The 56624-nt window shown below is 67.3% G+C and carries 53 protein-coding genes and 1 tRNA gene (2 of these 54 cut by a window edge); 34 read left to right on the forward strand and 20 right to left on the reverse strand.

Going from position 1 to position 56624, the window contains the following annotated elements; all coding sequences use genetic code 11:
• The 4 genes in view from BR47_RS0117050 to BR47_RS0117065 are tightly spaced (at most 57 nt apart) and all read left to right on the forward strand, a layout consistent with a single transcriptional unit that may run on beyond the window.
• Positions 1-30: the final stretch of a TIGR02569 family protein gene (locus BR47_RS0117050; RefSeq protein WP_020102982.1), read on the forward strand. Its footprint begins 825 nt before the window's first position; 30 of the gene's 855 nt are visible here — the last part of the coding sequence; the start codon falls outside the window, past its left edge; it ends in the stop codon at positions 28-30.
• A 57-nt stretch (positions 31-87) separates the two neighbouring features.
• Complete coding sequence (locus tag BR47_RS0117055; protein WP_020102983.1) at positions 88-1482, forward strand: purine-cytosine permease family protein; 1395 nt, start codon at positions 88-90, stop codon at positions 1480-1482.
• Positions 1479-1919: a nucleoside deaminase gene (locus BR47_RS0117060; protein ID WP_029120247.1), complete on the forward strand. Its 441-nt coding sequence runs from the start codon at positions 1479-1481 to the stop codon at positions 1917-1919. Before BR47_RS0117055 ends, BR47_RS0117060 begins: the two co-directional genes overlap by 4 nt.
• Positions 1916-2875: an isopenicillin N synthase family dioxygenase gene (locus tag BR47_RS0117065; protein ID WP_029120248.1), complete on the forward strand. Its 960-nt coding sequence runs from the start codon at positions 1916-1918 to the stop codon at positions 2873-2875. Before BR47_RS0117060 ends, BR47_RS0117065 begins: the two co-directional genes overlap by 4 nt.
• An 8-nt stretch (positions 2876-2883) precedes the next feature.
• On the opposite strand, the gene BR47_RS0117070 is transcribed toward BR47_RS0117065, so the two are convergent.
• On the reverse strand, positions 2884-3180 hold the full coding sequence (locus tag BR47_RS0117070) for an MGMT family protein (protein ID WP_029120249.1): 297 nt from the start codon (positions 3178-3180) through the stop codon (positions 2884-2886).
• A gap of 2 nt (positions 3181-3182) precedes the next feature.
• Entirely contained in the window at positions 3183-3989 is an 807-nt protein-coding gene (locus BR47_RS0117075; protein WP_020102987.1) for an alpha/beta fold hydrolase, read from the reverse strand.
• A gap of 58 nt (positions 3990-4047) precedes the next feature.
• Here BR47_RS0117075 and BR47_RS0117080 point away from each other — a divergent pair, with 58 nt between their 5' ends.
• The gene (locus tag BR47_RS0117080; protein ID WP_029120250.1) at positions 4048-7179 is read left to right on the forward strand and encodes an ATP-dependent helicase; all 3132 of its coding nucleotides are present in this window, start codon (positions 4048-4050) and stop codon (positions 7177-7179) included.
• The gene (locus BR47_RS0117085; protein WP_029120251.1) at positions 7170-10424 is read left to right on the forward strand and encodes an ATP-dependent helicase; all 3255 of its coding nucleotides are present in this window, start codon (positions 7170-7172) and stop codon (positions 10422-10424) included. Before BR47_RS0117080 ends, BR47_RS0117085 begins: the two co-directional genes overlap by 10 nt.
• On the opposite strand, the gene BR47_RS0117090 is transcribed toward BR47_RS0117085, so the two are convergent.
• Positions 10407-10814, reverse strand: a complete 408-nt coding sequence (locus BR47_RS0117090) for a DoxX family protein (RefSeq protein WP_020102990.1) — start codon at positions 10812-10814, stop codon at positions 10407-10409. The two genes, BR47_RS0117085 and BR47_RS0117090, sit on opposite strands and share 18 nt — an antisense overlap.
• Before the next feature lie 60 nt (positions 10815-10874).
• On the opposite strand from BR47_RS0117090, the gene BR47_RS0117095 reads away from it, so the two are divergent.
• Both BR47_RS0117095 and nudC read left to right on the forward strand, forming a co-directional pair.
• Positions 10875-11954 (forward strand): potassium channel family protein, encoded by a 1080-nt coding sequence (locus BR47_RS0117095; protein ID WP_029105580.1) that lies wholly within the window; start codon positions 10875-10877, stop codon positions 11952-11954.
• A 5-nt stretch (positions 11955-11959) separates the two neighbouring features.
• The gene (gene nudC / locus BR47_RS0117100; protein ID WP_029120252.1) at positions 11960-12886 is read left to right on the forward strand and encodes an NAD(+) diphosphatase; all 927 of its coding nucleotides are present in this window, start codon (positions 11960-11962) and stop codon (positions 12884-12886) included.
• Between the two features lie 48 nt (positions 12887-12934).
• On the opposite strand, the gene mrx1 is transcribed toward nudC, so the two are convergent.
• Positions 12935-13171, reverse strand: a complete 237-nt coding sequence (gene mrx1, locus BR47_RS0117105; RefSeq protein WP_020102993.1) for a mycoredoxin Mrx1 — start codon at positions 13169-13171, stop codon at positions 12935-12937.
• Between the two features lie 83 nt (positions 13172-13254).
• On the opposite strand from mrx1, the gene BR47_RS0117110 reads away from it, so the two are divergent.
• The 3 genes from BR47_RS0117110 (at position 13255) to BR47_RS32685 (ending at position 16205) form a co-directional block, all read left to right on the forward strand.
• On the forward strand, positions 13255-15366 hold the full coding sequence (locus tag BR47_RS0117110) for an ATP-dependent DNA helicase UvrD2 (protein WP_177127316.1): 2112 nt from the start codon (positions 13255-13257) through the stop codon (positions 15364-15366).
• A 162-nt stretch (positions 15367-15528) separates the two neighbouring features.
• Positions 15529-15789 carry a hypothetical protein gene (locus tag BR47_RS33160; protein WP_020102995.1) on the forward strand — a complete coding sequence of 87 codons (261 nt, stop codon included), beginning with the start codon at positions 15529-15531 and terminating at the stop codon, positions 15787-15789.
• 152 nt (positions 15790-15941) lie between these two features.
• Positions 15942-16205 (forward strand): WhiB family transcriptional regulator, encoded by a 264-nt coding sequence (locus BR47_RS32685; protein WP_029105582.1) that lies wholly within the window; start codon positions 15942-15944, stop codon positions 16203-16205.
• Positions 16206-16328: 123 nt separating this feature from the next.
• On the opposite strand, the gene BR47_RS0117120 is transcribed toward BR47_RS32685, so the two are convergent.
• From BR47_RS0117120 to BR47_RS0117130, 3 genes are read right to left on the reverse strand one after another with little or no spacing between them, the layout of a single operon-like run.
• On the reverse strand, positions 16329-17654 hold the full coding sequence (locus BR47_RS0117120; protein ID WP_020102997.1) for a macrolide-binding ATPase MABP-1: 1326 nt from the start codon (positions 17652-17654) through the stop codon (positions 16329-16331).
• Positions 17655-17696: 42 nt separating this feature from the next.
• Positions 17697-18554, reverse strand: a complete 858-nt coding sequence (locus BR47_RS0117125; RefSeq protein ID WP_029120254.1) for a cyclodehydratase — start codon at positions 18552-18554, stop codon at positions 17697-17699.
• A 56-nt stretch (positions 18555-18610) separates the two neighbouring features.
• A complete protein-coding gene (locus tag BR47_RS0117130; protein ID WP_029120255.1) occupies positions 18611-19993 on the reverse strand; it encodes a zinc-dependent metalloprotease in 1383 nt (460 codons plus the stop codon).
• 89 nt (positions 19994-20082) lie between these two features.
• Between BR47_RS0117130 and BR47_RS0117135 the strand changes: the two genes are divergently transcribed.
• The 4 genes from BR47_RS0117135 to BR47_RS0117150 all read left to right on the forward strand — a co-directional run bounded on the left by BR47_RS0117135 (position 20083) and on the right by BR47_RS0117150 (position 24884).
• Positions 20083-21108, forward strand: a complete 1026-nt coding sequence (locus BR47_RS0117135; RefSeq protein ID WP_029120256.1) for a YlbL family protein — start codon at positions 20083-20085, stop codon at positions 21106-21108.
• Between the two features lie 90 nt (positions 21109-21198).
• Positions 21199-24186 carry a UPF0182 family protein gene (locus BR47_RS0117140; RefSeq protein ID WP_036421044.1) on the forward strand — a complete coding sequence of 996 codons (2988 nt, stop codon included), beginning with the start codon at positions 21199-21201 and terminating at the stop codon, positions 24184-24186.
• 145 nt (positions 24187-24331) lie between these two features.
• A tRNA-Met gene (locus tag BR47_RS0117145) sits at positions 24332-24405 on the forward strand.
• A 122-nt stretch (positions 24406-24527) separates the two neighbouring features.
• Positions 24528-24884 (forward strand): cupin domain-containing protein, encoded by a 357-nt coding sequence (locus BR47_RS0117150; protein ID WP_036427505.1) that lies wholly within the window; start codon positions 24528-24530, stop codon positions 24882-24884.
• A 60-nt stretch (positions 24885-24944) separates the two neighbouring features.
• Here the strand turns inward: BR47_RS0117150 and BR47_RS0117155 are convergent, their stop codons facing one another.
• The 4 genes from BR47_RS0117155 to BR47_RS0117170 are packed head-to-tail and all read right to left on the reverse strand — an operon-like array spanning position 24945 to position 30140.
• A complete protein-coding gene (locus BR47_RS0117155; RefSeq protein ID WP_029120258.1) occupies positions 24945-26654 on the reverse strand; it encodes a dipeptide ABC transporter ATP-binding protein in 1710 nt (569 codons plus the stop codon).
• Positions 26654-27613: an ABC transporter permease gene (locus BR47_RS0117160; RefSeq protein ID WP_029120259.1), complete on the reverse strand. Its 960-nt coding sequence runs from the start codon at positions 27611-27613 to the stop codon at positions 26654-26656. Before BR47_RS0117160 ends, BR47_RS0117155 begins: the two co-directional genes overlap by 1 nt.
• Positions 27606-28532 carry an ABC transporter permease gene (locus BR47_RS0117165; protein ID WP_029120260.1) on the reverse strand — a complete coding sequence of 309 codons (927 nt, stop codon included), beginning with the start codon at positions 28530-28532 and terminating at the stop codon, positions 27606-27608. The genes BR47_RS0117160 and BR47_RS0117165 overlap by 8 nt, the downstream gene beginning before the upstream one ends.
• A 3-nt stretch (positions 28533-28535) precedes the next feature.
• On the reverse strand, positions 28536-30140 hold the full coding sequence (locus BR47_RS0117170) for an ABC transporter substrate-binding protein (RefSeq protein WP_029120261.1): 1605 nt from the start codon (positions 30138-30140) through the stop codon (positions 28536-28538).
• A gap of 197 nt (positions 30141-30337) precedes the next feature.
• On the opposite strand from BR47_RS0117170, the gene BR47_RS0117175 reads away from it, so the two are divergent.
• From BR47_RS0117175 to BR47_RS0117200, 6 genes are all read left to right on the forward strand, one after another.
• Complete coding sequence (locus BR47_RS0117175) at positions 30338-31306, forward strand: DUF4129 domain-containing protein (RefSeq protein WP_029120262.1); 969 nt, start codon at positions 30338-30340, stop codon at positions 31304-31306.
• The gene (locus tag BR47_RS0117180; protein WP_029120263.1) at positions 31303-31785 is read left to right on the forward strand and encodes a hypothetical protein; all 483 of its coding nucleotides are present in this window, start codon (positions 31303-31305) and stop codon (positions 31783-31785) included. The genes BR47_RS0117175 and BR47_RS0117180 overlap by 4 nt, the downstream gene beginning before the upstream one ends.
• Positions 31782-32750 carry an AAA family ATPase gene (locus BR47_RS0117185; RefSeq protein WP_020103052.1) on the forward strand — a complete coding sequence of 323 codons (969 nt, stop codon included), beginning with the start codon at positions 31782-31784 and terminating at the stop codon, positions 32748-32750. The genes BR47_RS0117180 and BR47_RS0117185 overlap by 4 nt, the downstream gene beginning before the upstream one ends.
• Entirely contained in the window at positions 32747-34003 is a 1257-nt protein-coding gene (locus BR47_RS0117190; RefSeq protein ID WP_029120264.1) for a DUF58 domain-containing protein, read from the forward strand. Before BR47_RS0117185 ends, BR47_RS0117190 begins: the two co-directional genes overlap by 4 nt.
• 4 nt (positions 34004-34007) lie before the next feature.
• Positions 34008-34511: a hypothetical protein gene (locus BR47_RS0117195; RefSeq protein WP_029120265.1), complete on the forward strand. Its 504-nt coding sequence runs from the start codon at positions 34008-34010 to the stop codon at positions 34509-34511.
• Between the two features lie 311 nt (positions 34512-34822).
• Positions 34823-35065, forward strand: a complete 243-nt coding sequence (locus BR47_RS0117200) for a hypothetical protein (RefSeq protein WP_029120266.1) — start codon at positions 34823-34825, stop codon at positions 35063-35065.
• Positions 35066-35099: 34 nt separating this feature from the next.
• On the opposite strand, the gene BR47_RS0117205 is transcribed toward BR47_RS0117200, so the two are convergent.
• The 4 genes from BR47_RS0117205 to BR47_RS34040 are packed head-to-tail and all read right to left on the reverse strand — an operon-like array spanning position 35100 to position 39070.
• The gene (locus BR47_RS0117205; RefSeq protein ID WP_029120267.1) at positions 35100-36248 is read right to left on the reverse strand and encodes an FAD-dependent oxidoreductase; all 1149 of its coding nucleotides are present in this window, start codon (positions 36246-36248) and stop codon (positions 35100-35102) included.
• A gap of 12 nt (positions 36249-36260) precedes the next feature.
• Positions 36261-37565: an ABC transporter substrate-binding protein gene (locus BR47_RS0117210; protein WP_029120268.1), complete on the reverse strand. Its 1305-nt coding sequence runs from the start codon at positions 37563-37565 to the stop codon at positions 36261-36263.
• Positions 37565-38899 (reverse strand): MFS transporter, encoded by a 1335-nt coding sequence (locus BR47_RS0117215; protein WP_029120269.1) that lies wholly within the window; start codon positions 38897-38899, stop codon positions 37565-37567. Before BR47_RS0117215 ends, BR47_RS0117210 begins: the two co-directional genes overlap by 1 nt.
• Positions 38900-38944: 45 nt before the next feature.
• Complete coding sequence (locus BR47_RS34040) at positions 38945-39070, reverse strand: hypothetical protein (RefSeq protein ID WP_263863790.1); 126 nt, start codon at positions 39068-39070, stop codon at positions 38945-38947.
• Between the two features lie 182 nt (positions 39071-39252).
• Here BR47_RS34040 and BR47_RS30790 point away from each other — a divergent pair, with 182 nt between their 5' ends.
• Together BR47_RS30790 and BR47_RS30795 are read left to right on the forward strand one after the other, a co-directional pair.
• Positions 39253-40134: a cutinase family protein gene (locus tag BR47_RS30790; RefSeq protein ID WP_036427507.1), complete on the forward strand. Its 882-nt coding sequence runs from the start codon at positions 39253-39255 to the stop codon at positions 40132-40134.
• A 385-nt stretch (positions 40135-40519) separates the two neighbouring features.
• Positions 40520-41902: an FAD-dependent oxidoreductase gene (locus tag BR47_RS30795; protein WP_051634858.1), complete on the forward strand. Its 1383-nt coding sequence runs from the start codon at positions 40520-40522 to the stop codon at positions 41900-41902.
• A 6-nt stretch (positions 41903-41908) separates the two neighbouring features.
• Here BR47_RS30795 and ygiD read toward each other — a convergent pair whose 3' ends face one another.
• From ygiD to BR47_RS0117245, 3 genes are read right to left on the reverse strand one after another with little or no spacing between them, the layout of a single operon-like run.
• A complete protein-coding gene (gene ygiD, locus BR47_RS0117235; protein ID WP_036427533.1) occupies positions 41909-42673 on the reverse strand; it encodes a 4,5-DOPA-extradiol-dioxygenase in 765 nt (254 codons plus the stop codon).
• Positions 42674-42714: 41 nt separating this feature from the next.
• The gene (locus tag BR47_RS0117240) at positions 42715-44178 is read right to left on the reverse strand and encodes an FAD-binding protein (protein WP_029120271.1); all 1464 of its coding nucleotides are present in this window, start codon (positions 44176-44178) and stop codon (positions 42715-42717) included.
• Positions 44178-44678, reverse strand: coding sequence for a VOC family protein (locus tag BR47_RS0117245; RefSeq protein WP_029120272.1), 501 nt, complete (start codon positions 44676-44678; stop codon positions 44178-44180). Before BR47_RS0117245 ends, BR47_RS0117240 begins: the two co-directional genes overlap by 1 nt.
• Before the next feature lie 120 nt (positions 44679-44798).
• On the opposite strand from BR47_RS0117245, the gene BR47_RS30800 reads away from it, so the two are divergent.
• Together BR47_RS30800 and BR47_RS0117255 are read left to right on the forward strand one after the other, a co-directional pair.
• A complete protein-coding gene (locus tag BR47_RS30800) occupies positions 44799-45443 on the forward strand; it encodes a TetR family transcriptional regulator (protein ID WP_029120273.1) in 645 nt (214 codons plus the stop codon).
• 19 nt (positions 45444-45462) lie between these two features.
• Positions 45463-46602, forward strand: a complete 1140-nt coding sequence (locus tag BR47_RS0117255; RefSeq protein WP_029120274.1) for a 3-ketosteroid-9-alpha-monooxygenase, oxygenase component — start codon at positions 45463-45465, stop codon at positions 46600-46602.
• Between the two features lie 49 nt (positions 46603-46651).
• Here BR47_RS0117255 and BR47_RS0117260 read toward each other — a convergent pair whose 3' ends face one another.
• Entirely contained in the window at positions 46652-47257 is a 606-nt protein-coding gene (locus BR47_RS0117260; protein ID WP_036421055.1) for a QsdR family transcriptional regulator, read from the reverse strand.
• Positions 47258-47360: 103 nt separating this feature from the next.
• On the opposite strand from BR47_RS0117260, the gene BR47_RS0117265 reads away from it, so the two are divergent.
• From BR47_RS0117265 to BR47_RS32165, 5 genes are read left to right on the forward strand one after another with little or no spacing between them, the layout of a single operon-like run.
• Complete coding sequence (locus BR47_RS0117265) at positions 47361-48116, forward strand: SDR family oxidoreductase (RefSeq protein WP_029120275.1); 756 nt, start codon at positions 47361-47363, stop codon at positions 48114-48116.
• Entirely contained in the window at positions 48116-49144 is a 1029-nt protein-coding gene (locus BR47_RS0117270; protein ID WP_029120276.1) for a phosphotransferase family protein, read from the forward strand. The genes BR47_RS0117265 and BR47_RS0117270 overlap by 1 nt, the downstream gene beginning before the upstream one ends.
• 1 nt (position 49145) lies before the next feature.
• Positions 49146-50366, forward strand: coding sequence for an acyl-CoA dehydrogenase family protein (locus BR47_RS0117275; RefSeq protein WP_020103073.1), 1221 nt, complete (start codon positions 49146-49148; stop codon positions 50364-50366).
• A gap of 59 nt (positions 50367-50425) precedes the next feature.
• Positions 50426-50890: an RrF2 family transcriptional regulator gene (locus tag BR47_RS0117280; RefSeq protein ID WP_029120277.1), complete on the forward strand. Its 465-nt coding sequence runs from the start codon at positions 50426-50428 to the stop codon at positions 50888-50890.
• A gap of 55 nt (positions 50891-50945) precedes the next feature.
• Positions 50946-52091: a hypothetical protein gene (locus tag BR47_RS32165; RefSeq protein ID WP_141772156.1), complete on the forward strand. Its 1146-nt coding sequence runs from the start codon at positions 50946-50948 to the stop codon at positions 52089-52091.
• Here the strand turns inward: BR47_RS32165 and BR47_RS0117290 are convergent.
• A complete protein-coding gene (locus tag BR47_RS0117290; RefSeq protein ID WP_029120278.1) occupies positions 52025-52819 on the reverse strand; it encodes a crotonase/enoyl-CoA hydratase family protein in 795 nt (264 codons plus the stop codon). The genes BR47_RS32165 and BR47_RS0117290 overlap by 67 nt on opposite strands.
• 264 nt (positions 52820-53083) lie before the next feature.
• Between BR47_RS0117290 and BR47_RS0117295 the strand changes: the two genes are divergently transcribed.
• The 4 genes in view from BR47_RS0117295 to BR47_RS0117310 are tightly spaced (at most 1 nt apart) and all read left to right on the forward strand, a layout consistent with a single transcriptional unit that may run on beyond the window.
• Entirely contained in the window at positions 53084-53731 is a 648-nt protein-coding gene (locus BR47_RS0117295; protein WP_036421185.1) for a TetR/AcrR family transcriptional regulator, read from the forward strand.
• The gene (locus BR47_RS0117300; protein ID WP_020103078.1) at positions 53728-54591 is read left to right on the forward strand and encodes an MlaE family ABC transporter permease; all 864 of its coding nucleotides are present in this window, start codon (positions 53728-53730) and stop codon (positions 54589-54591) included. The genes BR47_RS0117295 and BR47_RS0117300 overlap by 4 nt, the downstream gene beginning before the upstream one ends.
• Before the next feature lies 1 nt (position 54592).
• Positions 54593-55450: an MlaE family ABC transporter permease gene (locus tag BR47_RS0117305; protein ID WP_020103079.1), complete on the forward strand. Its 858-nt coding sequence runs from the start codon at positions 54593-54595 to the stop codon at positions 55448-55450.
• Positions 55450-56624: the 5' portion of an MlaD family protein gene (locus BR47_RS0117310; RefSeq protein ID WP_020103080.1), read on the forward strand. 343 nt of this gene lie beyond the right edge of the window; 1175 of the gene's 1518 nt are visible here — the first part of the coding sequence; the start codon lies at positions 55450-55452; the stop codon falls past the right edge of the window. Before BR47_RS0117305 ends, BR47_RS0117310 begins: the two co-directional genes overlap by 1 nt.

Here is a 56624-nt window from a genome sequence, read left to right on the forward strand (position 1 = left end):
ACCGCGGCCCTGGTCCGCCTGGTGCTGTAGCGGGCGCGCCGGCGTTCGAATGGCAGGGTGCCCGGTTCGGTGGGAAAGTTACCTCGCATGACGGCTGTTGAACCGACCACCGACGGGACCTACAAGGACCGGATCGCTGCGGTCGAACCGGGTGGCAACGAGTTCATCGCCGAGGCGGACCGGCACGGCAAGCCGAGTCAGCTGTTCTGGACGTGGACGTCGCCCAACATGGAATTCGCGACGGTGTTCGTCGGCATGCTGGCCGTCCTCGCGTTCGGCATGAGCTTCTGGCAGGCGGTCGCCGGGATCGTCATCGGTACGGGCCTGGGTGCCATCGCGCACTATTTCCTGTCCGCGCGCGGACCGCTGCACGGCGTGCCGCAGATGGTGCTGGGCCGAATGGCGTTCGGGTTCAAGGGCAATGCGCTGCCGGCGACGCTGATGTCGATCACCGCGGGCGTCGGGTGGTTCGCCACCAACAGTGTCAGCGGCGCGTTTGCCCTGTCCACCCTGTTCGGCTTCGGGCCACTGATCGGCCTGATCATCATCGTGGTGTTGCAGACCGCGTTCGCGTTCTTCGGCCACAATCTGGTGCAGGCATTCGAGCGGTGGTCGTTCCCCGCGCTCGTCATCGTCTTCGGCGCGGCATCGGTGGGCATTTTCGCGCATGCGAATCTGGGTGCGCCGGCGCCATCGGGTGGGGTCGGCGGACTCGGGGGCTTCCTGCTCACCGTCGGCACCTCGTTCGGTTACGCGGCCGGCTGGACCCCGTACGCCGCGGACTACACCCGCTATCTGCCGTCGGCGGTATCCACTTTCGCGACAGGGTTCTTCGCCTCCACGGGGTTGTTCATCTCGTGCGCGGTCCTGGAGATCGTCGGGGCGGCATCGGCGACGTTCGGCAGCGCGAGCCTGGCCAATCCGACCGCGTCGTTCACGGCCGAGCTCGGGCCGTGGCTTGCCAAGGCGACCCTGCTGGCCATCGCGATCGGTGCGATCGCCGCCAATGCGCTCAATATCTATTCCGGGGCAATGGCTTTCGTGACCATCGGGATCACGTTGCCGCCGCATATCGCGCGGGCGCTGGTGACCGTCTTCTTCGGCGTCGCCGGATTCCTGATCGCCTGGTGGGCGTTGCCCGACGCCGCGCACAGCTATGAAGCGTTCCTGCTGGTGATTGCCTACTGGATCGGGCCCTGGCTGGGTGTGGTGTTCGCCGATCAGTATCTGCGCCGCGGGCAACAGATCGCCGGGTATCTGTACGACCGCTCATACTCGAACTGGCCCGGGCTGTTGTCCTTCGCGCTGGGACTGGGTCTGTCGGTGCTGTTGTTCTCCAACCAGGAGAAGTTCGTCGGTTACATCGCCCGGGCGGTGCCGAAGCTCGGCGACATCACCTTCTTCGTCGGCTTCGTCATCGCGGGTGTCGCCTACCTGGTGTTGTGTCGAAAGAAGATCGCCGCGGAATGCGCCTCCGCATGACCCCTGAGCAGATGCTCGACGTCGCGGTCGCCGAAGCCCGAAAAGGGTTGGCCGAAGGCGGCATTCCGATCGGTGCGGCGTTGTTTCGTGCCGACGGTGAGCTGTTGGGCGCGGGCCACAACCGCCGGGTGCAGAACGACGACCCCTCCGTGCACGCCGAGACCGACGCGTTCCGCGCGGCCGGGCGCCAGCGCGGCTACGGCTCGACCATCATGGTGACGACGCTGTCGCCGTGCTGGTATTGCAGCGGGCTGGTGCGGCAGTTCGGCATCGGCGCGGTGGTGATCGGGGAGGCCCGCACGTTCCACGGCGGTCATGACTGGCTGGCCGAACATGGTGTGGCGGTGACGGTTCTGGACGACGAGCGGTGCGTGGCCATGATGGAGGAATTCATCGCGGCCCGCCCCGAATTGTGGGCGGAGGATATCGGCGAATGAGTGCCATTGCGACAGTGGATATTTCCCGCTGGTATGCCGGCGGAGCCGAGGCCGATGCGGTGGCCGCCGAAGTCGACGAGGGTCTGCAGCGAGCCGGTTTCATCGTGGTCACCGGTCATGGGGTGGACCAGGGGCTGGCGGCTGCGGTCCGCACGGCGAGCCGGGAGTTCTTCGCGCTGCCCGACGACGTGAAGCAGCGGTATTCGGTGCCGGTGGGCGGGCACGGCTGGATCGGCCCGGGCGCCGAGGCCAACGGTTACGCCGAGGGCACCGAGACACCACCCGATCTCAAGGAGAGTTTCAGTCTGGGCGCGGAAACCTCGACGGGGGACCCGGAGGTGGATCGAATCTGGTTCGCCCCCAACGTATGGCCCGCCGAGGTGCCGGCGCTGCAGACGTTGGTGGACGAATACACCGCCCAGATGCGCCGGCTGTCCGACGATCTGCTGGCCCTGTTCGCGCACGCGCTGGGGTTACCGGCGAATCCGTTTGACGCGCTGGCAGATCGGCCGACGTGGACCATGAACATCAACCACTACCCGCCCGTGAGCGTCGTCGGTGAACCCGAGCCCGGGCAGTTCCGCATCGGCCCGCACACCGATTTCGGCACCGTCACGGTGCTCGACCGCGAGCCCGGCGCCGGCGGGCTGCAGGTGTATTCGGACGCCGAGGGCTGGGAGGACGCCCCCTGGGAACCGGGCGCGCTGACGGTGAATATCGGTGACCTGCTGGAATATTGGAGCGGACGACGCTGGCCGTCCGGCCGCCACCGCGTGCTGCCGCCGCAACCGCACGCACCGGAAGAAGACCTGGTGTCGCTCATCTACTTCTACGAAGCCAACCACGACGCACTGATCACCCCGTTGCAGCCGCCCATCGGCGCGGTGTCGGGGCTGGCGCCGGTGGTCTCTGCGGACTTCATCAAGGAACGGTTGGACGCCATCACCGTCGGGTGAGCTGGGTCTCAGAACTCGTGCCGGTACTCGCGCAACCGAACCCGGCCGTCGACCGCCAGCACGCCCTCGGCGCGCAGCCGTTCCAGCTGCCGCGTCGCCAGATGCGCGGCCGGCCGGCCCGACGCGCTGATCACCCGGTGCCACGGTAGGTCCGAGGAATCGGTGCGCATGATCCAGCCGACGATCCGGGGGCTGGAAAGCCCTGCGGCATCGGCGATGTCGCCGTAGGTCGACACCCGGCCGGGCGGGATCGAGGCGACGAGGTCCCGCACCCTCTCCACCTGTTCGTCGGTGACAGCGGCCACGATCAGACCAGGTGGCGCCGGATCACATCGGCGGTTTCGGCGGGCATGGCGTGCGGCACCATGTGGTCGCAATCGAATTCGGTCAGCACGAAGTCGGCGCCGAGCCGGGCCTGCAAACCGGACACCAGTTCGCCGGTGACATAGGCCGGGTGCGTGCGTTTGGCCAGCACCAGCGTTGTCGGTGTGCCATGCGGCGGCAACACAATTGGGCGGGCCAGCTCACTCCAGTAGGACATCATGGCGGGCAGGCTGATGCGCCAGCCGACGCGTCCGCCCGGCAGGGCGACCAGGTGCTCGTCCAGGTCGCGCTCGAGTTCGCCGGGGTACTTCACCGAGACCTCACCCCACGATCCGTTCACCTTCTCGGCGTGGGCCTCGTGGCGGTCCGGGTAGTCGGGGGAGCCGAGCATGGCGTCGGCGATCTCGCTCATCCAGCTGCCGTCCAGCCCGGTCGCCGGGTCCAGCAGCACCAGGCCTGATACCAGATGCGGGTGGGCGGCAGCGAGATTGAGCGCTATCGCACCACCGAACGAATGCGCCACCACGACCACCGGCCCGTCGGCCTCGTCCTGGAGCAGGGTGGCCAGGGCCGCGACGTTCTCGTCGATGTTCCACGGCGCCGCCCACGACGAGTGGCCATGTCCCAGGAGATCGGGTGCCAGCACCGAATATTCGGCCAGATACCCGTCCGCCAGTGTCTGCCAGCGCTTTCCGTGGCCGGTCAGGCCGTGCAGGGCCAGGATCTGTGCCGGCCGCGCCGGTCCGTAGCGGTACACCTGCAAGCTCACCCCGTTGATGCTGCCAGACATCGCGGCCCGGTGTCGCCGTCGGCCGAACTTGTCGTACCCCCGTGGTTGCATTCCTGCCATGGCCGCCCCGCACTCCGCACTCACCGCGCCCGGCTCGGTTAATGCCCTGACCGAGCCCGGGCAGCGCGGTGTCGTGCGGGTGCTGGGCGGCCCCGGAACCGGCAAGACCGAGCTGCTGATCCGCACGGCGGCAACGCATATCGCGGCGGGGACCGATCCGGAGTCGGTGCTCCTGCTCACCGGTTCGGCACGGCTGGGCAGCCGGGTCCGCGGCGCCATCACGTCGGCGCTGCTGGGCGATACCGGCCAGGTCACCCGGGAGCCGCTGGTCCGCACACTGCACTCCTACGCGTTCGCCGTGTTGCGGCAGGCCGCGCAGCGCGCCGGTGACGCGCCGCCGCGCCTGATCACCAGCGCCGAGCAGGACGGCATCATCCGCGAGCTCCTCGCCGGTGATCTGGAGGACGGCGACGAGGCCAGCGTGGACTGGCCGCTGCACCTGCGGCCGGCGCTGGGCACCGCGGGGTTCGCGACCGAATTGCGGGACCTGTTGGCCCGCTGCACCGAACGCGGCGTCGACCCTGCGGATCTGCGCCGGATCGGGCGCAAGGCCGGCCGTCCGGAGTGGGTGGCGGCGGCGCGGTTCGCGCAGGTCTACGAGCAGGTGATGCTGCTGCGCAGCGCCGTCGGCATGGCGGCTCCGCAGGCGACGGTGCCGGCGCTGGGCGCGGCCGAGCTGGTCGGCGCCGCGCTCGAGGCCTTCGCCGTTGATCCCGCGCTGCTGGACGCCGAACGCGCCCGCATCAAGCTGCTGCTCGTCGACGATGCGCAGCACCTCGACCCGCAGGCTGCGCTGCTGGTGCGGGTGCTGGCGGCCGGCGCCCAGCTGACGGTCATCGCCGGTGACCCGAGCCAGACGGTGTTCGGCTACCGCGGCGCCGAGCCGACGCTGCTGTACGGCCCCGACGACCAGCCGCAGGTGGTGCTGACCGAGTCCTACCGGTGCTCGCCCGCGGTGGCCGGGGCGGTCGCGGCCGTCGCGCGGCGGCTGCCCGGCGTGGACGCGTCCCGGGCGCTGACGCCGGCGACGACGGATGAGCTCGGCTCGCTGTCGGTGCGTGTCGCGGGTTCGCCGCACGCCGAGTCCGCGTTGATCGCCGACGCTTTGCGTCGCGCGCACCTGGTCGACGGGGTGCCGTGGTCGCAGATGGCCGTCATCGTGCGATCGGTGCCGAGCGCCGGGACGGCGTTGGCCCGGGCTCTCACCGCCGCCGGGGTTCCGGTGCAGCAGCAGGCCGGGACCGCACCGCCGGCCCAGCATCCGGCCGTGGGCGCGCTGCTGACGGTGCTGGACTGCGTCGCCGATCAGCTGACCGGCGACCGGGCGCTGGCCCTGCTGACCGGCCCCATCGGTCGGGTGGACCCGGTGTCGCAGCGCCAGTTGCGCCGTGCACTGCGCCGCGCGGACGGCACCGGTCGCGATTTCGGTGACCTGCTCGTCGACGCGCTGACCGGGACTACCGATCATTCACTGCCCGACCAGCTGGCGCGGCCCGTGCGGCGGGTTCGTGCGGTCCTCGACGCGGCGCGCCGGTCGGCGACGGCGGGCCAGGATCCGCGATTCGTGCTGTGGCAGGCCTGGCACGCCAGTGGGCTGTCGCGCCGGTGGCAGGCCGCGGCCGGGCGCCCGGGTGCGGCCGGCGTTGCGGCAAACGCCGACCTGGATGCCGTCACCGCGCTGTTCGACACCGCCGATCAGTACGTGGCCCGCACCGCGGCGGCGTCCCTCGCCGGCCTGATCGACCACGTCCGCGCGCTCTCCTGGTCGGGTTCGGCCCCCGAGCGCGCCGAGGCCGACGAGGTTGCGGTCCTCAGTGCACACGCCGCGCTGGGGCGGGAATGGGATTTCGTGGTCATCGCGGGCCTGCAGGAAGGGTTGTGGCCCAACACCGTTCCGCGTGGAGGCGTACTCGGGACCCAGCAGCTGCTCGACATCGTCGACGGTGTGGGTGACGTCCGCGGCATGTCGGCCACCGCGCCGCTGCTGGCCGAGGAACGCCGGCTGCTGGTCGCCGCGCTGGGCCGGGCGCGCAACCGTGTGCTGGTGACGGCCGTCGACAGCGACAACGGCGACGAGGCGCTACTGCCGTCGACCTTCTTCGAGGAGCTGGGGGCCCTGGCCGGCGGCACCGACTCCGACGCCGACGAGCTCCCGGTGCACGCGCCTGCCGTGTTGTCGCCGGCGGCATTGGTCGGCCGGTTGCGATCGGTGGTGTGTGCGCCCGACGGCGCGGTCGAGGAGTCCGATCGGCTGTGTGCGGCAGCGCAATTGGCCCGGCTGGCCGAGGCCGGCGTGCCGGGCGCCGACCCGGCACAGTGGTACGCCAGCACGGAGCTGTCCACTGCCGAACCGCTGTGGTCCGGCGACGACCACGTCGTCACGGTGTCGCCGTCGACCGTGCAGACCCTGACCGACTGCCCGCTGCGCTGGATGCTGGAGCGCCACGGCGGCAGCGACGGCCGCGACCTGCGGTCAGCGTTGGGCTCGCTGGTGCACGCCCTGGTCGCCGATTCCGGTCGCAGCGAGGCCGAGCTGCGGGGTGAACTCGAAAAAGTCTGGCAGCAGCTGCCTTTCGACTCGAACTGGTACGCCGACAACGAGCTCGAGCGGTACCGCGCCATGCTCGCGACGTTCACGACGTGGCGGCAGGAGAGCCGCGGCGAGCTCACCGAGGTCGGCACCGAACTCGAGGTGGCCGGCACGATCGCCGACGAGGGGCTGCAGGTTCAGGTGAAGGGACGCATCGACCGGCTCGAGCGCGATCGCGACGGCCGTCTGGTCGTGGTGGACGTCAAGACCGGCAAGAGCCCCGCCACCAAGGCCGACGCCCAGGAGCACGCCCAGCTCGCGCTGTACCAGCTGGCCATCGCCGAAGGCGTTGTGCCGCACGGTGATCAGCCCGGTGGTGGCCGGCTGGTGTATCCGGCCAAACCCGCCAAGACCGGCGCCACCGAACGCGAGCAGGACCCGATGGGGGAGACGGCGCAGGCGCAGTGGCGGCAGCGGGTGACCGACGCCGCCGCGGCGACGGCCGGGCCGCACTTCGTCGCGCGCGTCGGCTCGGGGTGTGCGACGTGCCCGGTGCGGGCCATGTGTCCGGCACAAGGTACGAAGGGGGCATGCCCGTGACGTACAGCCCTGCCGACCTTGCCGAGGCGCTCGGGCTGTTCACCCCGACCGACGAGCAGGCTGCGGTCATCGCCGCGCCACCAGGACCACTGGTGGTGATCGCCGGCGCCGGTGCCGGGAAAACCGAGACCATGGCCGCGCGCGTGGTGTGGCTGGTGGCCAACGGCTACGCCACACCGTCGCAGGTGCTGGGATTGACGTTCACCCGCAAGGCCGCCGGACAGCTGTTGCGCCGCGTGCGCACCCGGCTGGCCCGTCTGGCGGGGTCGGGTCTGCTGCCCGGTGTCTCGCTGGCCGACGAGCACGCCACCGTCAGCACCTACCACGCCTTCGCGGGCACCCTGCTCCGCGAGTACGGGCTGCTGTTGCCCATCGAGCCGGCCACCCGGCTGGTCACCGAAACCGAGATGTGGCAGTTGGCTTTTCGGGTGGTGTCCGACTTCCCGGGCCAGTTGCAGACCGACAAGTCCCCGGCCGCCATCACCCAGATGGTGCTGCGCCTGGCCGGTCAGCTGTCCGAGCATCTCGTCGACACCGACGCCGTGCGGGACACCCATCACGAGCTGGAACGGCTCATCCTCACGCTCCCCGGGGGTCCGGGCCAGCGCGGCGGGCCCACCCAGTGGCTGCTGAACCTGCTGGCCACCCAGACCGAGCGGGCCGAGTTGGTGCCACTGATCGATGCCGTGCACCAGCGAATGCGGGATGCGCAGGTGATGGACTTCGGCAGCCAGATGTCGGCCGCGGCCCGCTTGGCCGAGCGCTTCCCACAGGTCGGCGCGCAGCTGCGCGAGCGGTATCGCGTGGTCCTGCTCGACGAATACCAGGACACCGGGCACGCCCAGCGGGTCGCGCTGTCGTCGCTGTTCGGCGGCGGCGTCGACGATGACCTGGCGCTGACGGCGGTCGGAGACCCCATCCAGTCGATCTACGGCTGGCGCGGCGCGTCGGCGACCAACCTGCCGCGATTCACCACCGACTTCCGCCTGTCGGACGGTTCACCGGCCCCGACCCTGGAACTACGGACCAGCTGGCGCAACCCGCCGCGGGCACTCAAGCTGGCCAACGAGGTGTCCGCCGAGGCCCGGCGTCGCAGCGTGAGCGTGCGCGAATTGCTGCCGCGGCCGGGCGCCGAGCCGGGAACCATTCAGTGCGCTCTGCTGGATGATGTTGTCGCCGAACGTGATTGGGTTGCCGATCACCTGGCCCGCCGGTACCTCGGTGCGGTGGCCGCAGGGGAGCCCGTGCCGACGGCCGCGGTCCTGGTACGCCGTAACGCCGACGCCGCGCCCATCGCCGAGGCGCTGACAGCCCGCGGGGTGCCCGTCGAGGTGGTCGGCCTGGCTGGGCTGCTGGCCATCCCCGAGGTCGCCGACGTCGTCGCGATGCTGCGCCTGGTCGCCGAACCGACCGCCGGGGTCGCCGCGATGCGGGTACTCACCAGCGCGCGTTGGCGGTTCGGCGCCGCCGACCTGGCCGCGCTGTGGCGCCGCGCATCGGAACTGGATGCGCCCGACCCGGCGCGGACGTCTGGGTCGGCCGCCGAGCAGGCCGTCGCGCAGGTCGCCCCCGACGCCGACCACGCCTGCCTGGCCGACGCGATCAGCGATCCGGGCCCGGCCGACCGCTATTCACCCGAAGGACACCGCCGGCTGCTGGCCCTGGCCGCCGAACTGAGCCAACTGCGCGCGCACCTGCACCAGCCGCTGCCGGATCTGGTTGCCGAAGTGCGTCGGGTTCTGGGTATCGACGCCGAAACCCGTGCCGCCAGTGGGGTTTCCGAGGGCTGGCGCGGCACCGAACATCTCGACGCCTTCGCCGACGTCGTCGCGGGATACGCCGCGCGGCCCGTAGACCCAGACGGCGCCGCGCCCATCGTCGGACTACTGGCATATCTGACGGCGGCCGCGGAGGTGGAGAACGGGCTGGCACCGGCACAGGTGACGGTGGCCTCGGACCGGGTCCAGATCCTGACGGTGCACGCGGCCAAGGGCCTGGAATGGCAGATCGTCGCGGTGCCACACCTTGTTGCCCGAGTGTTCCCGTCGACGGCGTCGCAGCGCACCTGGCTCACCGATGCGGGGGACCTGCCGCCGCTGCTGCGCGGCGACCGCGCCGAGCTGTCCGAACACGGCGTGCCGGTGCTCGACACCTCCGACGTCTACGACCGGAAGGTGTTGGCGGACAAGATCGCCGCGCACAAGGCCCTGCTCGACCAGCGGCGCACCGACGAGGAACGCCGCCTGCTCTACGTGGCCCTCACCCGCGCCGAGGACACCCTGCTGTTGTCCGGGTATCACTGGGGGACGACGGCCGGAAAACCCGCGGGACCCTCCGACTTCCTGATCGAGATGCGCGACATCATCGAACGCGCCGCGCAGGAGGGCGACCCCTGCGGCGAGATCGAGCAGTGGGCACCCGCACCCCCGGAGAATGCCGTCAACCCGTTGCGGGACAACGTCGTCGAGTGCTCGTGGCCCGTCGACCCGGCCGGTTCGCGACGCGCTGACGTCGACCGGGGTGCGGCCCTGGTGGCTGCCGCGCTCACCGCAGAAGCCGAGGAGCACGACGACCGGCACGGTTGGGCCGCCGACGTGGACGCGCTGCTGGCCGAGCGGGAACGGGCACAGGAGCGCGGTCCGCTCGAGCTGCCGCCGCAGTTGTCGGTGAGCACATTGGTCGACCTGGGTAGTGACCGGTCCGGCGCACTGCAGCGGCTGCAGCGACGGCTGCCGGCCCGGCCCGACCCGCAGGCGCTGCTGGGCACTGCGTTCCACGACTGGGTGCAGCGGTACTTCTCCGCCGAGCGGCTGTTCGACCTCGATGATCTGCCCGGTGCGGTCGACGCCGAGCTGGGGCAGGCCGTCGCCGAGGAGCTGGCCGACCTGCAGGCCGCGTTCGCCCTCTCGGAGTGGGCGGCCCGCACCCCGACCGACATCGAGGTGCCGTTCGACATGGTGATCGGCGACCGGGTGATCCGCGGCCGTATCGACGCGGTGTTCGCCGACGCCGACGGTGGTTACACCGTGCTCGACTGGAAGACCGGAGATCCGCCGTCGACCCAGGAAACCCTGCGCAACAAGGCCATTCAGCTGGCGGTGTACCGCCTGGCCTGGTCGTCCATCCAGGGCGTGCCCGTCGACTCGGTGCGGGCGGTCTTCCACTACGTGCGCGCCGGGCAGACGGTGGCACCCACCGACCTGCCCGGCGCCGACGAGCTGGCGGGCCTAGTTCGCCTGGGGTGAGTTGCGGTAGACCTTAAGCGCCTGGGTCACCATCGGCACCTGCAACGGCAGCCGGGCCAGTGCCGCGATGCGGGCCGGCCAGCCCTTGGGCCACCACAGCCGGACCATGTTGACGTTCGCCGGGAAGACGCTGATGAAAAGTGCGACAGCGGCCAGCGCGCCCAGCTTCCGGGTACGTGGCAGCAGAAGCGCGGCGCCGGTGGCTACTTCGGCGACGCCTGATGCGTACGTGTAAAACCGTGCGGTGCCGGGCAGTTCCTCCGGGACGATGCCGTCGAAAGGCTTGGGCGCGGCGAAATGCAGGGCGCCCATGCCGACGAGCAGCGCGCCCATCCGGTACGCGGGCGCCTGGCTGGCGGTGGTGTTGTCAGTGCTGTTGGCGGCGGTCATGGTTACATAGTGCTGTGCCGAGCCGTCTTGTGGTGAGTCTCCGCCAGATAATGGAGTCGCATGGCTCGCGTTAGGTTGTCGCGGCGCATGGCCGCGATGGAACAGAACCTCACGAGCCGCCAGAACGCGGATCTGGTTGATGTGCTGCAGATTCCGGAAGCGTTCGTCAGTCCGATCCGCCGGATCGTGCGCCGCGTCATCTACGCGTTGCTGGTGCTCGCCGCCGCGGTGCTCGTCGTGTACCTCGATCGCGACGGCTACCGCGACGCCCAGGAGAACGAGATGTCGCTCCTGGACTGCATCTACTACGCGACGGTGTCGCTGTCGACCACCGGCTATGGCGACATCACGCCGCTCACCCCGAGCGCGCGCCTGGTGAACGTCCTGGTGATCACGCCCATGCGGATCGCGTTCCTGATCGTGCTCATCGGTACGACCGTCGAGACGCTGACCACGCAGTCTCGTCAAGCCTTGAAGATTCAGCGATGGAGGAGCACCGTGCGCAACCACACCATCGTCGTCGGTTACGGGACCAAGGGCCGCACCGCGGTCCAGGCCATGGTCGGTGACGAGGTCGCACCCGGAGACATCGTCGTCGTCGACGAGAACCCGGCGGCACTGGACCGGGCGCGCGCCGCCGGACTGGTCACCGTGGTCGGCGACGCCACCAAGTCGGAGGTGCTGCGCCTGGCCGGGGCCCAGCATGCGAAGTCCATCGTGGTCGCGACCGACAAGGACGCCACCGCCGTGCTGGTCACGCTGACCGCCCGTGAGGTGGCACCCAAGGCCAAGATCGTCGCCTCGGCCCGCGAGGCCGAGAACCAGCACCTGCTACGGCAATCCGGCGCCGACTCGACGGTTGTGTCCTCGGAGACCGCCGGCCGGCTGCTGGGCATCGCGACCCAGACCCCGAGCGTCGTCGAGATGGTCGAAGACCTGCTCACCCCCGACGCCGGCTTCGCGATCTCCGAACGGGAGGTCGAGGTCAAGGAGCTCGGCGGCTCGCCGCGGCACCTGACCGACATCGTGCTCGGGGTGGTGCGCGACGGCCGGCTGCTGCGAGTCGACGCCCCTGAGGTCGACGCCCTGGCGGCCGGGGACCGGCTGCTCTACATCCGCAACGCCGAAGTCGAACGGTAACCGCGATGAGCGATTTCACCCTGCGTAACGTCCCGCTGCTGTCCCGCGTCGGCGCCGACCGGGCCGACACGCTGCGCACCGACGTCGACGCCGCGATCGCCGGCTGGAAGGACGCGCTGCTGCTGCGCGTGGATCGTCGCAATCAGGTGTTGATCTCCGGCGGCCAGGTGGTGCTCGGGCGCGCGGCGGAACTCGGCGACAAGCCCGACGAGCACGCGGTGTTCCTGGGCCGGATGCCCGACGGCCGCCACGTGTGGGGCGTGCGCGCCGCACTGGAAGAGCCGACGGGCGGGACGGACGCGCCTGTCGAGGTGCTCGACCTGCGCCGGGCCGGGACCATCTTCGACGACATCAGCGCCCAGCTCGTCTCCACGGCGACGGCACTGCTGAACTGGCATGACAGCGCCCGCTTCAGCGCCATCGACGGCGCGCCCACGAAGCCCGTAAAGGGCGGTTGGGCGCGGGTCAACAGCATCGGCGGCCACGAGGAGTTCCCGCGCATCGACCCGGCGATCATCTGCCTGGTGCACGACGGCCACGACCGCGCCGTGCTGGCCCGGCAGACGAACTGGCCCGAGCGGCTGTTCTCACTGCTGGCCGGTTTCGTCGAGGCCGGCGAGTCGTTCGAGTCCTGCGTGGTGCGCGAGATCTCCGAGGAGATCGGCCTGACCGTCACCGACGTCAAGTACCTGGGCAGCCAGCCCTGGCCGTTCCCGCGCTCGCTGATGGTCGGCTTCCACGCCATCGGCGATCGGGAGCAGCCGTTCTCGTTCAACGACGGTGAGATCGCCGAGGCCGACTGGTTCACCCGCGCCGAGGTGCGCGAAGCCCTCGAGCACGGCGACTGGAACAGCACGTCGGACACCCGGCTGCTGCTGCCCGGCTCGATCTCGATCGCCCGGGAGATCATCGAATCCTGGGCGGCTCAGTGATTTGTGCACGAAAATCCGCGCTCGGCGCGGAAAATCGTGCACAAATCACTAATTCAGCTTGGCTTTGACGTCCTTGATGCTGGGGTTGGTCAGCGTCGAGCCGTCGGGGAACTTCACCGTCGGAACCACATGGTTGCCGTTGTTGACCGAACCGACGAACTCGGCGGCCGCCGGGTCCTGCTCGATGTCGATCTCGGTGTAGGAGATGCCTTCGGCCTTCAGCGCGGTCTTGAGCCGCTTGCAGTAGCCGCACCAGGTCGTGCTGTACATGATCAGTGCACTCATAACGCGACTCAACGTATCCGATCGCCGGGTAATGCCGCCTGGCGGTGCCTCGTATGTCACACCCGGCTGCCATGATGGAGGCCATGCCAGCCGAGGCCCCGCCGTCCACGCTCCTCGAGGACCTCGACGACGAACAGCGTGAGGCCGTCCTCGCGCCCCGCGGCCCGGTATGTGTGCTGGCCGGCGCCGGCACGGGCAAGACCCGCACCATCACGCGCCGCATCGCGTATCTCGTCGCCGCCGGCCACGTCGCGCCGAGTCAGGTGCTGGCCGTGACGTTCACCCAGCGCGCCGCGGGCGAGATGCGCGGCCGGCTTCGCAGCCTGGAAAACGAGATCGACGGGGCACAAGGCACCGGGGCCGTCCAGGCCATGACGTTCCACGCCGCGGCACTGCGGCAACTGCGGTACTTCTGGCCGCGGGTGGTCGGCGACACCGGCTGGGAGCTGCTCGACAGCAAGTTCGCGGTCGTCGCGCAGGCGGCCAACCGGGCGGGCATCCAGGCCAGTACCGACGACGTGCGCGACCTGGCCGGGGAGATCGAATGGGCCAAGTCGTCCCTGATCAGTCCTGAGCTCTACCCGGAGCAGGTCGCCAAGATCGAGCGGGACATCCCGTTCGACGCCGCCAAGGTCGCCGCGGTCTATGCCGGGTACGAGGGCCTCAAGGCCCGGCGCGACGGATCGGCACTGCTGGATTTCGATGATCTGCTGCTGCACACCGCCGCCGCCATCGAGAACGACGACGCCGTCGCCGGCGAATTCCGCGACCGTTACCGCTGCTTCGTCGTCGACGAGTACCAGGACGTCACCCCGCTGCAGCAGCGCGTGCTCAACGCCTGGGTGGGGGAGCGCGACGACCTGACGGTGGTCGGTGACGCCAACCAGACCATCTACTCGTTCACCGGCGCCACCCCGCAATACCTCCTCGACTTCTCGCGGAGGTTCCCCGATGCGGCGCTGATCCGGCTGGAGCGCGACTACCGCAGCACGCCGCAGGTGGTGTCGCTGGCCAATCAGGTGATCTCGGCGGCGTCCGGCCGGATGGCGGCCAGCCGGTTGCAGCTCATCGGTCAGCGCGATCCGGGGCCCAAGCCGGTGTTCCGGGAACATCCCGACGAGGTCGCCGAGGCCAACGCCGTCGCCGCCGCCATCAAGAAGCTCATCCAATCCGGTACGGCCCCTTCGGAAATCGCCGTGCTGTACCGCATCAACGCGCAGTCCGAGGTGTACGAGGAAGCGCTCACCGCGGCCGGGGTGGCGTTCCAGGTGCGCGGCGGTGAGGGCTTCTTCAGCCGCCAGGAGATTCGGCAGTCGTTGCTGGCGTTGCAGCGCGCCGCGGGACACCAGGGTGACGTCGCCGGTGTCGAGCTGCCGCAGCTGGTCCGGGATCTGCTGGAACCGCTGGGCCTGACGGCCGAGCCGCCGGCCGGTACCAAGGCCCGGGAACGCTGGGATGCGTTGTTGGCCTTGGTCGAATTGGTCGAGCAGGAAGTCGCGGTGCGTCCCAACCTGGACCTGCAGGGCCTGCTCGTCGAGCTGCGCCAGCGCGCCGATTCGCGGCACCCACCGGTGGTGCAGGGCGTCACGCTGGCGTCGCTGCACGCCGCCAAGGGCCTGGAGTGGGACGCGGTGTTCCTGGTCGGCCTGGTCGACGGCACGCTGCCCATCTCGCACGCGCTGTCACACGGCGCGGACAGCGAACCCGTCGAGGAGGAGCGCCGCCTCTTCTACGTCGGAATCACCAGGGCCAGAGTGCATTTGACGATTTCGTGGGCGCTCGCTCGGGCCGCCGGCGGACGGCAGAGCCGCAAGCCCTCGCGGTTCCTCAACGGGCTGACACCGCAGAGTCGACGGGAACCCCAACAGCCGCAACGTAAACGGGGTCCGGCGCCGCGCTGCCGGGTTTGCAACGCGGCGTTGACGTCGTCGACCGCGATCCTGTTGCGGCGCTGCGAATCGTGCCCGTCGAACCTGGACGAGGAGCTGCTCGGCCGGCTCAAGGAGTGGCGCCTGCGTACCGCGCAGGAGATGAAGGTGCCCGCTTATGTGGTGTTCACCGACAACACCCTGATCGCGATCGCCGAGGCCCTGCCGGCCGACAATGCCGCACTGGTGGCCATTCCCGGGATCGGTGCGCGCAAGCTGGAGCAATACGGACCCGATGTGCTGGCGTTGGTGAACGCGTCCCGTTAGCCCCACTAAATTGCGCCAAACATGACGCAAATTGCGCCAAAACTGCTGGTCAAAAAATCGCTTGCCTGATTTTGGTGGTAACGTCTAGCCTCGAAGCCGCAACGAAATCCCGCGAATTCGCACCGTGCGAATCCGCAGTCGACCGCTGAGGAGGTGGCCCCGATGATCAGTTTTGATGCGTCCCGTGGCGCTGTCCTCGCTGTCTCTGGTTCCCGTGCGCCGTTGACCGCTGCCGCCTATGAGGCGGTATCGCGCGTCGGCGCCGGTTGGCATCAGATCGTCGACGTCCCCGCTGTTCCCGCTGTCGCTGCAGCCGCCGCTATGCCGGCGGCACGTCTCGCGACGGCTGGACATGTCGCCGACATCCCGCAGCGCAAGCGCAACGCCAAGACCTTCGCGTCCGTGAAGCGAGGCACTACTTAGGTAGCGCCTACAACAGCCAAAACCTGGCCACGGACCCGAAACCACCGGATCCGTGGCCAAAGTTTTTGGGGCACAACCTCAAAACCACCACCTGGTCACCGATCCATCAGACAGATGAGACGCAAGACGACCAGGAAGTAGGTGATGAGGACATGACTAGCCAGACTTGCCGACAAAGGCTGGCGGTGCCATGTCATGTCGGCGACCCCGATATGTGGTTCGCTGACAACCCCACTCAGCTGGAACAGGCGAAGGCGCTGTGCGCCGACTGCCCGATCCGGCTCCAGTGCCTCAACGAGGCGCTGGAACGTGAAGAGCCGTGGGGTGTTTGGGGCGGGGAGATCCTCGAACGGGGTGCCGTCATCGCACGCAAGCGTCCGCGCGGTCGTCCGCGTAAGGACGTCGTCGCGGCATGACCCCGCGGCCAAACCTTGGGGGGCACCAACCGCGAGCGGCCGTGTTTGTACACCGACACACCGTGTTTGGCGTGCATTACGCGGCCGCTCGTCGGCGCCGAGCGGCCGCGTAACCGCCGTTGATTACGGCGTGAAGCCCGGAACCAGTTCCGTGGCAATGGCTTTCACGGGGACGTGGGCGTCCAGCTGACAGCAGATCGCCACGGTCGATGCGATCACGCGCAGCGGAATGACCAGGTTCGGCGGCATGTCGAGCTGACGGGCCATCTTGATCTGGTTCACGCCGTTGTCCAACTGGCCCGCAGCCATTTTCATGATCCAGCGCCGCGTGTAGTGGAAGACATCGCTCTGGATCGGCTCGACGTACTGCCGCAGCATGTTGTCGACCTCGAAGATCGGGACCTCTTCGCCCGGCTGGATGAACCCGGCATCCTCCATCACCGGCAGCAGCTTCTCGTAGTTCTTGTCCCGCGCCAGGCTGATCATCTCGCCGATCGCGGTCGGCAGCCCACCGGGCAGCGGCGCCACCGCGCCGAAGTCGATGACGCCCATGCGGCCGTCGGGCAGCAGCATGAAATTCCCGGGGTGGGTGTCCCCGTGCATGATCTCCAGGCGCGCCGGCGCATCGAATGTCAGCTCCGACAGGCGGGTACCCATCAGGTCGCGCTGTTCGACGGTGCCCTCCCGGATGATCACCGACATCGGGATGCCGTCCATCCACTCGGCGATGACGACCTTCGGCGCGCTGGCCACGATCGCCGGCACCTTGAAATGCGGGTGCCCGGCGTACGCCTTGGCGAAGGCGCGCTGGTTGTCGGCCTCCAGCCGGTAGTCCAGCTCCATCTCGGTGCGGTCGATCAGTTCGTCGACGACGCCCTGGACGTCGGCGCCGGGCGCCAGCTGCTTGAAGACGCCGACCAGACGCTGAATGGTCTTCAGGTCGGCGCGCAGCGCCTCGTCGGCGCCGGGGTACTGGATTTTGACGGCGACCTCGCGACCGTCGGACCAGACGGCCTTGTGTACCTGCCCGATGCTGGCCGACGCGACCGGGGTGTCGTCGAAGGACTGGAAGCGGTCGCGCCATTTGGTGCCCAGCTGTGCGTCGAGTACGCGGTGCACCTTGGCGGCCGGCAGGGGCGGGGCTTCGCGCTGCAGCTTGGTCAGCGCCTCGCGGTACGGCTTGCCGTACTGCTCGGGTATCGCGGCCTCCATCACCGACAGGGCCTGGCCGACCTTCATCGCGCCGCCCTTGAGCTCGCCCAGCACGGTGAACAGCTGGTTGGCCGCCTTGTCCATCAGCTCGGCGGTCACCTCGTCCTTGGACTTGCCCGCCAGGCGCTTGCCCAAGCCCAGCGCCGCCCGTCCCGCCATGCCGCCGGCCAGACCGGCGAGCTTCGCGTTGCGTGCCACACTGCCCCGTTTGATATCAGCCACATTCACATCATCCATGACGTTGCTGAGTGCACGGCAGCGACATGGCAACGCGTGTTGTCACGAAAGTCGATCGCACCAGTCACACAACGGATGACGCGACCACCGGCGCACCACGGTGGTCCGCGAGCCGATGTCGAATTCGAGCGTGGCATCGAGCGTCGGCGGTGGCTCTATGCGGCTCCCGCCGCCGCGGATCGCGTCGATCACCCGGTCCACCTGGTTGAGCGCCACCGCCGCGGTGGCGAGCACGGTGGCACGGTCGCCGCTGCCGACGGTGCCCTCCAGCTGGGCGGCCAGCACCGGCCACGACGCGTCGCGGTCGCTGCGGTGGAGGTCGGCACAGTTCAGGCAGCTCGTCGCCCCGGGCAAAACGAGGGGACCGATCAGCCCGGTGCCATCCCGGATCCGCACCGGCAGATGCGGGACCCCGGCGCGGTGCAGGTCGCGCACCAGACGGCGGTCGGCGACCAGGAAATCGGACAGCACCACCAGATCGGCGGCGTCCCGCGTGACGGCCACGTGGCCGAATCGGCTGGTGCGCACCCGGGTTCCGGAACAATTCAAGGCGCCGGCCAACAGGTCCGCGAGGGGACCGCTGCCGTGAATGCGTACCGATACCGGTCGCCGGCCGGTATCCGGCGCCGTCTGTAACAGTCCCGCTGAGTTCAGGGCGTCGACCAAGCCGGTCCAGCCGTCGACGTCGGTCAGCCCGGCCGCCAGCGCGAGCGCCTGGCTGCTCTCGGCGTCGACGCCGCTCTGCATACCGCGCAGCAGGTCCGCCAGGTCACCGACCGTCAACCCGTCCGGTGGCCGAATGCCGATGGCGCGCCGCGGGTCCCAGCCGAGCTGCACCGTCCCGTCAGGCCGCTGCAACACCGGCATGGCCGGGTTCAGGGTCTGACGAGACGTGGTCATGGCCCAACTGTGCCAACAGCACGCCGATTCGGCGAATCAGTTATCCACAGGCACGCTCAGCTCTCGGCTGGGTCGTCTCCCGAGTCCCGCTTGAGGTCCTTTTCCAGGTCGGCCAGCGCCTGGTCCAGGTCCGAGGTGTCGCCGCCGAGTGCCCGGTCGATGAAGGCTGCGGGCTCGTCGAGATCGGCTGCGCCGGGCAGCAGGTCGGGGTGCTGCCAGACGGCGTCGCGCTTGTCGGCGCCGACGGCGTCGGTCAGCTTCTCCCACAGCGTGGCGGCCTCGCGCATCTTGCGCGGCCGCAGTTCCAGGCCCACGAGGGTTGCGAAGGTCTGCTCGGCCGGCCCGCCGGTGGCGCGACGACGACGCAGCGTCTCGCTCAGCGCCGACGTGCCGGGCAGCCGCTCACCGAGTGCGGCGGTGACGACGGTCTGCACCCAGCCCTCGATGAGCGCCAGCAGCGTCTCGAGCCGTTCGAGCGCCGCCGCCTGCTCGGGGGTGGCCTTCGGCTCGAACATGCCCTGGCTCAGCAGCTTCTCCATGGCGCCGGGGTCGCCCATCAGCGACGCCGGGTCCAGGCCGGAGGCCATTTCCTCGAAACCGCTCATGTCGATCTTCATGCCCTTGGCGAAGGCTTCGACGGCGCTGAGCAGCTGGCTGGCCAGCCACGGCACGTGGCTGAACAGGCGGTGGTGGGCAGCCTCACGCGCCGCGAGGAACGTCAGCACCTCGCTGCGCGGCTGCTCGAGGCCTTCGCCGAACGCCTCGACTGCCTCGGGCATCAGCGCGGCGACGCCGGACGGCCCCAGCGGCAGGCCGATGTCGGTCGACGTCAGCACCTCCTTGGACAGCGTCCCCAGCGCCTGGCCCAGCTGCGAGCCGAACGCCATGCCGCCCATCTGCGACATCATCGCCAGCAGCGGGCCGGCCATCGCTTTGGCCTCCTCGGGCAGCGCCGACACCCACACGGTCGACAGCTGCTCGGCGACCGGGTCGCACAGTCGCTTCCAGGTGTTGAGGGTGTTGTCGAGCCAGTCGCTCGGCGTCCATGCCACCGCGCGGGTGGTGCCGGCCGGCAGGGCGGTGACGCCATCGAGCCAGGTCTCCGCAAGGTGCACGGCGTCGGAGATGGCCGTCGCGGTCTGCTCGGGCACCGGCTTGACGAACCCGATCGAGTTCGACGCCAGCTTGCGGGCCAGGTCGTAGTTCACCGGGCCGGACTGCGGGTTGTTCATCGAGGCGCCCGCGCCGCTGAACATCGCGCCGAGCTGGGTGAAAATCTGGCCGAGGTCGGGCATGCCGGCGCCGCCGGGGCCGCCGAACGCGTTGCCGAACCCGAACGGGTCCGACGAGCCACCGGAAGAGCCAGGTCCAGGCTCTTTCTTGGATTTGTCGCGGTCGGGGTCGTCGCCGCTGGAGAAGCCGAAAGGCAGGTCAGCCATACCGTCAACGGTACTGCCAGCCCGGGCCTCGGGTCGCTTCGCGGGTCATGCTGTCAGCGAACTGAGCCACGAGCTTTACTGTTGGCGGCGTGAACAGGCGGATTTCTACGCTCGTGGTCGCTCTGGTGCCGATCATCGTGTTCGTCGTGCTGGTGTCGGTGGTGACCGTGCCGTTCGTCTCGCTGGGTCCCGGCCCGACGTTCGACACGCTCGGTGAGGTCGACGGCAAGAAGGTCGTCGACATCAAGGGCGACATCAAGGTGCACCCGACGTCGGGGCACCTGAACATGACGACGGTGTCGCAGAGCGACGGGCTGACGCTGGGGCAGGCGCTGGCGCTGTGGATGTCGGGCCGCGAGCAGCTGGTGCCGCGCGATCTGGTGTACCCGCCGGACAAGTCCAAGGAGCAGGTCGACAAGGCCAACAACGCCGACTTCAAGAACTCCGAGGAAGACGCCGAGTACGCGGCGTTGAGCTACCTGAAGTACCCGAAGGCGGTGACGGTCCAGGCCGTCGCCGATCCCGGGCCCTCGGCCGGTCAGTTGCGTCCCGGCGATGCCATCGACGCGGTCAACGGCGTTCCGGTGGCCAACGTCGAAGAGTTCACCGCACTGCTGAAGAAGACCAAGCCGGGGGACCACGTCGTGCTCGACTACCGGCGCAAGAACGCCGGGATCGGCGTCACGACGATCGCTTTGGGCGCCAACAAGGACCGTGACTACGGCTACCTCGGTACGACGGTGCTCAACGCGCCGTGGGCGCCGTTCGTCATCGACTTCAACCTGGCCAACATCGGTGGCCCGTCGGCCGGTCTGATGTTCAGCCTGGCCGTTGTCGACAAGCTGACCGACGGAAACCTCAACGGCGGCAAGTTCGTTGCGGGCACCGGCACCATCGGCGACGACGGCAAGGTGGGCCCGATCGGCGGCATCACGCACAAGATGCTGGCCGCCCGCGAAGCCGGCGCGACGGTGTTCATGGTGCCCGCCGAGAACTGCGCCGAAGCGGCTTCGGCCCACCTGGACGGACTCGGGCTGATCAAGGTCGAGAACCTCAGTGGTGCCGTCGACGCGCTGCACACCGTGTCCGCTGGTGGCGAACCTCCCCGCTGCTGAGCGTGCGATCACCCCTGGTTGCGTAGAGTCGTAGGTCAAGCTGGCCTTTTCGGATTTCATACAGACTTTTCAACAGACTGGAGCTGACGAGTGGGGATGCGGCCTGCGGCGAGGATGCCGAAGCTGACGCGACGAAGCCGAATCCTGGTCGGGATCGCGTTGCTGATCGTCGGTTTGTTGATGGTCGGCCCGCGACTGGTCGACGCCTACGTGGACTGGTTGTGGTTCGGCGAGATCGGTTTCCGCTCGGTGTTCAGCACCGTGCTGGTGACGCGCCTGGTGGTCTTCCTGGTGGCCGGCGTCTTCATCGGCGCCGTGGCGTTCGGGGGAATGGCACTGGCGTACCGGTCGCGTCCGGTGTTCGTGCCGGCGTCCGGACCGAACGACCCGGTGGCCCGCTACCGCGCCACCGTTCTGTCGCGGCTGCGGTTGTTCGCCATCGGGGTACCGGTGTTCATCGGCCTGCTGGCCGGATTCGTGGCGCAGACCTACTGGGTGCGCGTGCAGCTGTTCCTGCACGGCGGCTCGTTCGGCATCACCGATCCCGAATTCGGTAAGGACCTGGGCTTCTACGCGTTCGACCTGCCGTTCTACCGGCTGGTGCTCGGCTACCTGTTCGTCGGCGTCTTCCTGATGCTGGTCGGGAACCTGTTGGGCCACTACGTGTTCGGCGGCATCCGGTTGTCGGGCCGCCAGGGCGCGCTCAGCCGCGCGGCGCGCATGCAGCTGGTGTCGCTGGTGGGAATCCTGGTGCTGCTCAAGGCTGTTGCCTACTGGTTCGACCGGTACGAGCTGCTCAGCCACACCCGTGCCGGCAAGCCGTTCACCGGTGCCGGCTACACCGACATCAACGCGGTGCTGCCGGCGAAGCTGATCCTGCTGGCGATCGCGGTGATCTGCGCGGTGGCCGTCTTCTCGGCGCTGGTGTTGCGGGACTTGCGGATTCCCGCGATCGGCTTGGTCCTGCTGCTGCTGAGCTCGGTGATCGTCGGGGCCGGCTGGCCCATGCTGGTCGAGCAGTTCAGCGTCAAACCCAATGCGGCGCAGAAGGAACGCGACTACATCAGTCGCAGTATCACGGCGACGCGCGACGCATATGGGTTGACGGGCGATTCGGTGACCTACCGTGACTACAGCGGCAACGCGCCCGCCACCGCCGAGCAGGTCGCGGCCGACCGGGCCACGACGTCGAACATCCGGCTGCTCGACCCGACCATCGTCGGACCGGCCTTCACGCAGTTCCAGCAGGGCAAGAACTTCTACAGCTTCCCGGACCAGCTGTCCATCGACCGCTACAACGGGCCTGACGGCAAGCTGCGCGACTTCGTCGTCGCGGCACGGGAATTGAACCCGGACCGCCTGATCGACAACCAGCGCGACTGGATCAACAAGCACTCGGTCTACACCCACGGCAACGGCTTCATCGCCTCGCCCGCCAACACGGTGCGCGGTATCGCCAACGACCCCAACCAGAACGGCGGCTACCCGGAGTTCCTGGCCAGCGTGGTCGGCGCCAACGGCGCGGCCGTCTCGCCCGGTCCGGCGCCACTGGATCAGCCGCGCGTGTACTTCGGTCCGGTGATCGCCAGTGCACCATCGGATTACGCGATCGTCGGCAAGAACGGCGCCGACCGCGAGTACGACTACGAAACCAACACCGAGACGAAGAACTACACCTACGGTGGTACCGGCGGTGTGGACATCGGTAACTGGCTGGCCCGTTCGGTCTTCGCCGCGAAGTTCGCCGAGCGGAACTTCTTGTTCTCCAGCGTGATCGGGCCGAACAGCAAGATTCTGTTCAACCGTGACCCGGCCCACCGGGTCGAGGCGGTGGCGCCGTGGCTGACCACCGATTCGACCGTCTACCCGGCGATCGTCAACAAGCGCATGGTGTGGATCGTCGACGGCTACACCACCCTGGACAACTACCCGTACTCGGAGTTGACGTCGCTGTCGAGTGCGACCGCCGACTCCAATGAGGTTGCGGTCAACCGGATGTTGCCGGACAAGCAGGTGTCCTACATCCGGAACTCGGTGAAGGCCACCGTCGACGCCTACGACGGCACCGTCACGCTGTACGAGCAGGACGAGCACGACCCGGTGCTGCAGGCGTGGATGAAGGTGTTCCCGGACACCGTGAAGCCGAAGTCCGCTATCTCCAAGGAACTCGCCGAGCACCTGCGCTACCCCGAGGACCTGTTCAAGGTCCAGCGCATGCTGCTGGCCAAGTACCACGTGAACGACCCGGTGACGTTCTTCTCGACGTCCGACTTCTGGGACGTGCCGCTCGATCCCAACCCGACGGCCAGCAGTTTCCAGCCGCCGTACTACATCGTGGCGAAAGACCTTGCCACGGGCGGGGATTCGTCGTCGTTCCAGCTGACCACGGCGATGAACCGGTTCCGACGGGACTTCCTGGCCGCGTACATCAGCGCCAGCTCCGATCCGGCCACGTACGGCAAGATCACGGTGCTGACCATCCCGGGTCAGGTGAACGGCCCCAAGCTGGCGTTCAACGCGATCAGTACCGACACGGCCGTCAGCCAGGATCTCGGCGTCATCGGCCGGGACAACCAGAACCGGATCCGGTGGGGCAATCTCTTGACGCTGCCGGTCGGGCAGGGCGGGTTGCTCTATGTCGCACCGGTTTACGCCTCGCCAGGCGCCAGTGACGCGGCCTCGTCGTACCCGCGACTGATCCGCGTGGCGATGATGTACAACGACAAGGTCGGCTACGGCCCGACGGTCCGTGACGCCCTCAACGGCATCTTCGGCCCCGGTGCCGGTGCCACCGCGACCGGTCCGGCCCCGACCGATGTGCCGGCCGGCACGCCGCCTCCGGCGGCCGTTCCGGGGGCCGTCCAGCCGCCGGCCGCGGGACCGCAGCCCCCGCCGGTGGCGGTGCAATCACCTGGCGTGCCGCTCACGCTGTCGCCCGCGAAAGCGGCTGCCCTGCAAGATGTCAACGCGGCCCTCGACGGCATGCGTGCGGCCCAGCAGAGCGGCAATTTCGCCCAGTACGGTGCCGCGCTGCAGAAGCTCGACGACGCCATGGCCAAGTACCGCGACGCCAAGTAGTCCGGACGAGTCACAAAACTGCCCAACTCCTTCGGGAGTTGGGCAGTTCTGCGTCTGGTGGAAGTTCGGTAGGTAGTCGCAAAAACCCTGTCTGACCATACGATTTGGTTCATTCGGCAGCGTTGGGTAACGTTGTATTCACCGACGCGGGGTGGAGCAGCTCGGTAGCTCGCTGGGCTCATAACCCAGAGGTCGCAGGTTCGAATCCTGTCCCCGCTACTAGCGAGAAGGCCCCCGGAGAACTCTCCGGGGGCCTTCTTCATGTCCAGGTGAATCGGGGCGTCGAAGCCCGAGTCTCGGGTTGTCGGAATAGTGCGTCGCGAGCCCTGGTTTTGCATTCCGTGGACTCACTCGCGGGACATGCAGCCTGGTTCGGCCCCAACGCCCCCGGGTATGCCTGGAAATCAGTGGCCGACGTCGACCCGGTCGAAATCTTCCCAGGCATCACGGCCCGGCTGCTGTGGCAGGGCGAAGACGGCGCCAAGGCGGCGGTGACGACCATCGCCCCCGGTGCGGTATGGGGTGACGAGGACCACCACAGTCCAGGGCCAGAGGAGGTGTACGTCGTCTCCGGTGTGTTCAACGACGGCGTAAACGACTATCCCGCAGGGACTTTCCTGCACGCACCGGCGGGATCATGGCACGTTCCACAGTCGGCGTCGGGTTGTGTGTTGTTTCTCTTCTACCCGCAGGGCTAGCTGCGTCCGCAAGCCTGCGATTCAGAATCCCGAGAGTGACTGTGCCGCACGGCCTCAGGATCAGCCGGCAAGCTCGATCGTCCCGCCCGGGATCGCGTCGATCAGCATTCGGGTGTAGTCGGACGTCGGGTTCTCGTACACCTGATCGGTGGGTCCGGAATCCACCACCTCGCCGCGCGACATGACGATGACGTTGTGGGCGATCTCCTTCACCACCGCCAGGTCGTGGGTGATGAACAGGTAACTCAGGCCGAGCTCGTTCTGCAGATCGCGCAGCAGCGTCAGGATCTGCGCCTGCACCAAGACGTCCAGCGCCGACACTGCCTCATCGCACACCACTACCTCAGGGTTGAGGGCGAGCGCGCGGGCGATGGCGACGCGCTGCCGCTGACCGCCGGACAGCTCGTTGGGAAAACGCTGCATGACCGACTGCGGCAGTGCGACCAGATCCAGCAGTTCCTTCACCCGGGCGGTGCGGGCGGACTTGTCTCCGATGCCATGGATGTTCAGCGGCTCGGCGATCGCCCGGTAGATGGAGTACATCGGATCGAGTGACCCGTAGGGGTTTTGGAACACCGGCTGCACGCGGCGGCGGAACTCCTTCGCTGCCGCGCCGCGCAGCGAGGTGACGTCCTGCCCGTCGAAATGCACTGTGCCCGAGGTAGCTTCCAAGAGTCCCAGCACCATGCGCGCCACCGTCGACTTTCCCGAGCCGGACTCGCCGACCACCGCGGTGGTCGTCCCGCGCCGCAGGGTGAAACTGACGTCGTTCACGGCACGAAAGGTCGAGCCGCCGCGGAACGGGACGGCACCGCGGATCGGGAAGTCCTTGACCAGGTTCGCCGCGACCAGCACGTCCTGAGGGCCCGACGACACGTCCAGGCTGGATTCGGCGCTGGTGCCGGTGACCTTGGGCTGCAGCGCCTGGTCGCCAACGAGCTCGCCGTCGGCGCGCCGCGCGGCCAACGAGGGCGCCGCGCGGACCAGCCGCTTGGTGTACTCGTGGTGCGGGTCCTGCAGGATCTGTAGGGCGGGTCCCGACTCGACCACCCGCCCCTTGTACATAACGACAAGGTGGCTGGCGCGTTCCGCGGCCAGGCCGAGATCGTGCGTGATCAGTAGGACCGCCGTGCCGAGCTCGGTGGTCAACTCCTCGAGATGGTCCAGGATCTGACGCTGCACGGTCACATCCAGGGCCGAGGTCGGCTCGTCGGCGATCAGCAACTTGGGCCGGCACGCGAGTCCGATCGCGATCAGCGCCCGCTGGCGCATGCCGCCCGAGTACTCGTGCGGGAACTGATTGACCCGCTTGTCGGCGTCGCGCATCCCTGCCTCGCTCAGCAGAGCGATCGCGCGTTTGCGCGCGTCACCCCGCTTCGCCGCGCCATTGGCCTGCAAGGTTTCGCGGATCTGAAATCCGACGCGCCACACCGGGTTCAGGTTCGTGTTGGGGTCCTGCGGGACCAGACCCACGCCGCTGCCCCGGATCTTCTCGAAGTCGCGGCGCGACGCGGTGGCCAGGTCCTGGCCGTCGAACAGGATCTGACCGCCGGTCACCTTGCCGGTCCCCGGCAACAGTCCGAGCACCGCGGCGGCCGTCGTCGATTTGCCCGACCCGGACTCGCCGACGATGGCCACGGTCTGCCCTGGGTAGACGGTGAGGCTCACGCCTCGCACCGCCGGCACCGACTTGCCCTGCGCGCGGAAGTCGACCTGCAGGTCGCGGATGTCGAGCAGCGGCGCGGCGCCCTCGTTCGGCATCTGGGTCATCAGCGGGTCCTCGCCTTCGGGTCCAGCGCGTCGCGCAGCACGTCACCGAGCATCATGAAAGTGAGCACGGTGATCGCCAGCGCCGCCGCGGGGTAGAACAGGATCGGCGTGCCCTCGCGGAGCAATTGCTGCCCGGCCGCGATGTCGATGCCCCACGACACCGCCGTGGACGGTAGTCCGATACCGAGGTACGACAGCGTCGCCTCGGTGACGATGAAGATGCCCAGCGAGATGGTGCCGACGACGATCACCGGGCCCAGCGCGTTGGGTATGACGTGGGTGAACAGGGTGCGCACCCGGGACGCGCCCAGTGACCGCGACGCCGTGATGAACTCCTCGTTGCGGACCGCGATCGCGGCGGACCGGGCGATGCGCGCGATCTGCGGCCAGCTGAAGATCGCGAGCACGATCACCACCGTGAACACGGTGCGAGAACTGATCATCTGCATCGTGACCACCGCCGCGAGGATCAGCGGGATACCGAAGAAGATGTCCGACAGCCGCGCGATCACCGAGTCGATCCAGCCACCGAAGAACCCCGCGACGGCGCCGAGCAGGCCGCCGATCAGGACCACGACGATCGTGGTCAGCACGCCCACCGCCACCGAGGCACGGGCGCCGTAGATCGTTCGGGTGTAGATGTCGTAGCCCTGCCGGTCGGTCCCGAACCAGTGCGCGGAACTGGGCGGCAGTAGCGACTGCTCGAGCGAACCGTAATGCGGGTCCTGGCTGGTGAACAGTCCGGGAAAGAGCACGATGACCACGATCACGGCCAGCAGCACCATCGACACGATGAACTCCGGCTTGGTGCGCAGCTCCAGCCATGCCGACTTCCAGAAGCCGGCCGGATCCACATCGGCGGCGACCGCGTCGATCGCGGCGACGCTGACGACGTCCGGGCCCGCGACGAAACGCTCCTGACCGGGGTAGAGGGTGGGTTGCGTCTGGGGCTCAGGCATAGCGGATCCTCGGGTCGAGGGCGGCGTAGAGCAAGTCGACCACCACATTGGACGCCAGGTAGATGAGCACAAGCACGGTCACGAAAGACACGACGGTCGACGACTCGCCCCGGATCACCGCCTGATAGATGGTTCCGCCCACTCCCGGAATGTTGAAGATTCCTTCCGTCACGATCGCGCCGCCCATCAGCACACCGAGGTCGGCGCCGAGAAACGTCACCACGGGGATCAGCGAGTTGCGGAGTACGTGCACCAGGATCACCCGCGGGCGGGACAGCCCCTTCGCTGTGGCGGTCCGCACGTAGTCCGCCGAGAGGTTCTCCGCGATCGACGAACGGGTCAGCCGGACAACGTATGCGAACGACACCGCACCGAGCACGAATCCGGGCAGCAGCAGGTGATAGACGTCGAGGTGGCCGCCGACGGTGACGGGGAAGATCTGCCAGCGCACACCGAACAGGTACTGAGCCGCAAAGCCGATCACGAAGATCGGTACAGCGACGATGAGGAGCGTCACGATCAGGATCGTGGTGTCGAACCACTTGCCCTTGTTCAAACCCGCGAGCACGCCGAACGTCACACCGAACACCGCCTCGACGGCGAGCGCGATGAGCGCGAGGTCGACCGTGACGGGGAAGGCGCGTTTCATCACGTCGAACACCGGCTGGCCCGAGAAGGAGGTGCCGAAGTCCAACCGGAACACCCCGCTGATGTAGTGCCAGTACTGCAGGTAGAACGGCTGGTCCAGGTGGTACTGCGCGCGCAGCGTCCCGATCAGCGCGGGCGACATGGGTTTGCCGCCGCCCAGCGCGGAGATCGGGTCGGCGGGCAGCAGGAAGACGAGCGCATAGATCAGGAACGTGGCGCCGAAGAACACGATCACCACCTGCCCGAGCCGGCTCAATCCGTATCTCAGCATCGGTTATCCCTTGGTGTTCTCGGCGTCGTCGCCCTTGGTGATCTGGGTGAAATCGGCCAGACCGTTCCAGGTCAGCTGGGCCGTGACACCCGGCCCGACGCCGCCCGCCGCGATGTAGTCCCAGAGCGGGATCACCGGGAGATCGTCCAGCAGGATCGCCTGGGCCTGATTGACCAGCGCATACGACTGATTCGGATCGAGCGCCCGTTCGGCCTCGACCAGTTTCGCGTCGAACGCCGGTGAGCTGTAGACGGGATCATTGGAGCCCGCGCCGGTCACGAACTGGGGCTGCAGGAACTCGATCATCGACGGATAGTCGCCCTGCCACCCGCTTCGGAATGCGGTGCGAATGGTCCGCTTGGTGATTTCGTCCCGGACCTGCTTGAACGTCGGCTGCGGAGCGCCGTGCGCGTCGATGCCGAGCGCGTTCTTCAACTGGTTCGACAACGCGTCCACCCACACCTGGTGATCGCCGTCGGAGTTGTACGCGACCTCGAACGATCCCGACCACGGCGCCATCGCGTCAGCCTGCGCCCACAGTTGTTTGGCTTTGACCGGGTCGAACTTCAGCACATCGTTGCCCGGGATGTTCGCGTCCCAGCCCGGTAATGACCGAGCGGTGAAGTCCTGTGCCGCGCCGCGGGCGCCGCGGAAGATCGCCTTGATGATCTCGGGCCGGTTGATCGCCATCGATATCGCCGCGCGTCGCAGGCGACCCTCCTCGCCGCTGAAATGCGGCAGGTAGTAGGGGATTCCGAGCTGCAAGTTCTGGGCGGTCGGTTTGGTCAACGCCCGTTTCCCGAGCACCTTCTGATACGTGCCCAACGCACTCACCGGCACCGTGTCGAGCACGTCGAGGTTGCCGGACTCGAGGTCGGTGTACGCGGTGTCGAAGCTGCTGTAGAAGATGAAGCTCAGGCCACCGTTCTTCGGCTTGTCCGGACCCTTGTAGTTCGGGTTGCGCACCACGTCGAGCTTGACGTTGTGCAGCCACGCGTCCGGGCCCTTCAGCATGTACGGGCCGTTCCCGACGGGGTGCTCGCCGAATTTGGCCGCGCCCTCGGTGAAGAACACATCGGGCAACGGCTTGAACGGCGTGAACCCGAGCCCCAGCTTGAAGTCGATGTTGGGGCTCGTGAGGCGCACCGTGAAGGTGTGGTCGTCCACCACTTTCACGCCCGACATCTCGGTCAGTCGGGAGCCCTCGGCGGCGACGGCGTCGTATCCCTCGATCGGCGAGAAGAAGCTCTGCTGCAGCTGCGCATTGACGGTCGCCGCACCGAAATTCCATGCGCGGACGTAGTTTTCGGCGCGTACCGGGGTGCCGTCGGTGAAGGTCCAGTCCCGTCTGAGGTGAACGGTGTAGTTCTGATTGTCGGTGGTGTCCACGGACTCCGCGTTCGCCAACACCGGCGTGCCGTCCGCGGTGTAGCTGTACAGCCCCGTGAACAACGAATCGACGATGCGACCGCCCATGTTCTCGTTGGTGTTGGTGGGCACCAGACCGTTCTGCGGTTCACCGCCGTTGACGGTGATGATCGCGTCCGGGCCGGTGCCATAGTTGCCGCGCGCGCCTTCCAGACTGCACGCCGACGCGGCCAGCACCACGCCCGTCGCCGCTGCGCACAGTGACCTTGCTGCCCATTTCACTTCGGACCTCCGATCGAGCGCCTCACATTTCCACAACTCGATTCCCTCGGCCAGACGAGGAACGTCAGGTCGTGAGGGCATCGAGCTTGTTCGGCAGTTTCGGCGGCTGTGACGTGCCACGATGGAGGCAGGGCGAACGATCGAGCGGTGTACCGATGAACGGTAGCGACAGGGCGTTGGGGCGCGTGGTCGCGCTGATCGTGCTGCTCTTCGTCGTGTCCCTGGCACTGCGCGGGTATCTGCCCGGCAGCGGCCACCCGCACCCTGACAAGCCGGCAAGCAGCACCGCGAGCCAGGTTGGCATCGACACGGTGCTCGTCGTCTCGGTGCTCATCGTCGCGATCGCCTTCATCGCGTCGCGCCGACGTCCGAGGACGGCCGGCGCGTCGGCGACCTTCCAGTTGCCGGGATCGTTCGACGGCAAGCTCACCTGGAAGCCCGTAGGCCGTCTGCTGCTGATCGGGGGCGGGGTACTCCTCGCCTGGCTGGTGATCCTTCTCCTGCTGTCACATCTGCAGCTGCTGCAGCTACCAGCTCTGCCCTTCGCGGAACCCCCGCAGAACAGAGCGCCGATCAACCCGGTGCCCTCACCGCCGCCGTCACCGGCACCGACACAGCCGCCGGCAGTACCTCGGCAACAAGAGCCCAGCGTCTTCGGTTACCTGCTCGCGGCAACCGTGATGATGCTGCTGTTGTGGGCTGTCGGCGGTGTCATGGTCCGCAGAAGCCGGCGCGGTTCTGAGCCGCAGCTGCCGGTCGCTGACGGCCCGGCACCGGTAGTGGGGGAGTCGACACCGGAATCCCTCACGCGGGCAGCGGAATTCGGCCTTGCCGAGATCGGCGACCGCAGCCGCGGGCCCCGCGAGTCCATCATCGCCTGCTATGCCGCGATGGAGCGTGCCCTCGCGGACGCTCCGGGCGCCGCACCGCAGGACTCGGACACGCCATCTGAAGTACTCGCCCGGGCCGTCGAACACCATGCGCTGCACGCGGGCAGCGCGACCGAGCTGGTCACCTTGTTCGCCGAGGCGCGTTTCAGCCCGCACGTCATGACCGAGTGCCATCGTGAGATCGCCGCCGGGGCGCTGCTCCGGGTGCTCGACGAGCTGCGGAGCCTGACATGAAGAGGCTTGGGATCGTTGGGATCACGTTGGTGATAGGGGCGGAGCTGCTCACGCTGATCCTCGGAGATCGCCGAGCGGTCGGGTGGGTCTCCGCGGCTGTGGCGGTGCTCGTGCTGTGGGCTGTCCGGCGCCGGCTGGTCGACCGCGGACCGCGATTCGTCGAACCGGCGCTAAACGACGCGGAAGAGTCGTTGCGGGACTGGATCGTTCGCACCGAAACGCTGATCCAGTGGTCGGAGACGACGCGCGGTGACTGGGATCAACACCTGCGGCCCACGTTGGCGCGGGAGTTCTTCATGGCGACCGGTCCGCAGCAGGCCAGGGATCCGGCCGCGATGCAAGCGACCGGGCGGATGGTGTTCGGCGATCAGTTGTGGCAGTGGGTGGATCCGCACGATGTCCGCCGGTCCAGCCGTGGCGAGCCGGGACCGGGCCGGGCCACGCTCGATGAAATCCTGCACCGATTGGAGCGGCTATGACGATGCCGGCAGAGCTGACGACAGCCCATTCCGAGGCGGTGCTCGACGAGATCGAGCGCGTGGTGGTGGGGAAGCGAGCCGCGCTGACCCTCATCCTGACCGCCGTGCTCGCGGGTGGCCACGTGCTCATCGAGGACCTCCCGGGACTGGGGAAGACGTTGATCGCCAAGTCTTTTGCGCGAGCATTGGGCCTGGCCTTCACCCGTGTGCAATTCACCCCGGACCTGCTGCCCGCCGATCTGCTCGGCTCGACCATCTACGACATGCAGTCCGGCCGGTTCGAGTTCCGGCGCGGGCCGATCTTCACCAACCTGCTGCTGGGCGACGAGATCAACCGGACGCCGCCGAAGACCCAGGCCGCGCTGCTGGAGGCCATGGCGGAAAGTCAGGTGAGCATCGACGGCGAAACTCACCGGCTGCCCGCGCCGTTCATCGTTCTCGCCACGGACAACCCCATCGAGTACGAGGGCACCTACCCGCTGCCGGAGGCACAGCTCGACAGATTCGCGGTCCGAGTCGAACTGAAGTACCTGTCCGGTGCCGACGAAACGGTGATGCTGCGCCGCCGTCTCGAACGTGGTTCCGCCGAACCGATGGTGAAACAGATTGTCGATGCCCATGATCTGCTTGCCATGCGCGAGTCGGTCGAGCAGGTGACGGTGCATGACGACGTCCTGCACTACGTGGTGTCGCTGGCGGCGGCCAGTCGCAGTCACCCACAGGTGGTCGTCGGCGCCAGCCCCCGGGCCGAGCTCGATCTCGTGCAACTCGCCCGTGCGCGTGCGCTGCTTTTCGGCCGGGATTACGTGATTCCCGAGGACGTCAAAGCGCTTGCCATTCCGGTGATTTCGCACCGGATCAGTCTCAAGCCGGAGATGTGGGTACGCAGCGTCCACGGCAGCGACATCGTGGCACAGCTGCTGCAACGTCTGCCCGTGCCGCGGACGCGCGGTGGGCCGTCGTGACGAGTGCGACCGAACCCCGCGAAGTCGAATTGCGTTGGTGCGCATCCTCGCTCACGAAGGCCATCGCCACCTGCACCGGCATCGCCCTCGCCGTGGCCGTGCTCGGCCCGCGGTGGCAGCTCATCGCCTTCGCGGCGCCGCTGCTCGGTGTGCTGTGCTCGATCAGCTGGCAGCGCCCGTCCGCCAAGGTGTACGTACAGGGGCGGCCCGGCCTCACCCGGTGCTTCGAGAACGACAAGACGGAGCTGACGGTCTGGGTGACGACGGACGCGCCGACCATCGCGGCCGAAGTGACGGTGTCCGTCGAATCAGGAATGGACATCGAGGTTCTCGAGGGCAGCGCCGCACCGCGGCAGAGCGTCTCGGTGCGGGCCGAGCGCTGGGGCCGATATCCGATCCGGGCCAGGGTCGACGCGGTGGCGGGCGGGGGACTACTGGCCGGGACGGGCACCGTCGAAGCCGCCGAAGTCTTCGTCTTTCCCGTTGCACCGCCTCAATCGACACCGATACCGCGCATCGAATTGCCCGACCGGCTCGGCACGCATCTCACCCGTCACGTCGGACCGGGCGTCGAGTACGCGGATGTCCGTGCCTACCTTCCCGGCGACCAGCTGCGCACGATCAACTGGCCGGTGAGCGCTCGGCGGGGCCGGCTTCATGTCACCGAACGGTTGACCCACCGCGCCGCGGACGTGATCGTGCTCATCGACACGAGCATGCAGCCTCTCGGACCGGCGTCCGCCGCCATGGAGCGGGTCGTGCTCGGCGCCGCGCAAGTGGTGCAGAGCGCGCTGCGCAACGGTGACCGCGCCGGCATCGTCGCGCTCGGTAGCGCGCGGCCGCGGTGGATCGGTGCCGACATCGGCCAGCGCCAGTTCTACCGCGTGCTCGATGCCGCGATGTGCGTGGGGCGTGAATACGAAACGACGACGGGCACATTGGCGCCGCGCGCGGCCGTCCCGCCCGGCGCGATCGTGTTCGCCTTCTCGACGTTGCTCGACACCGCATTCGCGTTGGCGCTCACCGAATTGCGGAACCGCCGGCACACCGTGGTGGCCGTCGACGTGCTGGAAGGGCCGCCGTTCGACGGCGAGCACGACGCGACGCTGGCCCGCATGTGGGCGCTGCAGCGTCACGCGATGTACCGCGACATGGGGATCGTCGGCGTCGACGTCGTGCCGTGGCCGTCGACCGCCACTCTGGACCAGGCGCTGCGGTTGATGCCGGCACCCCGGCGGGCCGCGAGGTGGTGACGCGATGACGACCGACGCGGCAACCCGGTTGGGTCAGCCTGGTGCCCGGACGCTTTCGACCGGCTTCGGCGTCCTCATGGTCGCGGTGGCCGGTATCCAGGCCCAGGGCATGGCTGTCATCGTTGCCGTTGCGGCACTGGCGGCGGTGGGTACCGGGCTGGCGTTCCGGGCTGCGGCGACGGGGGCTGTACTGCTCACGGTGGTGGTACTGGCTCTGTCCGACTCGCCGGCGCTGGTCGCGGCACTATCGGGACTGTCCGCGGCCGCGTACCTGCTGTTGCGACATGCGGCGGGCGCCGGGGCGGTCACCATGACCAGGCCGACACTGCTTGGCATGTTTGGTTTTACACTCATGGGCGTCGTCGCCACCGCGGTGAATCTGGACCTGCCGTGGCTGCCGCTGCTGGCGCCGCCGGCGGTGGTCGCGCTCTACTGGCTGGCGTTGGCTCCGCACACCGAGTCCAACCGCCGGAATCGGGTGTCTGATCTCAATACTGTTGCACCGTAAGCACATCGCACTGATATTGCTCAGTTGCCGCACGCGCCATACGACGGTCACCATGAATCTCTGCGAGGTGACGCCGATCCGGCGTAGTGTGGGGTAATCGGCGGTATTTCGCATACGGCTGTACGAAGCTGTTTCGTCGCCGAGTTGAACTGATCTGGCCGATTCCCGGCCGAGAGCGGAGCGTCGCGATGACGCCTCAAACTGCGGCGTCGACTGTCGTCGCGCATGCCTCGCCTGAACGTGTTTGACCGCAAGGCAACTCGCTGGCTCAACGCAGTCACGAGGAAAACGCTAGAGATTGGATTTTCATCATGACCGTCCACGTCACGCGCGACGGCGGTGCAGTAGACGAATTCGCACGCTTCGCTGACCGCTACATCAAGCACACCGACGGTTCGCTTGAGATCGTCCGCTCCGGGTCTGCGCAGACCAACAAGTACGGTGCGGGGTCCTGGGTCGACGTGACCGGAGACGAGAAGCAGCCGCGGCATGTGCGTTTTCGCGAGTGGGTCGCCCGGTTGGTCACGCGTGTCGGGGGCAGCGAGAAGCGTTAGGCCACTGCCTCGGCATGTTTCGGAGTCTGCGGGGCTAGGCGTCGACCAGCACGTCGGTCAGTCGCATCGCGATGGTCGCCCGCCGCGAGGCCAGCTGCCGCGCTGAGCGCTGAATCTCCGCAGTCTGCGCGGTCCGGACGGCCTGGTAGCGCTGGAGTGCCGCGGCGACATCACCGTCCTGAGCATCGGTCAGCTGACGCGCGAGCTCGGCACCGTCCTGGATCGCCTGATTGGCGCCCTGCCCGCCGAACGGCGTCATCGGGTGCGCGGCATCACCGAGCAGCGCGACGCGCGCGGTCGTCCAGCGCGCGATGGGGTCCCGGTCGTAGACCGGGTGCATGTACACCGGGCCGGCGGCGCCGCGGATCAGCTGACCCACGACGGTCTCGAAGTCATCGAATTGCCTTGCCAGCGCAGCCAAATCCGCACGCGCCGACCACAGGTGCAGCGGTGGTTCGTCGATACCGAGGGTCGCGTCGACCGCTACCTGCCGGCCCGCGCGCACCGGCATCGCGATGACGTGTCTGGCGTCGTCGGCCGAATGCCACGAGCGCAACCGGTCGTTCGGGCGGGCGCCCAGGCAGTCGACGGGGCTGACGGCGCGGAAGATCACCGAACCGCAGTAGTTGATCGAGTCATCGCTGAAAAGCCCACGCACAGTGGACCGCAGCCCGTCGGCGCCGATCACCAACTGCGTCGGGATGACGGCGCCGTCGGCGAACGTGAGATCGACGTGATCGTCATGCTCGACGAGACCGGTCAGCTGGTGGCGCAGCCGAACTCGGTCCCTGCCGAGATGCGCCACCATCAGGGCATGCAGGTCGGCCCGGTGGACGGTGCGCGGCGACAACTCGGCGTCGGCATATCCGAACCGGCCGTGTTCCGAACCGATTTCCGGGATTGCCGCGTAGTCGGCGACGGACTCGACGTGACCGGCCTGATCGTGCGTCTCGAAATAGCGCGTCGCAGAAGAGATCCGGTTGAACTGCTCGAGCATGCCCCATTCGCCGAACAGTCGTAGCGTCGGTGGTGAGATGCCGAGCGGGCCGCCGACCTCGCCGAGCTCGCGGGTCTTGTCCACCACGATGGCGTGGCGGCCGCTCTGCTGTAATGCGATCGCCGCGGCGAGTCCGCCGAGTCCGGCGCCGACGATGACGACGGGTGCAGTGATGTGGTCTGACACGGTGATGCCTTTCTAAAGATGGGGGAAGCGCGCCAGGCCCTCGGCGTCGAGTGCGAGTCGGGGCACGGTATCCGGTCGGTGGCTGACGACGGTGCGCACGTTGCCGATCGGCAGCCACAGCCCGTCATGGATGATGTGGGTCTGGATGCCGTGCACCAGCTTTCGGCGCTCGGCGGGTTCGGGGCAGTGCAACTGCGCGTCGAGCAGGTCGTCGAGCCGATCACGTTCCACGCGGCACATCGCGTTGCGTTGATCGATCGCGAACTGATACCGCAACGCATCGGGATCGATTGCCGTGTAATAGAAGAACCGGAAATCGTAGGCCCCCGTCTGCTGCCGCGACCGGAGCTCGCCGAAGTCGACGTCGTGCAGCACCAGCTCGACACCATGGTCCGCCCATTGGTCGGCAACCGCGGACAACAGTTCGGCGTCGACGGGGGAGAACGAGCTGTTGAACACCACCTCGAACCGCAACCCGTCGGCGGCGGCCGCATCGAGCAACCGGTGTGCCGCTGCCGGTTCGTGCCGCAACTGGGCCGAGCAGTCGAGGTAGTGCAGCGTGGTCGGCGTAAGCACCGAGCCGGCCACGGTGTAGCCGCACGACTCCAGGATCGGGCGCAGTCGCTCCCGATCGATCAGCAGAGACAGCGCGCGCCGGATCCGTGCATCGGCAAGGGGACCGCGGGATGCGTTGGGGCACAGACCGTAACTGATCCCCGGGTTGTGGATATCGGCCGTCGCGAAGCCGTCCGTGCTACCGGCGCGCACCGCGGCGGATCCGTCGTCGTGCGCGTCGAACAGCAGACGATGCCTGCCATCGGCGAGGCACCCCGACTCCGCGGGCACCCACGAGCCGGTGCCGAGCCGCATGTCGCCGGTAGACGGCTTGCTGACCGCCAAGTTCACACCCGCGAGGCTGTGCAGGAACGCGGCGTTGTGCCGCTCGAACCGGAAGACGACCGTCTCGCCGAGCGATTCCACAGCTGACAGCCCGGTGAGGGCGGCAACCGCCGACGGTAGGGGAGTGACATCCGCAAGGTCAGTCATGATGTCGCGGAAGCTGTTTCGGACCGAGTCTGCGGTGAGCGGCGTGCCGTCAGAGAAGTGCCGTCCGGGCGGGATGGTCAGCTCCACGGTGCGCGGATCGGGGCGACGCCACGCCGACGCCAGCCACGGCCTCAGCTGGGCGGTCACCGGGTCGACGTCGACGAGGCTCTCGAACACCTGTCGCACATAGGTTTTCGAGATTCCGTTGTAGGCCAGGCGCGGGTCCGTGGTGAGCTGTCCGGGTGGCCAGGCGAAAGTGATATCGCGCATCAGCGTGCAGCCTCCACACGAGTGGTGACGGCCGGCCGCGCCGCGACAGACGCGATGACGCCGACGACGGCGATCAACACCCCGGCGAAGACGAACAGGCGGTGCGGGTCCGCGAAACCGCCGATTGCCGTCGCCCCTACCGACACGCCGATGGCCGCTCCCAACGCCCGCAGGTAGTGGTACACCGCGGAATCGAACGTCACCCGGCCGGAACTCGTCAGCACGTTGGTGGCCAGTGAACTCCACAGGAAGCCCATGGCGCCGCCCATCACGGTGGCACTGATCAGCGACGAACCCACATGGTCGGCGCTCACCGCGACCCAGCAACCGGCCAGCGCCAGGCACGCCGCACCGTAAGCCACCAACCGGGTGTTCTTCGCGGCATCGCCGGGGCGGCCGAACCTCGAGATCGGCAACAGGCCCGCGACCACCGCCATGGGCAAGAGAACGAGCGCGGCCCGGTAGGAGCTGAACGACTGCACCCGTTGCAGGACGTAGATCACCACCAAGGTGAAGACGTTGGTCGCGATGCCGGCCACGAAGACGATCAGGAAGCTGCGATACAGAATCGGCCGGCGGGCTCCGTCTCCGGCCGATGATCGGCAGGCGCCGATGACCGCGACGCCCAGCGCCGTCGCCAGCAGGCTCAACAGGACCTTGGTCGTCAGCTCGGTGGTGGCCCCGGCCACGAGGAAGATGACGACCTGCGCCAGCCCGAAACCAACGATCAAACCCGCACCCCGGTGCGAGCTCTCGGGCACAGTGTCGGCCTCGGGTACCTGCGCCCGCGCGCCCCACGCCAGTAGCGGAATCGACACGACCGTCGTCAGCACCGTCTCGTACGGGAAGGCCCGCCACCCCCACGCGTCGTTGAGCACGGCGGTGATCAGCGGTGAACACAGCGCTGACGCCGACACCACGAGCCCCCAGGTGCCGAGGAACGCGGTGTGGTGATCGGGATAGAACTGCTGTCGCGCGATCCGGAACAGCTGCGGTGCCAGCACGGCCGACGCCGCGCCCTGCAGGAACCGGACCACGATGAGCACCCAGAACGACGGGCTGAGGCTCGCGGCGATGCCGAGTATCGCGAGCGCTGCCGAACTGACGTAGAACGTGGTGATCGGACGGCAGCGGTGCAGCAGCAGACCGGCTGGCAGCAGGGTCGCGCAGAACCCAGCCAGGAAGGCCACGCCGACGTTCGCGGCCAGGCCATAGGGCAGGTGGAAGAAGTCCGCGATCGACGCGTTCAAGAGAACGGTCGCGGACGAGTTCGAATAGAGGGTGTACTCAGCGAGGTACAGCGACGCCGCAACGGCGTAGAGAGATGGCTTCATTTTTCATCACGGGAACTGGAGGTGTGAACATTCGGGCAGCGAGAATCAGCGCGCGAATTTGTTCAGCGGCGCCAGGCGGGCGCGGTTCCAGATCGAGGAGAGAAACGACGGGGTGCACGACGAGTGCGCCCGCACCGTGGGTGCGGGAGCCTGGTCAGAATGCGCACCCACGCCGGCGACTATACCGGTCAGCGCGGTGAGCACCCCGGTCATCGGACGGCGGAATCTAGCGTTTGAGGTTTGCCGGAAACCTGCTCCGGCGGCGTATGTGGGCGGTGCGCTGATTGCTGCGTGATGAATATTTGCTGGTCAGGCGTTTGTCTTACTTTCCTGCCTGCGGGTAAGATGCGGAGATGCTGTTTCGCCACGTACCTCGCTCGATCGTTGCTGGCGCTGTCGCTCTGCTCACGGTGGCGGGCCCACTCGTCATCGCGGGTGTGGCGCCGGTGGCCGCTGCCGATGACTGCCCCGACGCCGAAGTCATCTTCGCGCGTGGCACCGACGAGCCGGCGGGTATGGGCCGGGTCGGGGATGCCCTTGTCGATGCGCTGCGCAAACAGGCCGGCGGCTTGACCATCAGGTCGTACGCGGTGGACTACAAGGCCACCATCACGCAGCGGCACAGCGGCGAGGGCGCCAAGGACGCGATCGCTCACATCAAGTCCACGGCGTCGGCTTGCCCCAATACCAAGATCGTTCTGGGTGGCTACTCGCAAGGCGCGAGCGTCGTCAACATCGTGGCCGGCTTCTCCGGTATCAACTGGGGTGATCCGTTGCCGCCGGAGTACAACAAGAACATCGCGGCCGTCGCTACTTTCGGCAACCAGGCAGATCGCACCGACGGAGCGCCACCGACCCAGAACTCACCGCTGAGTCCCAAAGCGATCGACCTCTGTAATCCCGCCGACCCGATCTGTCACTCGGGTGCGGGCAACTCTTGGAGTGGCCACACGCAGGGTTATGTCCCCGCGTACACGGACCAGGCAGCGGCTTTCGTAATGTCGAAGCTCCTTGCCGGCTCGCCTCTGACGCTGCCCGGGTACGGCTCGCAGTTCCCGGCGTATGGCCCGCAACCCGGCCCCAATCCCCAGATGGGCTACGGAGCATTGCCCGGACCTCCGCAGACGTACGGCACACCGCCCGGCCCGCAGGCCGGCTACGGTTTGCAGCCTCCCAGTTCGGTTCCGTCGAGCTCCACGCCGACATCGCCGACTCCCGGACCCGCTTTGTCCTAGCGCCGCCCTCGGGTGCAATAGTCCTTGCGCACAACAGGTTTCGCGGTTTTCGACGAACCCGGCGCTCGGCGTCATGAGCACCACGATGGCGCATTCGGTTGCAAGCGGCAGGTTTTCGTACAACACATTGCGCGCAGACGGCCTCGACGGGCATGAGAACCCGATCGTCACGCGCAAACCCCGTCGCGCCAGAACTACTGGGGAACAACGGGTCTAGCGTGCCGCGGCATTGACGCGGTCGTGATAAAACCAACGAAAGTCGGTTTGCGGTAAGCATGGCAAAGTCCTGAAGAATTGCTGTACGTCACGCATCACGCGGCGTACGCTTTTTCCAGCTGCGCCGGGTGCGGCCTGCCTCGGCGCAGTGCGAACTTCGGGAGCAACCATGTTGGCCCAGGGATTTGACGTCGTCATCGTCGGCGCTCGGTGTGCCGGCTCGCCGCTGGCCACGATGCTGGCGCGGCAGGGCGTGAACGTTGCGGTAGTCGAACGTGCGACGTTTCCGCGGGACACCCTGTCGACCCACATCTTCGAGACGGACGGCTTGGCGTTCCTCGATCGGCTCGGTGTGACGGACCAGCTCCGCGCCACCGGTGCACCATTCATGAAGCGGTCCAACTCTCGCGCTGACTCTTTCCAGTTCAACGCGCCGTGGCCGCTCCGCAGCGGCGACATCGGCGGCGGCGCATCGGTCCGGCGCACGGTGCTCGACCCGATACTGGCCGGCGCCGCCGAGGAGGCCGGCGCCGAGGTCCGGATGGCGACTGAGGTAACCGGAATGATCTGGGAAGGCAGCCGGGTCACCGGGGTACGGGTAAAAACGCACGGCCGGGAGGAGGAACTGCGGGCGCGGCTGGTCGTCGGCGCCGACGGGCGTAACTCCACTGTCGGAAATCTCGTGGCAGCGCGCAAATACAACGTGGTCCCCGGCCAGCGGTTCGCCTACTGGGCGTTTTTCAGTGGCGCGCACATGCCGGCCGAGCCGTCCAACGTTTTTCACCGGTGGGACGACAAGTTCGTGATTGCCGCGCCGTGCGACGAGGGCCTGTACCAAGTGATCGTCGTCCCCGAATTTTCTCAGCTCCAGCGATACCGCGCCGACCTTGATGGCAGTTTCATGGCCGACGCACTGACCTGTGAGCCGGTGGCGGAGGCGCTGGCGGGCGCGCAGCGGGTGAGCAAGTACTTCGGGATGTTGCACTGGACCGGCTTCTTCCGAGATCCGTCGGGGCCAGGCTGGGCGCTCGTCGGCGATGCCGGCCACTTCAAGGACCCGTCGGCAGGGCGGGGGATCAGCGACGCGTTCTCTCAAGTCGATGCGCTGGTACCGGCGGTGGTCGAGGGCCTGGGTGGCTCGCCGGAAGCGCAGGATGCGGCGCTGGCGCGCTGGGGCCGGTGGCGCGATCACGAGTTTTCCGATCATTACTGGTTCGCCAACGATCTCGGCAAGTCCGGTGCGGTTCCGACGGTGTTCGCGCAGATGGTCGCGGACCTGCACGCCAGGGGGGAAATCGGGCGGTTCCTCGATCTGTTCAACCACCGCGAAAGGCCGTCGCAGGTGTTGAGTGCATCGCGCTTGTTCGGCTCGGCAGGCCGGCTCCTGCGGCATCAACATCAGGGCAGGCGTGCCCTGCTGAACGAAATACGCACGCTGGTCGGCGAGAATGCGCGTCACCAGTTCCTCAACCACCGCCACGCGTACATCACGGCGGCAGAAGCGATGAAACCTGCTGGGGCAACTGAAGTCGATGAGAGCAGCGTGGCCTGAACGGCGTCAGTTCACCACATACGACGTCATCGACAGCGACCCGTAGGTATAGCCGTCGACGAGCACGTGCGCGGGCGTGTCGGCGGCTGCGCACAACCCGGCAAAATAGAGCATCGGGATGAAATGATCCGGCGTCGGCGCGGCGGCGGCGAAGTCGGGATGTTCCCGTAGCCGCAGAATGTCGGCCGGTGCCGCGGTCAGCAGATCGGCTGCCGCGTCGTCAAACCTTGTGGCCCAATCGAATCCGCTGTCGGGAAGCCGCGCGTTCATGGCGCGCAGGTTGTGCACGATATTGCCGCTGCCGACGATCAGCACTCCGCGGCTGCGTAATTCGGCCAGTTGCGCGCCGAGCGCGATGTGTTCCTCCAGCGGTTTCTCGGCGTTGATCGACAATTGCACCACCGGGATCGAGGCATCCGGGAAGGCGTGCACCAACACCGACCACGTGCCGTGGTCGATGCCCCAGCTGTCCCGGTCAGAACCGATCCACGTCGGTTTGACGGTCTCGGCGATCTCGTCGGCCAGCTCGGGCAGTCCGGGTGCCGGGTATTGCACGTCGAACAACTCCTGCGGGAAGCCGTAGAAGTCGTGGATGGTGCGGGGATGGGCCATGGCGGTGACCGCGGTGGCGTTGATGTACCAGTGCGCACTGACCACCAGGATCGCCCGCGGCCGTGGCACCGACTGGCCGAACTCCGTCCACGCGGCCGTGTACTGGTTGCGTTCCACGGCGTTCATCGGGCTGCCGTGACCGATGAACGCGGCGGGCATGATGGTGGGCAGGTCGGCTGATCCGGTCATTACGTGCAACGCTACCGGGATTGCGCTCCGGTCGCCGCTACGGCAGCGGCTCGCCCTGCACGCCGGCCGAAGAATGAACCGGCACCCAGCTGGGTGCCGCTGGAGTACCCCTTGGCGTCCTGCGCGATGGTGGAGGCGCAGGCGCCGGCGGCGTAGAGCCCGGCAATGGCAGTGCCGTCGTCGCGAAGTACCTCACCGTCGACGGAGATCGCCAGGCCGCCGAGGGTGAAACCGCTGTAGAACGCCTTGCCCAGACTCAAGTCGAATGCGGCCCACGGGCCGACGTCCTGGGGCTCCAGATACGTTGCCGCCTTGTGGAAATCGGGGTCCTCGCCCCGTGCCGCGTTCGCGTTGTACCTGTCGAGTGAGGACTGCAACCGCCCGGCCGGTATGCCGAGGGCCGCTTCCATCTCGGCGACATCTTCCCACCCATCGATCAACTGAACCAACGGCATCGTCGGCATCTCGACATGTCGGGAATCGACGACGAGGTACGCGACACTGTCCGGCTGTTCGAGGGCGAAGGCGGAAGTTCTCGCGTGATAAGAGTCTTCGGCGACGAACCGGTCTCCGTTGCGATTAACGATGAGGCCGGTGAGCAGTGTGGCAGGCGGATACACCGGCGCGGTCATGAACGCCTGATCCAGGTATTTGGTCGCGGCGCCGACCGATTGGCCCATGCGGATACCGCTGCCGTCGTCGTAGGTGCTGCCCAGCGCGAAAACGCGATCATCGGCCAGTCGGGGAACATGCTGCGCCAGCATCTCGCGGTTCATCACGAAGCCACCGGTGGCCAGGACGACGGACTTCGCCCGTACGGCGCCCGTCTCGCCGAAGTGCTTCCACGTTGCGCCGACGACTCGGTCGTCATCAATGACGAGTGCGGATACACCTGTCTCGTAACGGATTTCCGCGCCGAGCTCGCCTAGTCGCTCGACGAGAAGCTTGACCACCATGCCCGCGCCGCCGGTATCGCCGGGTACCGGGACCTTGTGGCCCCGCGGCGCCGGAACCGCCTGCTCGCGGAACGGCCACACCTGCTCGTTGCCGGTGTACATCAAGCCCTGTGTCTCCGGCTGAATGACAGCCTTGTGCGGGTAATAACTGCGCTCGAACTCGAAGCCCAGGGCCTCCAGCCATCGGAGATGTTCGGCGCTGCCTTCACAGTAGGCGTTGATCAGTTCCGGCACAGGCTCTTTCGAGACCGCGGTCAGATAAGCGGCCATCTGAGCGGCTGAGTCCTCCTGGCCGGTGGCCTCCTGAACCGCGGTGCCACCGCCTAAGTAGAAGTGGCCGCCGGCCATCGCGGTGGTGCCGCCGGCCACCGCGGCACGTTCGAGCACGAGCACGCGGGCGCCCGACGCGGCTGCTTCGACCGCTGCGCATCCGCCTGCCATGCCGAGCCCGACAACCAGGACATCGACCTCGTCAGAGAACGACGAAACACTGTGTGCTGATACGGTTTCCGGGGTCATCAGGCGCCCTTCGCGGCCGTCTTGATGTGCTCGAACATCGCGCGAATCTCGGGGCTGAACTTGCCGAGTTCGATATACGGCACCCCGGCCGAGGCTCCGTCCATATACGCGAAACGCATCAACCCGCCGGACATCTCACCTTCCTGCACGATCGGCAGACCTTGCTCCTGCGCCGATGCCACGGCGGCGTCGAAATCGCCTGGCTCGAAACACACGTGGTGCAGGCCCGGGCCGCTGCGAGCCAGGAATTCGGTGTAGATGCTGTCGCCGCGCACCGGTTGGATCAGCTCCAACTGCATGTCGCCCGAATAGGACAAGGAGATGTGGGCCGTGAAGTCGGCGGGCTCGCCGTGCAGGCGGCAGGTCTGCGGCCCGAACTCGATGTTGGGCATCCGGACCCATCCGCCGACGCCGAACTGCTTGCTCAGCAGCTGTTCGGTGGCCTCGATGTCCTCAGTGACCCAGGCGATTTGGCAGATCGGTCCATACGCGACGGTCATGGGATTCCTTCCGAGGGGCCCGCTGCGTGACGGGACGAATCACTTCAAACTAAGCGTATTCGCTTAATTGGTCAAGCATTAGTGATTGCAATCTGAAGCGCACGAACTACACTGAGACCCGTGAATCGGCCTGGTGCGCGCACGGAGCTGCTTCTCGCCGGTGAACGCCTGATCGCGGAATTCGGCCCGGAAGTGTCGCTACGCGACGTTGCGGTGGCTGCGGGGCAGCGGAACAATTCGGCTGTCCACTATCACTTCGGATCGCGAGATGGCTTGATCAAGGCCATCATTGGTCATCGCCAGGCTCCACTGGAGCAGGCCCGGCTGGCGCTGCTGGCCGAGCACGAAAGCGCCGGGGAGCCTGACGACAGCATCACCGCTCTGGTCACCATCCTGGTTGAGCCGCTGTTCGACACTCCGTATTCCGATGGGTCGAGCCACTACGCGCGCTTTCTCGAACGCGTCCGCAGTCACCCCGTCATGGCCGAGCTCACGCTCACGTCGGAGCAGTGGCCGGCCACCCGAATCCTCACCACCCGGTTGCTGCGGGCCCTCGATCACCTACCGGAAGCGCTTCGGCGCCAACGCATGGCGGCGATGGCCTCGGTCATGTACACCCTGCTCGCCGACCATGAACGCCAAGTGGATGAGCGTCGCGACGCGGTCCGCGGTGCCCTGAGTGAGGCCGAGGCGAGGGACAACATCGTCGCGATGGTCGTCGGTCTGCTCACCGCGCCGATGCCCGCACTGATTGACCCGCGGTGAAACAACGATGGAGTAGCGCATGTCGGTCGCAGATCAGGAGCTGACGGAGATCCGGCAGATCGAGGCGGGGGAGAACCCGACCAGGTTCGCTCGCGGCTGGCACTGCCTCGGCCTGATCCGGGACTTCAACGACGGTGCGCCCCATCAGATCGACGCGTTCGGCACGTCATTGGTGGTCTTCGCGGACAGCCAGGGCCGGCTGAACGTGCTCGACGCCTACTGCCGGCACATGGGTGGCAACCTGGCGTACGGCACCGTCAAAGGGGACTCGATCGCGTGCCCGTTCCACGACTGGCGCTGGGGCGGCGACGGCAAGTGCACGTTGGTGCCCTACGCCAAGCGGACGCCGCGGTTGGCGCGGACCCGCTCCTGGCTGACACTCGAACGCAACGGACACCTGTTCGTCTGGAACGACCCGCAGGGCAACACCCCGCCGCCGGAAGTCGACATCCCCGAGATCGAGGGGTACGGCACGGACGCCTGGACCGACTGGACCTGGAACATTCAGGTGATCGAAGGTTCGCACTGCCGCGAGATCATCGACAACAACGTCGACATGGCGCATTTCTTCTACGTGCACTACGCATTTCCCCGGAACTTCAAGAACATCTTCGAAGGTCATATCGCCACCCAGGTGATGGATTCGACGCCCCGCGACGACATGGTCGTCAGTACGTTCCATGACCCGACGTCCATACTGTATTCGGAGGCTTCGTATTTCGGGCCGTCGTACATGATCGACCGGCTGCGCAGCGTGGCCAACGGCATGACCGTTGAGACCATCCTGATCAACTCGCATTATCCGGTCAGCCCGAACTCGTTCGTGTTGCAGTACGGGGCCATCGTGAAGAAGCTCCCGACGATGAGCGACGAGGAAAATGCCGAACTGGCAAGGACTTTCATCGAGGGTGTGCAGACCGGCTTCGAGCAGGACGTCGAGATCTGGAAGCACAAGGCCCGCATCGACAACCCACTGCTCACCGAGGAAGACGGCCCGGTGTATCAGCAGCGCCGCTGGTACGAGCAGTTCTATGTCGACGTCGAAGATGTGACGCCGGATATGACGGACCGCTTCGAGTTCGAGATCGACACCACGCATTCCATCGAGAGCTGGGAGGCCGAGGTGGCGGAGAACCTGGCTGCGCACGCCGCCGGTTGATCCCGCACCGAGGGTCTGCTACTCGGAATCTGGCGCCGCGGCGGCAGTGTCAGCGGCTGTGGCCGAGGAACGCCGCCACCAACTCGAGGGCGGTGTCGATTTCCGGTGGCCCACCGCCCAAGAGTGGGGCGTAGAGGTGGGCGTCGCACATCCGGATGAGCGCCAGTCCGAAAGTGGCTGCGGGAAGCGGTAATTCCATCCGGCCGGCGGCCACTTCGGCCTCCAACAATTCGCCGATCAGGCGTCCGGCCGTCTGCTCCACGAGTCCGGGGAGCAGCATGAGCCGCACGATCAGCAATGGCTCGCGTTGCGATACCGCCTGCAGGGGTTTGGCGTCGGCGACCGAGTTGAGGAAGTGCTCCATCACCGCCAGGAGCATGTCGGCGCCCGCCGGGTGCGCGTTGCTCGCGCTCACCTTGGCGACCGACCGACGAAAGGTTCGTTCCGTTGCCTCGGCAAGCACGGTGCTGAGCAGGTCTTCCCGATTGCCGACGAGCCGATAGAGGGTTGACCGGCCGATCCCGAGTTCGGTGGCAAGCGCCGACATGTCAACCGGCTCGCCCGCCAGATACAGCCGGGTCGCAGCGTCGACCGCGGCTTGGCGGCTCAATGCCGTCCCCAGTCGCGGGGAGTGCGTCGTCGATTCTGCGGACATTCGCCCATTATGGGACATTGCGCCGGTATGTGCCAGTGTGGCACACTTCGCCTATGTGTCCCACTGGTGGGGCCATGTCCCGCCAACCCACGAGGAAGTTGACATGAGCACGCGATTCGAAGGAAAGACCGCGATCGTCACGGGTGCCAGTCGTGGCATCGGTTTCGCCATCGCCCAGCGTCTGGTGGACGAAGGCGCGAAGGTGGTGATCACGGCCCGCAAGCAGGAAGCGCTCGACGCCGCCGTCGAGACCCTCGGCGGACCGGACGTTGCGCTGGCCGTCGCCGGCCGCGGCGACGACACCGAGCATCAGGATGTCGTGGTGGCCAAGGCGGTCGAAACCTTCGGCAGCGCCGACCTTTTCGTCAACAACACCGGCATCAACCCGGTGTACGGACCGCTCATGGACATCGACATGGACGCCGCGCGCAAGATTCTCGAAGTCAACGTGCTGTCGGCGCTCTCGTGGGTGCAGAAGGTGAACCGGGCCTGGCAGGGTGAGCACGGCGGCGCGATCGTCAACGTCGCATCGATCGCCGGGCTGCGACCTGCCCCGGGCATCGCCTTCTACGGCGTCTCGAAGGCCGCGGTCATCCACCTCACCGAGGAGCTGGCCGTCGAGCTGGGCCCGAACATCCGCGTCAACGCCGTCGCACCCGCCGTCGTCAAAACCCGCTTCGCGACCGCGCTCTACGAAGGCCGTGAAGAAGAGGTCAGCTCGCACTATGCGCTGAAACGTCTTGGGGTGCCGGAGGATATCGGCTCGGTGGTGGCGTTCCTGCTGTCGGATGACGCCGGCTGGATGACCGGCCAGACCCTGACGATCGACGGCGGCGTGCTCCTGGGTGGTGGCGTCTGATGGCCGCCGGCGCACATGTCGAACTGCCGGGGCTGGACCTGGATCGGCTCGGTGCGTGGCTGTCGTCCACCGTGCCCGGTGCCGGCGCCACGCTGTCGGCGACGTTGATCGCCGGTGGCAAATCGAACCTGACTTACCGTGTCACCGATGGTGATTCGTCATGGATCGTCCGTCGTCCGCCGGTCGGTGAACTCCTCGCCACCGCGCACGACATGAGCCGCGAGTACCGGATGATGTCGGCGCTGGCACCCACCGCGGTACCCGTTCCCGTCATGTACGGCTTCTGCGATGACACATCGGTACTTGGCGCCCCCTTCTATGTGATGGCCGAAATCGACGGCACGCCGTACCGGCAAGCCGCCGAACTGAAGGACCTGGGAGCCGAGCGCACCCGCCTCATTTCGGAACGGCTCGTCGACACCCTGGTCGCGGTCCATTCCGTCGATCCCGCATCGGTGGGGCTCACGGACTTCGGCCGGCCCGAAGGCTTCCTCGGGCGCCAGGTCGGGCGGTGGCACAAGCAGTTTCTCGCCGCCCGAACCCGGGACCTGCCCGTCATGGAGCAGCTCTATCAGGCTTTGTCGGGGCGGGTTCCGGCCGACTCGGCACCGGGCATCGTGCACGGTGACTACCGGCTGGACAACGTGCTTTTCGACTCCGGGGACCGTCCTGCCGCGGTGATCGACTGGGAGCTGGCCACCATCGGCGACTCGCTCACCGACTTGGCCTTGATGGTGGCCTACGGGCGGTTGGCCGCATCGGGCAACGGGGAGGTCTCCGATGTCAGTGAAGCGCCAGGCTTCCTCTCCGAACAGGAGATCATCGACCGCTACCGCGTCGGAATCGACCGTTCACTCGGCGATTTCGGCTTCTACCTGGGTCTCGCCTTCTTCAAGATGGCGGGCATCTTCGAAGGTATCCACTACCGCTATGTCAACGGACAGACCGTCGGTGACGGATTCTCGTTCGCCGGCGACGCGGTGCACTTCCTGCTGGATGCCGGCCTCAACGCACTCAAGGAGCACTGACATGGAATTCGCCTACGACGCCAAGACCAACGAGATGGTCGCCGAACTGACTGCGTTCATGGACAGTCATGTCTATCCGGCCGAGAAGACGTTCCACGAGCAGCTCAATGCCCTGGACAACCGCTGGGCCTGGGACAGCGTTCCGGTGCTCACCGAGCTGCGCGCCGAGGCGCGCAGCCGCGGGTTGTGGAACCTGTTCCTGCCCGGTGCCAAGGGCGCCGGCCTGACCAACCTGCAGTACGCGCCGTTGGCCGAAATCACCGGCCGCAGTATCCAATTGGCACCCGCGGTCTTCAACTGCGCCGCACCGGACACCGGAAACATGGAGGTGCTCAACGAATTCGGCACCGACGAGCAGCAGCGCCGGTGGCTGGATCCGTTGCTGGCGGGCGAGATTCGGTCCGCTTTCGCCATGACCGAACCCGACGTGGCGAGCTCGGACGCCACCAACGTCGAGCTGTCGATCGTTCGGGACGGCGACGAGTACGTGATCAATGGCCGCAAGTGGTGGATCACCGGAGCGATGAATCCCAACTGTGCCGTCTTCATCGTGATGGGCAAGACGGATCCCAGTTCGGAACGTCACCGTCAGCAGTCGCAGATCCTGGTGCCCCGCGACACCCCGGGCCTCGAGGTGCTGCGCGGCATGGAGGTGTTCGGGTACGACGACCACGACCATGGCGGGCACGCCGAGCTGCGCTTCACCGACGTGCGGGTACCGGTGTCCAACCTGATCGGTGAAGAGGGCGGCGGGTTCGCCATCGCCCAGGCACGTCTCGGGCCGGGCCGCATCCACCACTGCATGCGTGCGATCGGCGTCGCCGAGCGTGCCGTCGAGATGATGTGTCAGCGAGCCGCGAGCCGGGTCGCGTTCGGCAAGTCACTGGCCGAGCAGGGCGTGATCCGCGACTGGATCGCCGAATCGCGCGTGCGGATCGAGCAGTTGCGGCTGCTGGTGCTCAAGACTGCCTGGCTGATGGACACCGTCGGAAATCGCGGTGCGCACACCGAGATTCAGTCCATCAAGATCGCCACGCCGCTCACCGTGCAGTGGATTCTGGACAAGGCCATCCAGGTGCACGGCGCCGGCGGGGTGTCCCAGGACTTCCCGCTCGCCGCGATGTACGCGGGCATCCGCACCCTGCGCTTCGCCGACGGGCCCGACGAGGTGCACAAGAACGCCCTCGCCCGCACGGAGCTCAAGAAGCACCTGGTGAGCTGACCCAGCAAGCCGCCGGCGCTTTATTTGCATCAGAAATGACGATTAAATAGCGTGGTCGTGTGCGGTTGACCGGTTTCAGTGACGTCGGGCTGCGGATCTTGATCCGGCTCGCCGCCGAAGACGGCCGGCAACGCATTTCGACGCGGCAGATCGCCGAGGACATGCAAATCTCGTACACGCACGCGACCAAAGCGTGTGCGCACCTGGCGACGTCCGGGTGGCTGGAGGCTGACCGCGGTCGCGGCGGCGGGCTTGCCCTCACCGCGGCCGGCCGTACCGCCCGTCTGGGCGACGTGGTGCGGTCGCTGGAAGACGACGGTGACACCGAGCTGGTCGACTGCAGTGGGCTGGATTGCCCACTGCAGTCGGCATGCCGGCTCCGTGCGGCGCTGGCGCAGGCCAAAGCGGCGTTCTATGCGTCGCTGAACACCACCACGGTCGCCGACCTCGCGCTGCCGCCGACCAGGAACCTGCTCATCAGCCTCGGCGCACTGGCTGCGCCGATCGATTCCCGTGCCGATTGAACCGAGTGGCCCGCTGGATCGTGGTACCCGTACACCGCTGCGCAAGGGGATCACGATGCAACTGTCCGCACGCCTGCCCACTGCTCTTGCCGCGACCGCTGTTGCCGTGGCCGTCATCGCGCCGGCGCCACCCGCCCCGCCTGCCGCCGGCGATCCCTCGCCGCCGGCTGTGACACGGGAAATCCGTTTGACCGCAACAGTTCCGCCGGGCGGACTGATCACCAGCTTCGTGAAGAACCAGGGGATCTACTGCTCCATCATCTGTCCGCTGCTGGCGCAGACCGTCACGACAGGTGTCACCACCACGCTGCAGGAGCCGGCCGTCTTCCTCGCCGCGTTGCCGGCGAACGGACCGCTCAAGGCCCTCGGTATCGCCGCGGCGTCGATGACGGGACCCACGGCCGCCGCCATGGACAAGGCGATCGACGCCGACGCCGCCATTCCGGCGAAGCGGGCGCTCAACGCGTTCGAGGTCGGCGTGGTGGGTCTGCTCAACATTCCGCCCGCGATCCCCGCCGGCCCGGGCGCGGTGCTCAACGCATTCCAGCAGTTCCGCCAGCAGACCTACGACGCGCTCAACGCGCCCGTCGTGCGGAACCCCGAACCGACCGTCATGCCGCGCGGAGTCTTCCAGGTCGCGGTCATCGGCGTCATCAATGTGGTTGCGGCAGTGATCTTCCCGGGCTTCAACTTCTTCCTCGCCGGCGCGTTCCACGTGCCTGACGCGGTGGCTCAGGAACTGGCGAAAAGCGGCAATCCGCTCCGTGCGGCGATGGCGGGTGTCCAGACCGCCGTCGGCGTGGTGACCAACGCCGGCAACGTCGTCGCGAACACCATCGTCACCGAGGTCAACAAGGTCCGGACAGCGGCCATGCAGCCCGGTGGCTTCACACCGGTGGCGGCGCCGAAGTCCGTCACGACGTTGGCTGTCACCCCCGATGTATCCCAGACGCCGCCGAAGAAGCCGAAGAAGACGCCGCCGTCGCAGACATTCGGGCAGCTACCCAACCCGCTGGCCGGGCTCACCAAGGGTCTGACGAAAGCGACGAATGCGCTGACGCCCAAGCCCAAGCCCAAGCCCACGCCCAAGCCCAAGCCCAACCCCAAGCCGAAGCCGGACGGCAAGGCCGGACTTCAGTCCAGCGACCGCGGCGCCCAAACCGGACTGCCGTCGCGACCGGCCTTGCGTGCCAACCGGTGATTGCGCCCCCGCAGCAGTCGTAGCTGCAAGAGCGACTCGGTCCAGAACGCCGAGCGCGGCGCCGACGTCCAGGTCGAGTCGAACAGCTTCTTGGTGGCTGCCAGTGCGTCGGGGGACCGCTCGATCAGTTGGGCGGCCAGCTCCTCTGCGGCCAGCAACGGGTCGTCGGCGACGGCGGTGACCAGTCCATAGCCCAGCGCATCAGTCCCGGAAAACACTTCGGCGGTCATGGTGAGCCGCTTGGCCACATCCATCGGCAGGAGCTCGCGCAGTGTCACCGACCCCGTCATGTCCGGGATCAGGCCCCAGCGGGCCTCCATGACCGACAGCTTGCAGTCCGGCGTCGCGATCCGGAAGTCCGCGGCGAGAGCTACCTGCAGTCCGCCGCCGTAGCAGTGGCCATGCACGGCCGCGATGACCGGTACCGGCAACTCGCGCCAGGCCCAGCAGGCCTTCTGGAACAGGTTCGTCTTCTGCCCGGGGAACTTGCCGAAGTTGCGCACGGCGCTCAAGCCCTGCAACTTTGCCCCGGCGAAGTCGAGACCGGTACAGAACGCGCGCCCGTCGCCACGCAGAATCACGACGCGCACCGAACGGTCGCGCGCCAGTCGGTCAGGGACCGTGGCGAGCGCCTCCAGCATCGGCAGATCCAGGCTGTTCATCTTGTCGGCCCGGTTGAGCGTCGCGTAGGCGATGCCATCTCGAACTTCGACGGTGATCCGATCCATTGCCATGGGGGCAGGATAGTGCGGCGCCGCCGCCTATCACGGCGCCGGCCGAAGCTGTGGGTATTTCGTGAAAATGGCCAAACGGCCCCGTCGTGGAGTAACCCGCCCTACTGTGCAGCGGCAACCTCAAGTGCGGAATTCAGCAAACCGGCGCAGCCCAAACGTTTACTCGCGAGACAATTCATTCCGTTTCGCGAAGAGTGTGTCCCAAACCGGAATCGATACGCTACTGTGATCCGCGTGACAGGCGAGGTGCGCGCGACCATGGCGGAACGCCAGCGTGCGAAACGCGCCGAGTTGGTGCGGGAAGAGGTCATCGACGCGGCGTTGGCGGAGTTCGCTGAGCGCGGATATCACCAGACGTCGATCAGCCACATCGCCAAGCGCCTCGGCTCCGGGCACTCGATGTTCTACCGCTACTTCGAGAACAAGCGCGACATCGTCGACCACGCGGTGCGCCAGGTGAACGCCCGCGTGCTCGCCGCGATCGGTGACTCGAGGCCGGGGCAGCTGACGTCCATCACCGAGTTCCGTGATCACCTTCTCGGTATCGGCATGGCCTACAGCGAACTGCTGGCCGACGAACCGCGGCTGATGCAGTTGATCGTCGTGCAGGCCGCCGGCGTCGATCAGCAGATGACCGAGGAATTCCAGCGTCTCTTCGATGACGGCGCCCGCGTGCTCGCCACCATGCTTCGGGACGGTATCAAGCAGGGCTACATCCGGGCCGACGTCGACGTGCGTGCCACCGCCCAGACCATCTGCGCCATCCCGTTCGGGATCGCCCTTCGCTACGGACAGAAGCCCAGCCGCGAGGAGTTGCTCGCGCAGACCCTCGCAAGCAATGAACTGGTGTGCCGCGGCATCGCCACCGAGTGGCCGGTGTCCGGCAAGGAAGCGGCGGCTCGATGACCGACCAGGCACAACCACGGGGACTGGCGAAGTGGGGCGCCATCGCCGAGGCCATCGACTGGGTCAAGCGTTATCTGCAGAACCACCCGATCGCATCGCTGAGCACCGCCGGCGGGCAGATCGTGCTCGGCCTGCGGACGCTGGAGTACTTGTTCACCGACATCGTCAAGGGCCGCTTCCAGGTGCGCGAGTTCCTCGACCAGGCCGCGTTCATGGCCGGAACCGCCTTCACCCCAACGGTTCTGGTGACCATCCCGATCAGCGTGACGCTGTCGATCCAGTTCGCGTTGCTGGCCGGTCAGGTCGGCGCATCATCGCTGTCGGGTGCGGCGACAGGACTCGTGGTCATCCGGCAGGGCGCTCCGCTGGTCGCCTCGCTGCTGCTGGCGACGGCGGTCGGTTCGGCCGTCTGCGCGGACCTCGGTTCGCGCACCATGCGTGAGGAAATCTCCGCCATGGAGGTCATGGGCGTGTCCCCGATCCAGCGCCTCGTCGTGCCGCGCCTGGTCGCCCTGGTTCTCATCGGTGTGCTGCTGACCGGCGTCACCAGCTTCGTCGGCTACCTGGCGAGCTACATGTTCAACGTCTATCTGCAGAACGGCACACCGGGCTCGTTCATCGCCACGTTCTCGTCGTTCTCCACCGTCGGCGATCTTGCGCTGGCCATGGTGAAGGCCATCGTCTTCGGTGTCATCGTGGCGGTGATCAGTTGCCACAAGGGCCTGGACACCCGCGGCGGTCCGGCCGGTGTGGCCAACTCGGTCAACGCCGCGGTGGTGGAGTCGGTGCTGCTGATGATGATCGTCAACGTCGTGATGAGCCAGCTGTACGTCATCGTGTTCCCGAAGACGTCGATCTGACATGGCTGCTCCCTCAACATTCACCCCGGGCCTGCTCCGGCCGTTCACCGCGGTCGGCAGCGGGCTGCTGAAGGCGGCCGGGCGCACCGGCCACATGGTCGAGTTCTTCGGCAAGGTCGTGCTGGCCGTGCCGACGATGTGGCTGCGCTACCGTAAGGAACTGCTGCGGCTGCTGTCCGACATCACCTGGGGCAACGGCTCCATCGTGGTGGGCGGCGGCACGTTGAATGTGGCCGGTGTACTTGGCGTTACGGCCGGCGCGCTGGTCGCGGTCGAGGGCTACAACGCCCTGAACCTGTTGGGTCTCGGGCCTGCCACCGGCCTGGTCTCGTCCTTCGCGACAACCCGAGAACTGGCGCCGGCGATGATCGCGATGGCCTTCATCGCGCAGGCCGGCTGCCGGTTCACCGCCCAGCTCGGCGCCATGCGGATCAATGACGAGATCGACGCGCTCGACACCCTCGGCATCAACTCGGTGGCCTATCTGGTGGCGACGCGCGTGGTGGCCTCGGTGATCGCGGTGGTCCCGCTGTTCCTGGCGGCCCTGGCCCTGGCCTACCTGTCGTGCCAGCTGGTCAGCGTCGTCGCCGGCCAGTCCACAGGTACCTACCTGCACTACTTCGGACTGTTCCTCGAGGGCCGCGACGTGCTGTTCGCCACCGTCAAAGCGGTGATCTTCGTGTTCATCTCGTCGACGATCCAGTGCTACTACGGCTATTTCGCCTCGGGCGGCCCGGCCGGTGTCGGCGTGGCGGCCGGGCGCGCGATGCGCGGCAGTGTCACCGTCGTGATGATCGTCAACATGCTGCTCACCATGGCGCTGTGGGGCGTCATCAGCGGCGCAAGGTTCGGTGGCTGATGGCCAACTCGTTCGACCACGACCCCCGCGGCTCAACCGACCGCAAGCTGGGTGTCATCGGCCTGTGCTTCGCGGTGATCGCCTCGTTCGCCGCAGTCCTCATGGTGGTGAAATCGCAAGGCAAGCTGGACGATTTCGTCCGGGTGGAGCTCAAGCTCATCAACATCGGTGACGGCCTGCCGGAACGCTCTGACGTCAAGTTCCGCGGCGTCATCGTCGGCATGGTGTCGGGTGTGACGCCGTCGCAGCACGGTCAGCCGAACGTGGTGCACGTCAACGTCCAGCCGCAGTTCGCCGCGCAGATCCCCGAAAACGTGACCGCGCGCGTGGTGCCCGCCAACATCTTTGCGGTGTCGGCGGTGCAGTTGGTGCAGAACGGCGACGGGGCGCGTCCCATCCGTTCCGGTGACGTCGTGCTCGAAGACCAGACCTTGCCGACGGTGCTGTTCCAGAACGTGCTGGCCAAGCTGCGTCAGCTGCTCAAGGCCGTCGGGCAGTCACCCGATGCCAACAATGTCGGTGTCTTCGCGGCTATTTCCGAGGCCACCCACGGCCGGGGACAGAAGATCACCGATGCCGGGCATGACGTGAACGAGATCATGCAGCAGCTGAATACGGTCGTGAAGTCCGACGACACCGGTCCGACGACCCTGTCCGCGCTGAAGGCGGCGGCCGAGAGTCTGCGTACCGTGTCGCCGGAGCTGTTCACCGCGCTGGACAGTTCGGTGCAGCCGATGCGGACGTTCGCCGAGAAGCGCACGCAGCTGACCAATTTCCTGTCGGGTGGCCTGAATACCACCGGCACGCTGGGGGATGCGTTCGAGCACCAGAGTGACCGGATGATTCAGGTCAGTACCGGGCTGACGCCGGCGATCGGTGTGCTCGCCGATCACGCCGGCGAGTTCCACGGCGTCTCAACACGATTGCAGGCGCTGGCCAACAAAATCTACGACGAGGGTGTCAACCAGGACACCGGCCACATCATCTGGAAAGCAGTCATCTCGATGAACCCCTCGCGGCAGTACACCCGGGCGGACTGCCCGCGGTACGGCGCGATGGAGGGGCCGAGCTGCAAGACCGCACCGGAAACCCCGACCGCGCCCGACCTCAAGCCCGGCCTGGAATCGATGGGTATGGCGACCCCACCGTGGGTGACCGAGAACCGTCCCAACAT

The sequence above is a fragment of the Mycobacterium sp. UNC410CL29Cvi84 genome (genome assembly GCF_000686745.1).
Lineage (GTDB): Bacteria > Actinomycetota > Actinomycetes > Mycobacteriales > Mycobacteriaceae > Mycobacterium > Mycobacterium mucogenicum_B.

Bases quoted from the DNA above. Each gene is read 5' to 3' on its own strand.
- BR47_RS0117180 (WP_029120263.1), top strand. From the start codon at position 31,303: ATGAAGAGGCTTGGGATCGTTGGGATCACGTTGGTGATAGGGGCGGAG.
- BR47_RS0117260 (WP_036421055.1), bottom strand. From the start codon at position 47,257: ATGTCCGCAGAATCGACGACGCACTCCCCGCGACTGGGGACGGCATTG.
- BR47_RS0117080 (WP_029120250.1), top strand. From the start codon at position 4,048: ATGGCCGCCCCGCACTCCGCACTCACCGCGCCCGGCTCGGTTAATGCC.
- BR47_RS0117175 (WP_029120262.1), top strand. From the start codon at position 30,338: ATGAACGGTAGCGACAGGGCGTTGGGGCGCGTGGTCGCGCTGATCGTG.
- BR47_RS0117290 (WP_029120278.1), bottom strand. From the start codon at position 52,819: ATGGATCGGATCACCGTCGAAGTTCGAGATGGCATCGCCTACGCGACG.
- BR47_RS0117185 (WP_020103052.1), top strand. From the start codon at position 31,782: ATGACGATGCCGGCAGAGCTGACGACAGCCCATTCCGAGGCGGTGCTC.
- BR47_RS32685 (WP_029105582.1), top strand. From the start codon at position 15,942: ATGACTAGCCAGACTTGCCGACAAAGGCTGGCGGTGCCATGTCATGTC.
- ygiD (WP_036427533.1), bottom strand. From the start codon at position 42,673: ATGCCCGCCGCGTTCATCGGTCACGGCAGCCCGATGAACGCCGTGGAA.
- BR47_RS0117245 (WP_029120272.1), bottom strand. From the start codon at position 44,678: ATGACCGTCGCGTATGGACCGATCTGCCAAATCGCCTGGGTCACTGAG.
- BR47_RS0117255 (WP_029120274.1), top strand. From the start codon at position 45,463: ATGTCGGTCGCAGATCAGGAGCTGACGGAGATCCGGCAGATCGAGGCG.
- BR47_RS0117270 (WP_029120276.1), top strand. From the start codon at position 48,116: ATGGCCGCCGGCGCACATGTCGAACTGCCGGGGCTGGACCTGGATCGG.
- nudC (WP_029120252.1), top strand. From the start codon at position 11,960: ATGAGCGATTTCACCCTGCGTAACGTCCCGCTGCTGTCCCGCGTCGGC.
- mrx1 (WP_020102993.1), bottom strand. From the start codon at position 13,171: ATGAGTGCACTGATCATGTACAGCACGACCTGGTGCGGCTACTGCAAG.
- BR47_RS0117210 (WP_029120268.1), bottom strand. From the start codon at position 37,565: ATGCGCGATATCACTTTCGCCTGGCCACCCGGACAGCTCACCACGGAC.
- BR47_RS0117095 (WP_029105580.1), top strand. From the start codon at position 10,875: ATGGCTCGCGTTAGGTTGTCGCGGCGCATGGCCGCGATGGAACAGAAC.
- BR47_RS30790 (WP_036427507.1), top strand. From the start codon at position 39,253: ATGCTGTTTCGCCACGTACCTCGCTCGATCGTTGCTGGCGCTGTCGCT.
- BR47_RS0117200 (WP_029120266.1), top strand. From the start codon at position 34,823: ATGACCGTCCACGTCACGCGCGACGGCGGTGCAGTAGACGAATTCGCA.
- BR47_RS0117215 (WP_029120269.1), bottom strand. From the start codon at position 38,899: ATGAAGCCATCTCTCTACGCCGTTGCGGCGTCGCTGTACCTCGCTGAG.
- BR47_RS0117160 (WP_029120259.1), bottom strand. From the start codon at position 27,613: ATGCCTGAGCCCCAGACGCAACCCACCCTCTACCCCGGTCAGGAGCGT.
- BR47_RS0117305 (WP_020103079.1), top strand. From the start codon at position 54,593: ATGGCTGCTCCCTCAACATTCACCCCGGGCCTGCTCCGGCCGTTCACC.
- BR47_RS0117165 (WP_029120260.1), bottom strand. From the start codon at position 28,532: ATGCTGAGATACGGATTGAGCCGGCTCGGGCAGGTGGTGATCGTGTTC.
- BR47_RS0117085 (WP_029120251.1), top strand. From the start codon at position 7,170: ATGCCCGTGACGTACAGCCCTGCCGACCTTGCCGAGGCGCTCGGGCTG.
- BR47_RS33160 (WP_020102995.1), top strand. From the start codon at position 15,529: ATGATCAGTTTTGATGCGTCCCGTGGCGCTGTCCTCGCTGTCTCTGGT.
- BR47_RS0117155 (WP_029120258.1), bottom strand. From the start codon at position 26,654: ATGACCCAGATGCCGAACGAGGGCGCCGCGCCGCTGCTCGACATCCGC.
- BR47_RS0117130 (WP_029120255.1), bottom strand. From the start codon at position 19,993: ATGGCTGACCTGCCTTTCGGCTTCTCCAGCGGCGACGACCCCGACCGC.
- BR47_RS0117065 (WP_029120248.1), top strand. From the start codon at position 1,916: ATGAGTGCCATTGCGACAGTGGATATTTCCCGCTGGTATGCCGGCGGA.
- BR47_RS0117300 (WP_020103078.1), top strand. From the start codon at position 53,728: ATGACCGACCAGGCACAACCACGGGGACTGGCGAAGTGGGGCGCCATC.
- BR47_RS0117275 (WP_020103073.1), top strand. From the start codon at position 49,146: ATGGAATTCGCCTACGACGCCAAGACCAACGAGATGGTCGCCGAACTG.
- BR47_RS0117195 (WP_029120265.1), top strand. From the start codon at position 34,008: ATGACGACCGACGCGGCAACCCGGTTGGGTCAGCCTGGTGCCCGGACG.
- BR47_RS0117060 (WP_029120247.1), top strand. From the start codon at position 1,479: ATGACCCCTGAGCAGATGCTCGACGTCGCGGTCGCCGAAGCCCGAAAA.
- BR47_RS30795 (WP_051634858.1), top strand. From the start codon at position 40,520: ATGTTGGCCCAGGGATTTGACGTCGTCATCGTCGGCGCTCGGTGTGCC.
- BR47_RS0117265 (WP_029120275.1), top strand. From the start codon at position 47,361: ATGAGCACGCGATTCGAAGGAAAGACCGCGATCGTCACGGGTGCCAGT.
- BR47_RS0117125 (WP_029120254.1), bottom strand. From the start codon at position 18,554: ATGACCACGTCTCGTCAGACCCTGAACCCGGCCATGCCGGTGTTGCAG.
- BR47_RS0117055 (WP_020102983.1), top strand. From the start codon at position 88: ATGACGGCTGTTGAACCGACCACCGACGGGACCTACAAGGACCGGATC.
- BR47_RS0117120 (WP_020102997.1), bottom strand. From the start codon at position 17,654: ATGGATGATGTGAATGTGGCTGATATCAAACGGGGCAGTGTGGCACGC.
- BR47_RS0117295 (WP_036421185.1), top strand. From the start codon at position 53,084: ATGGCGGAACGCCAGCGTGCGAAACGCGCCGAGTTGGTGCGGGAAGAG.
- BR47_RS0117240 (WP_029120271.1), bottom strand. From the start codon at position 44,178: ATGACCCCGGAAACCGTATCAGCACACAGTGTTTCGTCGTTCTCTGAC.
- BR47_RS0117090 (WP_020102990.1), bottom strand. From the start codon at position 10,814: ATGACCGCCGCCAACAGCACTGACAACACCACCGCCAGCCAGGCGCCC.
- BR47_RS32165 (WP_141772156.1), top strand. From the start codon at position 50,946: ATGCAACTGTCCGCACGCCTGCCCACTGCTCTTGCCGCGACCGCTGTT.
- BR47_RS0117075 (WP_020102987.1), bottom strand. From the start codon at position 3,989: ATGTCTGGCAGCATCAACGGGGTGAGCTTGCAGGTGTACCGCTACGGA.
- BR47_RS0117110 (WP_177127316.1), top strand. From the start codon at position 13,255: ATGCCAGCCGAGGCCCCGCCGTCCACGCTCCTCGAGGACCTCGACGAC.